This is a genomic window from Planctomonas psychrotolerans (assembly GCF_008642235.1).
Classification (GTDB): Bacteria; Actinomycetota; Actinomycetes; order Actinomycetales; family Microbacteriaceae; genus Planctomonas; species Planctomonas psychrotolerans.
This window is the reverse complement of the sequence record NZ_SJEV01000002.1, coordinates 286302-343972: the sequence shown is the minus strand read 5'-3', so window position 1 is coordinate 343972 and position 57671 is coordinate 286302. Positions and strand designations below refer to the sequence as shown.

The window sequence follows — 57671 nt, the reverse complement described above, 5'->3', positions numbered from 1 at the left end:
GCTCACCGGCCGCAAGATCATCGTCGACACCTACGGTGGCGCCAGCCGGCACGGTGGGGGAGCGTTCAGCGGGAAGGACCCGAGCAAGGTCGACCGCAGCGCCGCCTACGCCATGCGCTGGGTCGCGAAGAACGCGGTCGCCGCGGGCCTCGCCGACCGGCTCGAGGTGCAGGTCGCCTACGCGATCGGCAAGGCGTCGCCCGTGGGCCTGTACGTCGAAACGTTCGGTACGGCGCACGCACCGGAGGACCGGATCATCGCCGCCATCCGCGACGTGTTCGACCTGCGCCCCGCCGCCATCATCGAGCAGCTCGACCTGCTGCGCCCCATCTACGCCGAGACGTCCACGTACGGGCACTTCGGCCGCGAACGGCCGAACTTCACCTGGGAGCGGCTCGACCGGGCGGACGACCTCCGCAGCGCGGCCCGGCTCTGACCGTGACGGGCGACACCGCGCCGGCGTCCGCGCCGATCGCGCGGGTCGCCCTGGATTCGCCGCTCCCGCAGCTCGACCGGCTCTTCGACTACGCCATCCCGCCCGAGCTGCGGGACACCGCGGTACCGGGGGTGCGTGTGCGTGTTCCGCTGCGGTCGGCCGGGCGAGTGGCGGACGGCTTCCTCGTCGAGGTGGTCGCCGAGCACGACTATCCCGGCGTGCTGAGCCCGCTCGACTCCGTGGTGTCTCCCGTGCGCGTGCTCACCCCGGAGGTGTGGCGTCTCGCCCGCGCGGTCGCCGACCGCAGCGCCGGGAGCGCCGTCGACGTGCTGCGCTTCGCCATCCCGCCGCGGCAGGCGCGAGTGGAGAAGGCGTACCTCGCCGCGACCGCGACCGCAGCCGTCCCGGCCGCCGCGCCGGACGGAACCGCGGACCGCCCCGACGGGGAGGGCGCCGGTGCGACGGTCGACGTCACCGGGTACGTGGAGGGTGCGTGGGCGCGCGCGCTCGCCGACCGCGCACGCGTCGCCGTCGACGCCGTGCCGGGAGTCGTCGAGGTCGCACCGGGACGCTGGGTGGGCCGCTGGGCGCTCACCCTGGCGCAGGCCGCGGCCGCGAGCCTCGCCCGCGGCGAGAGCGCCATCCTCGCGCTGCCCGACTTCCGCGACCAGGCGCAGGTGGAGTCCGCCCTCGCGACTCTCGTGCCGCCCTCCGCGGTCGCCCGGGTCGATGCCCGCCAGTCGAACCCCGACCGCTACCGCGCATTCCTCTCCGGTCTGGGTGACGAGCCGCGCATCCTCCTCGGCACCCGCTCCGCGGTCTACGCCCCGGCCCCCCGACTCGGCCTCATCGTGCTCTGGGACGACGGGGACCCGCTGCACGCCGAACCGCTCAGCCCGTACGCGTCGTCCCGCGACGTCGCACTCGTGCGCCAGGCGCAGTCCGGCTGCGCGCTGGCCTTCGTCGGACACAGCCGAAGCACCGAGGTCGAACGGCTGGTCGAGCTCGGCTTCCTCGACGAACTGCTGCCGCTGACGGGCACCGCCCCGCGCGTGATCCCCACGGTGTCGCAGCCGGCGCCCGACGGATTCGCGCAGGCCGCGCGCATCCCGTCGACGGCGTGGCGCGAGGCGCGGCAGGCGCTCGAGTCGGGGCCGGTGCTCGTACAGGTGGCCCGACCCGGTTATGCGCCCGTGCTGGCCTGCGCCAGCTGCGCGCACGCCGCGCGCTGCAACCGCTGCCAGGGTCCGCTCGGCAAGGCGTCGGCGAGCGCCATGCCGTCCTGCGGCTGGTGCGGTGCCCTCGCGGCCGACTGGCGCTGCACCCACTGCGAGGGCGACCGACTGCGGTTCGTCACCCGCGGCTCGGGTCGCACGGCCGAGGAACTGGGGCGCGCGTTCCCCGGTGTGCGGGTGATCGTGGCCGACGGGGAGCACACCGTGCTCGAGGTGTCCGACGCCCCGGCGCTCGTGGTGGCCACCCGCGGTGCGGAGCCCGTCGCCGCGGCCGGTTACCGAGCGGTGCTGCTGCTCGACGGGGAGCGGATGCTGGCGCGCGAGAGCCTGCGCGTGGGGGAGGACTGCCTGCGGTGGTGGTCGAACGCCGCGGCTCTCGCTGCCCCGAAGGCGCCCGTGCTGCTCGTCGGCGTGGGCGGAGCGCTCGCGCGGGCGCTGAACACCTGGCGGCAGGCCGACTACGCCCGCGCGGAACTGGCCGACCGCCGAGCGTTGCGGTTCCCGCCCGCCGTGCGCGTGGCCGCCGTGGAGGGCGGAGTCGACGCCGTGCGCACCGCGATGGAGCGCGTGGCCGAGCTGCCCGGTGTGGACGTGCTCGGTCCGGTCGACGTCGATGCGCAGAACGTGCGGGCACTCGTACGGCTCGAGTACGCGCAGGGCGGCGCCGTCGCATCCGCGCTACGATCGGCGGTCGTGGAGAACGCGAGCACCCGGCGCAAGGGACCGCCCGCGAAGGGCGGCTACCGCCAGCGCCCGTCCCTGCGCGTGCGGTTCGACACCTCCGACATCCTCTGAGACCGCCACCCCCGATTCCCCCCATTCACCGACACCACCACCGAACGAATCCACCAGAGAACAGGGGAGAGCACGCGGCATGAGACTCATCTTCGCCGGCACCCCGGATGCCGCCGTGCCCAGCCTCGACGCCCTCGCCGCATCGGCACACGACATCGTCGCGGTGATCACCCGCGCCGACGCGCCGATGGGGCGGAAACGCGTCCTCACGCCGTCACCGGTGGCCGTGGCGGCGGACGCGCGCGGGCTCGAGGTGATCCGGGCGAACCGGCTCGGTGAGGACCTCACCGGCCGGGTGGCCGATCTCCGCCCGGACCTCGGCGTGATCGTCGCCTATGGCGGGCTGGTGCGGGAGCCGCTGCTGTCCACGCCCCGGCACGGCTGGATCAACCTGCACTTCTCCCTGCTTCCGGCCTGGCGCGGCGCCGCACCGGTGCAGCGCGCGCTCATGGCGGGGGACACCGACACCGGGGCGAGCGTCTTCCAGCTCGAGGCCGGACTCGACACCGGACCCGTTTTCGCCACCGTGTCCCGCTCCACCGGGCCGGGCGAGACCGCGGGCGATGTGCTCGCCGCGCTCGCCCACGACGGAGCGGCCCTGCTCACGTCGGTCGTGAACGACCTCGCCGCGGGCACCGCGCGGTCCACGGCGCAACTCGGCGACCCCACCCTCGCGCCCAAGCTCACCCTCGACGACGGGCGGCTCGACTTCACCCGCCCGGTCGCGGAGGTCGACGCGCGGCTCCGCGGAGTGACTCCGGAGCCGGGCGCGTTCACCACCGTCGGCGGCCAGCGGCTCAAGGTTCTCGCCGCCGCACCGGTCGCGGGCGGCGACCCGCTTCCCCCGGGCAGGCTCGCGCTGCGCGACCGGCGGGTGCTGGTCGGCACGGCGACCGACCCCCTCGCCCTCGACACCGTGCAGCCCGCCGGCAAGCGACCGATGCCCGCCGCCGACTGGTGGCGCGGGCTGCCCGACCAGCACGGGGTGACGGCCGAATGAGCGATCGACGACCGCCCGCCCCGACGGTCACGGCGGCGAGACGCGTGGCGTTCGACGTGGTGCGCGCCGTGCACGAGTCCGACGCGTATGCCAACCTGCTGCTCCCCGTGCGCATCCGCCGGGCGAAGCTGTCGACGAAGGACGCGGCGCTCGCGACGGAACTCGCCTACGGCACGCTGCGCATGCTGGGCTACTACGACCGGGTGATCGAGCTCGCCGCCAAGCGGGACGCCTCGGCCATCGACCCGCCCATCCTCGACGTCCTGCGCCTCTCGACGCACCAGCTGCTGTCGATGCGCGTCGCTCCGCATGCCGCCGTCAACGAGGGGGTGGGGCTCGCCCGCATGGTCGGCTCGCGGTCGGCCACCGGCTTCACGAACGGCGTGCTCCGCGCCATCACCCGGTCGACTCCCGATGACTGGCGGGACCGGGTGCTGGGCTCCGCGACGAACGACGACGAGCGGTTGTCGCTCGAGCACTCGCACCCGGTGTGGATCGTGCGCGCGCTCCGCCGCGCCCTCGCCCGCGACGGACGGGAGGACGAGCTCGTCGACCTGCTGCGCGCCGACAACGTGGCGCCGGCCGTCACACTGGCCGCGCTGCCCGGGCTCGCGGAGCCGACCGACGTGGGCGATCATCCCGCCGCCTTCTCGCCCTACGGGGTGTACCTCGACGGCGGGGACCCGCTCGACGTCGCCGCGGTCGCGTCGGGCACGGCGCGCGTGCAGGACGAGGGGTCGCAACTGGCCGCCCTCGCGCTCACCGCGGCGATGCCGATCGAACCGGGCGAGCACTGGCTCGACCTGTGCGCCGGGCCGGGCGGCAAAGCCGCGCTGCTCGCCGCCGAGGCCGCCCGCGCGGGCGCCACCTTCACGGCCAACGAGATCGTGCCCGCACGGGCCGACCTGGTGCGCGAGGCGCTCTCCGCCGTGCCCGGCGACATCGAGGTCTGGCAGCTCGACGGCACCACGGTGGGCGGCAGCCACCCGCAGGCCTTCGACCGGATCCTGCTCGACGCCCCGTGCACCGGGCTGGGGGCGCTCCGGCGCCGACCCGAGGCCCGCTGGCGGAAGACGCCGCGCGACGTGGCCGACCTCGCACCGCTGCAATCGGCGCTGCTGGACTCCGCGGTCGCGGCGCTCGCGCCCGGCGGGGTGATCGCCTACGTGACCTGCTCGCCGCACCTCGCCGAGACCCGGGCGGTCGTCGAGGGCGCACTCGCCCGCTCCGACGGCCGACTGCGGGCCCTCGACACCCCCGTGCTGCTGCAGTCGGTCGCGCTCGCGCCCCTCGAACAGCCCGAGGGCGACTCGGCCGTGCAGCTGTGGCCGCATCGACACGGGTGCGACGCCATGTTCATCGCCCTGCTGACCACGTCGTAGGCTCGTTCGCATGTCCGTGCGCATCAACCCGAGCATCCTGGCCGCCGACTTCGTGAACCTCGAGAGCGAGGTGCGTCGCATCCGGAGTGCCGACCTCGTGCACGTCGACGTCATGGACAACCACTTCGTCCCGAACCTCACTTTCGGGCCCGGCACCGTGCAGCGCCTCGCCGAGGTGAGCGACATCCCGCTCGACGTGCACCTGATGATCGACGACCCCGACCGCTGGGCTCCCGATCACGCCGAGGCGGGCGCCTACTCGGTCACGTTCCATGCGGAGGCGGCCGCGGATCCGGTGGCGCTCGCCCGCCGCCTGCGGTCGATGGGCGCCCGGGCCGGCATCGCCCTGAAACCCGGCACCCCGGCCGAACCGTACCTCGACCTGCTCGCCGAGTTCGACCAGGTGCTCGTGATGACCGTGGAGCCCGGATTCGGCGGCCAGTCGTTCCTCGAGTCGACGATGCCGAAGCTGCGCGCGCTGCGCGAACGCGTGTCCGGTGCCGGCCTCGACGTGTGGCTGCAGGTGGACGGCGGCATCAACGAGGAGACCATCGTCACCGCCGCGCGGGCCGGAGCGGACACCTTCGTCGCCGGCTCCAGCGTGTTCGCCGGGGATCCCGCCGACCGCATCGCCTCCCTCCGCGACGCCGCCGCCTCCACCCACGCCCACTGACCCGCTCCGGTCCCTGAGCCTGTCGAAGGGGCGTGAGGTGGGGTGCGTCGCGTCGCATACGGTCCCTGAGCCTGTCGAAGGGGCGTGGGGTGGGTCGTGTCGCGTCGCATAGGGTCCCTGAGCCTGTCGAAGGGGCGTGGGGTGGGGTGCGTCGCGTCGCGTACGGTCCCTGAGCCTTCCGAAGGGGCGTGGGGTGGGGTGTCGCTTCGACCGTCGCCGAGCGACCGTCGTCGAGCAACCGACGGGGACCGACAGGCAGGGCGTGGTTGGATGGGGGAATGACTGATTCCGCACAGACCAAGCCCGAAGTCGAGTTCGTCGAGGGCCCCGCGCCCGAGCAGCTCGTGATCACCGACATCCGCGAGGGCGACGGCGACGAGGCCACGGCAGGCTCCACCGTGAACGTGCACTACCTCGGCGTCGACTTCGAGTCCGGTGAGGAGTTCGACTCTTCGTGGGACCGGGGACAGGCCATCACCTTCCCGCTCGCGAGCCTCGTCAAGGGCTGGCAGGAGGGCATCCCCGGCATGCGCGTCGGCGGCCGCCGCCAGCTCGTCGTACCGCCCGCGCTCGCCTACGGCCCCGCGGGCGGCGGACACCGCCTCTCCGGCCGCACGTTGATCTTCGTCATCGACCTGCTCGGCGTGCGCTAGGCGCACCCGACCGGGGCGGGCTCGGCGAACCGGTACCCTTGACCGGTGAAGACCTTCGATGAACTGTTCGTCGAGCTCCGCGAGAAATCCGTCACGCGCCCCGAGGGCTCGGGCACGGTGCGCGAACTCGACGCCGGTGTGCACGCAATCGGCAAGAAGATCGTCGAAGAGGCCGCCGAGGTGTGGATGGCCGCGGAGTACGAATCCGACGAGCGCACCGCCGAGGAGATCTCGCAACTGATCTACCACCTCCAGGTGCTGCTGATCGCACGCGGCCTGGAACCGGCGGACGTCTACCGACATCTGTGACCCGGCCCGTCCGGCCCCTGGCCGGACGGCCGGCACCAGATCCGACGTCCGCTTCCCCCGAATGGAAACCCCATGCTCCGTGTAGCAGTGCCCAACAAGGGCTCGCTCTCCGACACCGCCGCGCAGATGCTCGCCGAGGCCGGTTACACCGGCCGCCGAGACCCCAAGGAACTGCGGATCGTCGACGCCCGTAACGACGTCGAGTTCTTCTATCTGCGCCCCCGCGACATCGCCACCTACGTCGGCTCCGGCGCTCTCGACGTGGGCATCACCGGGCGCGATCTGCTGCTCGACTCCGAGTCGCCCGCCAGCGAGACCGCGACCCTCGGGTTCGCCGAGTCGACCTTCCGCTTCGCCGGACCGACCGGTGCGTTCACCGAGGTCGCCGACATCGCCGGGCACCGGGTCGCCACCAGCTACCCCGGACTCGTCGGAGCCTTCCTCGAACGCGCCGGGGTGAACGTCACGCTCGTCCGCCTGGACGGCGCCGTGGAATCGGCCATCCAGCTCGGCGTCGCCGACGTGATCGCCGACGTCGTGGAGACCGGGACCACCCTGCGCAAGGCCGGGCTCGAGGTCTTCGGACCGGTGATCCTCGAGTCCGAGGCCGTGCTCATCTCCAGCCCGACCGAACCGACCGCCGCATCCGTGCTGCTGCGTCGCCTGCAGGGCGTGCTGGTGGCCCGGCAGTTCGTGCTCGTCGACTACGACGTGCCGGCGAAGCTGCTCGACGCCGCGCTGGAGATCACCCCGGGCATCGAGTCGCCCACCATCTCCCCGCTGCGCGACCCCGAGTGGATGGCCGTCCGGGCAATGGTTCCGCGGGGCGACACGAACCACATCATGGACTCGCTGTACGAGGCGGGCGCTCGCGCCATCCTGGTCAGCGCGATCCACGCCGCACGCATCTAGGATGCTCCCCATGTCGACTACCCCGACCTCGCTGGCCGTGCGGGTGATCCCGTGCCTCGACGTGGCCATGGGCCGCGTGGTCAAGGGCGTGAACTTCCTGAACCTCCGCGACGCCGGGGACCCGGTCGCGCTCGCCCGCCGCTACTACGAGCAGGGCGCCGACGAGCTCACCTTCCTCGACGTGACCGCGACCGTCGACGACCGCGAGACCATGTACGACGTGGTGCGCGCCACCGCCGAGCAGGTCTTCATCCCCCTCACGGTGGGCGGAGGAGTGAGGTCCACCGCCGACGTGGCCCGGCTCCTCGCGAGCGGCGCCGACAAGGTGGGCGTCAACAGCGCGGCCATCGCCCGGCCCGAACTCATCGCCGAGATCGCCGACCGCTTCGGCGCCCAGGTGATGGTGCTGTCGCTCGACGTGAAGCGCGGCGGCACGACGGACTCGGGCTTCGTGGTCACCACCCACGGCGGCCGGACCGAGACCGACATCGACGCGCTCGAGTGGGCGGCACGCGCCATCGACCTCGGCGCCGGCGAACTGCTGGTCAACTCGATCGACGCCGACGGCACGCGCGAGGGCTTCGACACGGAACTGATCTCGCTCATGCGGTCGGTCAGCTCCGTTCCCGTGGTCGCCTCCGGAGGCGCCGGCGAGGCGCGGCACTTCCCGCAGGCGATCGCCGCGGGCGCGGACGCGGTGCTCGCCGCATCCGTCTTCCACAATGGCGAGATGACGATCGGCGACGTGAAGCGCGAGCTGCGCGACGCCGGGAACACGGTGCGCGAATGACCGCAATCCCCGACACCGACGCGGCAGTGCAGGCGGTGCTCGACCGAGCGCGATTCGACGAGAACGGATTGCTTCCGGCCGTCATCCAGCAGCACGACACTCGCGAGGTGCTGATGCTCGGCTACATGAATCCCGAATCGCTGCGCCGCACGCTCACCGAGGGCCGCGTGACCTTCTGGTCCCGGTCGCGGCAGGAGCTGTGGCGGAAGGGCGACACGTCGGGGCACGCGCAGTACGTGCGGGCGGCCGCCCTCGACTGCGACGCCGACACCCTGCTCGTGCAGGTGGACCAGGTGGGCGTGGCCTGCCACACCGGCACGCGCACCTGCTTCGACGCCGACGTGCTCGCGCCGGCACTCGGATCGCAACCGGATGACGGGGGAAACCGATGAGCGCCGGATCCACCACGCGGGCGGCCTTCGACGCCCTCCTGCCCGAGCACCGCGTGATCCCCGTGGTGCGCGAGCTCTTCGCCGACGGGGAGACCCCGGTCGGCGTGTACCGCAAGCTGGCCGGCGCGAGACCCGGCACCTTCCTCCTGGAGTCCGCCGAGCAGGGCGGCATCTGGTCCCGGTTCTCCTTCGTCGGCGTCTCGTCGTTCGGCGTGCTGACCCAGCAGGGCGACACCGCGCGCTGGCTCGATTACGGGTTGCCCGCCGAGCGCGCACTCGGCGCGGACGCCCCCGACGGGCCGCTCGATGCGCTCGCGGCCCTGTACTCGCGGTGGGCGACGCCCCGCATCGACGGACTGCCTCCCCTCACCGGCGGACTGGTCGGCTTCATCGGCTGGGAGGCCATCCGCCAGATCGAGCGGCTGCCCGACGCCCCGCCCGCCGACTACGCCGTGCCCGGACAGGCGCTCAGCTTCGTGTCCGAACTCGCCGTGCTCGACCACCGACTCGGCACCGTGCAACTCGTGGCCACCGTGCTGAACGATGGCACCGACGACGCCGACACGCTCTGGGCCGATGCCCAGACCCGTCTCGAGCGGTTGCAACGCGACCTCGCCGAACCGGCCGAGGCGTGGCTGGCCGAGGCCGACCTCTCCATCGCCCCGACACCCGTGCCGCGCTCCACCCGCGCCGAGTACGAGGCCGCCATCGAGCGGTCCAAGCAGTACATCCGCGACGGCGACGTGTTCCAGGTGGTCGTCTCCCAGCGCTTCGACCACGAGATCGCCGCGCATCCGATCGACGTCTACCGGGTGCTGCGCAGCCTCAACCCCAGCCCGTACATGTACCTGCTGACCCTCGACGACCCCGACGGTGCGCCGTACTCGGTGGTCGGGTCCTCACCCGAAGCGCTGGTCAAGGTGCAGGGCGATCGCGTCTACATGCACCCGATCGCCGGATCCCGTCCCCGCGGCGCGAGTCCCGAGGAGGACGGCACGTTCGCCGACGACCTGCTCGCCGACCCGAAGGAGCGCGCGGAGCACCTCATGCTCGTCGACCTCGCGCGCAACGACCTGCTCAAGGTGTGCGCCGCCGGGTCGGTCGAGGTGACCGAGTTCATGCAGGTGGAGCGGTTCAGCCACATCATGCACCTCGTGTCGTCGGTGGAGGGCAACCTGCGACCGGGGGAGTCCTCGATCGACGTCTTCCGCGCCACCTTCCCGGCCGGCACACTGTCCGGCGCTCCGAAGCCGCGCGCGCTCGAGATCATCGATGAGCTCGAGCCGGCGCAGCGGGGCGTCTACGGCGGGGTCGTCGGTTACTTCGACTTCGCGGGCGACGCGGACCTCGCCATCGCGATCCGCACGACGACCATCGCCGGGGGGATGGCGCGGGTGCAGGCCGGAGCCGGACTCGTCGCGGACTCCGACCCCGAGACGGAGTTCATCGAGTCGCAGAACAAGGCGGCGGCACCGCTCCGCGCCGTCGCCGTGGCCAACGCCATGCGCCGGGTGCACTGACCGTGACCGACCGGACCGCCCCGGACAGCACCGGGTCCGACGGTCGAGCGCCGGACGGCCGCACGACGCACGGTCGCCGCCTCAAGAGCCTCGCCATCCTCGCGGGTCTCGCGCTCGGCGCCCTGGTGCTCCTCGCCTGGTCGCAGCAGTGGTTCACCCTCACCCTCGTCGGCGACGTGCCGACGGAGATCGGGGTGCCCGGCGCGGTCGCCGCACCCGCGCTCAGCGCGCTCGCCTTGGCGAGCCTCGCCCTCGCTGCGGCGCTCTCCATCGCCGGCATCGTGTTCCGGGTGATCCTCGGCGCGCTGCAGATCCTGCTGGGGGCGTGCGTTGCGCTGTCCGCCGTGCTCGCGATCGCCGACCCGATCTCGGCGGGTGCTCGCACCGTCACCGACACGACCGGCGTGGACGGGCAGGCGTCGATCGCGGCGCTCGTCACCGCCAGCGCCGCGACCGCGTGGCCCGGGGTCACCCTGGCGCTCGGCGTGCTCCTCGCCCTCCAGGGCGTCGGCATCCTCGCCACCGCGCGGCGGTGGCCCGCCGGCTCCCGCCGCTACGCCGCGGCGTCGACAGAGTCACCCCTGCGCTTCGCGCCCGTCGACGACGACTCGGCACCGCGCGACCGCTTCACCGACTGGGACACGCTCAGCGAAGGCCAGGACCCCACCGACTCCCGGGGGCGGTCGACGTCCGACTAACGGCGACCGGCCCGTCCGCCCGTCCGGCTTCGAGCCTCCGAGCGCCGCCTACAGCCGGGCGAACGACAGGGCGGACTTCGCCCACTCGTAGGAGATGCGGTGCGACTCGTAGAGCGAGTCGACGCTGGGCTTGTCCACCTCGATCATGAAGTCGCCGTCGTAGTCGTCGGGCATCGCCGCGACGATCTCGTCGAAGTCGAGCACTCCGAAGCCGGGTTCCGCCCACAACCGCTTGGTGTTCGCGAGACCGCGGTAGTCGAGGCCCTCGCGGGACTCGGGGTCGAGGTAGTCGGCGAACACGTCCTTGATGTGGATGCCGCCCACCCGGTCGGCGTACCGGCGGATGAACGGCGCAGGCTCGACGCCCGCGAGCCGCAGGTGCCCGGTGTCCGGGCCGATGCCGATCACGTCGCGACCCAGCGTGTCGAGCAGCGTGGTGATCTCGTGCTCCGTCTCGAAGACGCCGCCGATGTGCGAGTGGTGCAGCGGACGGAGTCCCTCCGCCTGCAGCACCTCGCAGACCCGGCCGACGTTCTCGATCGCGAGGGCCAGACGGTCCTCGCGGAAGTCGGCGCCGATCCCCGGCCGCTCCATGCGGGCGGGGATGGACATCGACGACACCATCGTCCGGTCGAGTCCGAGTGCCACCTGGTCGGCGGCGAACGCCTTCGCGCGCTCCACCTCGGCGTCGATCTCGATCGTCTCGTCGAACGGCGAGCTGAACAGGCTGAGCGACGGCGCGAGCCCGTAGCTCGCGATCCACTCGGCGTACTCCGCGGCCGTCATGCCCTCCGGCACGTCGGCTTTCACTGCGCGGAATCCGATGTCCTGGAAGTCGCGGAAGGCGCCGTCGAACACGGCCTTGGACTTGTCCGCCTTGCCGTCCCGAGCCCAGTAGGGGATGGGATTCGCGGCCACGAGCGGGGTGCGGCGCGGGGATGAAGAGGAGGACATGGGAAGCCTTTCGGGGTCGGGCGCAGTCACGCCATGGTGTCGAGTTCGAGCAGGGAGACCGGATAGCGGAGCGGCCGGCCGGCGGCGAGTCGCGCGACCTCGGTGACGGCGGCGTCGCCCATCATCGACAACTCGTTGCCCATCGCCCCCGCGATGTGCGGGGTGAGGAAGACGTTCGGGAAGGTGTACAGCTCGTCGCCGGTGGACAGCGGTTCGGGGTCGGTCACGTCGAGGACGGCGGAGATGCGGCCGGACCGCGTCTCGTCGCGCAACGCGTCGGTGTCGACGATGGCCCCCCGCGCGGTGTTGACGAAGGCGGCGCCGTCGCGCATCGCGGCGAGCTCGGCGCGGCCGATCATCCCCACGGTGGAGGGCAGAAGCGGCGCGTGCAGCGAGACGACCGCACTCTCGGCCATGAGCTGCCCGAGCGGCACGAGGCGCGCCCCGAGAGCCTCCGCCTCAGCGGGGGACAGGTCGGGCGTCGCGAGCAGCAGCTCGAACGAGAACGGTCGAAGCAGGTCGAGAACGATGCGGCCCACCCGTGATGCGCCGATGATCCCGACGGTCGCGCCGAAGTTGCCCGCGTCGAGCGGAAGCGGCGGGCGGGCGTACTCGCCCTGCCCGGCGGCGAGTTCACGCGAGCGGGCGAACGCCTGCTTGCCGGCGAGCAGGATGGCGGCCAGCGTGTACTCGGCCACCGGTCGGGCATTCGCCTCCGCCGCGGTGGTCACCGCCACGCCCCGGTGCCACACCTCGCGGTCGATGTGGCCCTTCACCGTGCCCGCGGCATGGGCGACGAGCCGGAGGGACGGTGCCGCGTCGAGCACCTCCGCGTCGATCCGCGGGCATCCCCACCCGGTGATGAGCACGTCGGCCCTGCCGAGGAGCGCTCGTGCGTCGGGGGAGTCGAACTCGGTGAGCACCGTGTCCGACAGCACGTCGGCCACCCGGGAGAGTGCTGCGCGCTGCGGTGCGGGGAAGAGCTGCTCCCGCAGCTCATCCGACCGCATCGCGAACAGCACCGCCGGGCGGCCCGACGGCTCCACGGTGGTCGTGTCGCCGGGCTCCGCCACTATCCCTTCACCCCGAAGTTCGCGAGGCCGGCGACGAAGCGCTTCTGGGCCACGACGAACAGGAGGATCATCGGCAGCGTGGCGAGCGCCGTGCCCGCCATCAGATACGGCCAGTGCACATCACCGGTCGCCTGCGAGAACGTCGCGAGACCGAGCTGCAGAGGCCGCAGGTCCGCCGACTGCGTGATCATCAGCGGCCACAGGAAGCCGTTCCACGCCGCCTCGATCTGGAAGACCGCGATGGTGAGGATGGCCGGCTTGATCAGCGGCGTCATGATGCGCAGGAAGATGCCGAACTCGCCGACACCGTCCATCCGTGCCGCGTCCGCGAGTTCGCTGGGCAGCGACACGTAGAACTGGCGGGCGAGGAAGGTGAACAGCGGCGCGGCGCCGAGCGGGATGATGAGACCCCACCAGGTGTCGAGCCAGCCGGTGCCGCCCTGACCGAGGATGTCGTTGCCGCCGGCGAGCGGAATCGACCGCACCACGAGGAAGAGCGGCACGAGGATCAGCTGGAACGGCACCATCAGCAGGGCGATGAAGTAGTTCAGCAGGAACTTCGACCCGCGGATCGGCATCTTCGCCAGCGTGTACCCCGCCATGGTGCACAGCACGATCGTGAATGCGGTCTCGCCGACGGCGATGAAAAGGCTGTTCCGGAAGTACATCAGGAACGGCGCGGTCTGCATCGCCTCGACGAAGTTGCTGAACAGCAACTGCTCGGGGAGCCAGGAGAAGCTCGCCGCCTCCGCCCGGCCCTTGAGCGCGGTGAGCACCATCCACACGAACGGAGCGATCATGACGATCGCGCCGGCGGTGAGGAGGATGTAGATCACGACTTTGCCGAGGCGGGTGTCGCCGGTGATGGACTGCTTGCCGCGGGAGCCGCGTGACGGCGGCGGGGGAGGAGTGGCCTCGTCAGCCTTGCTCGGCGGATTTCGCAGGTCAGTCATTGGTGTTCGCTCCCTGCAGTCGTCGACCGATGAGGATGAAGGCGCCGATCAGCAGCATCATGATGATGGTCTCCGCCGATGCGTAGCCGAGCTGGAGGTTCTGGAACGCGTTGTTGTAGATGTCGAAGACCAGCACGTTGGTGGCCGTTCCCGGCCCGCCCTTGGTGGTGATGTAGATGAGGTCGAACACCTGGAAGGTGGACACGATCGAGGTGATCAGCACGAAGAACTGCGCGGGGCCGAGGGCCGGCCAGGTCACGTTCCAGAAGACGGTCCACTTGTTGGCGCCGTCGATGGTCGCCGCCTCGATGAGCTGCGTGGGAACGCCCTGCAGCGCGGCCAGGTAGATGATCATCTTGGCGCCGATGCCCTGCCAGATGCCGATGATCATCAGGGACGGCAGCGCGAGGTCCGGGTCGACGAGCCAACTGGCGCGTCCCAGCCCGAAGAAGCTGAGCACCTCGTTCGCGAGGCCGGAGCCGGGGTTGAAGATCCACAGCCACACGACGCCGACCGCGACGCTTGCGGTGACGGTGGGCACGTAATAGGCCGTGCGGAAGAAGGACAGGCCCCGAATGCGCTGGTTGAGGCCGATGGCCACGAGCAGGGCGATCACCATCGCCACCGGGACGACCACGATGGCGAAGATGATGGTGTTGACGAACGCGGCGCGGAACGAGTTGTCCCCCATCAGTTCGACGAAGTTGTCGAAGCCCACGAAGTCGGTGCGTCCGCCGAAGCTGTAATCGGTGAAGGCGAGCACGAAAACCGCGATGACGGGGATGATCGTGAAGATCACCGAGTGGACGAGCGCGGGCATGATGAACCACCATCCAGCGCGCTTCTGGTGCCGGAGGATCGAGCCCTTGGAGTGGTGCTTCTCCTTGCGGGGAGCGGTGGTGCGCTGCCGAATCGGGCTGTCGGCCCTGGTCGCGGTCATGCGGATCGCGCCTCGGTGCCGGGATCGGTTGCCACACCGATGGGATGGACGTTCATGGAGGTCTCCTTCGACCGGATTCGCGACACGTGCGGGAAGAGCACCGGGCGGCGGTGATCCCGCCGCCCGGTGCTGATGGGTGGTGCTAGCCCGAGAGCGCTTCGCTCTCGATGCGCTCGAGCGCGTCCTCGGCGGACGTCTGGCCGAGCAGGACCTCGTCGATGGTCGGACCGAAGATGCTGCGCACCTCGAGCCAGTTCGCCGGACCGCCCTCGTAGATGCCGTTGTCCAGGTTCTCGAAGGTGAACTCGGCAAGCGGGTTCGACAGGGATGCGGCGTCCTGCGGTACCTCGTTCGACGCGGGGATCTTGTTGTTCATGAGCGCGATCCGGTCCTGGTTCTCGACCGACATCATCGCCTGGATGAATGCCCACGCGGCGTCGGGGTAATCGGTGTTCGCGCCGACCGACGACAGGTCGCCACCGATCATCTCCGCGGGCCGGCCGTTGTCCGGGAGGAAGAACGCGAGGTCGTCGCACTCGATCACGATCTCGCAGTCGATGGAGCTCTGCACGAAGCCCATGGGGGCCTCGTCGCTCAGCACGAGCGCGGTCTGCGCCGCGTTCTGCTGGCCGAACTCCTGCACGTTGCCGATCATGTCCGCCATGAACTGCAGCGCCTCGATGCCCTCCTCGGAGTTGAAGTTGGGCTCGTCGCCGTCGTAGAGGTCGACGCCGGTGGAGGAGAGGAAGATGACGAAGGCCTGGCGGTAGTTGCCCGGTGTGGTGTTGAAGTCGAAGCCGGGCCGCGTGATGTTGCCCGCGGCGTCGCGCTGCGTGAGTGCCTCGGCGGCGGCCTTCAGCTCCTCGAACGTCTCCGGCGGGTCGTCGGGGTCGAGCCCCGCCTCGATGAAGGCGCTCTTGCGGTAGGCGATCGCCCGCGCGTCGACGACGAGCGGGTACGCGTAGACCGCCTCCTCGAAGACACCGGCCTGCAGCAGTTCCTCGCTGACCTCGCCCGGCTCCTCGGGAGTGATTCCGAACTCCTCCAGGTCCATGAACACTCCGCGGTCGGCGAACGGCGCGGTCCAGCCGACACCGCTGACCAGCACGTCGTAGCCGCCACCACTGGCGATCGACGTGGACATCTTCTCGTTCAGGTTCTGGTAGGTGGCGAAGTCGGGTTCGACCTCCATGTTCGGGTAGGTCTTCTGGAACTCCTCCACGACCTGCTCGAACGCCGCCTGACCCTCGTTGTTGGTCGGAAAGCTGGGCGTGAGCACCCGTAGCGTTCCCTCGACGGATGCCGGGTCCTCCTCGGGGCCGTCGGTTCCGCCGCCCCCGGACGAGCAACCCGTCAGTCCCAGCGTCAGCGCCGCGGACGCGGCGATCACGCTGGCTGCTTTTCGATTCATGGAAGTCTCCTTTGACTGTGATGGTGCGGGATCGACTGTAGAACGACGGAAAGCGCTTGCCGATCGGGTTTGGAAATCGCTTGCCAAAAACACTGTAAGGAGCATCGTGCGGTGCGTCAAGTAGGTCGAGCATCACGGTGTGGTCACGTATCGGGAGCCGGGGGAGGCGGATTCCGTGATCTAGGCTCGGGGTCGCCATGACAAATTCACCTGCGGGCGGGTCGAGGTCGATCCGCATCCTCGCTCTCCTGAACACGATCGGTGACGTGCTGCTCCTGCAGCTGTGTTTCTTCGTGGCGTCCCTCGGGGTGGTGACCGTTCCGCCGGCCGCCATGGCACTGCAGACGTCCCTCGACGACGTGCTGTTCCGCGACGAGTCCGCGGGCATCCGGGTGTTCTTCACCCGCTTCGCCGCCGCTGCGGGCCGGCACTGGCGGCTCGCCCTCCTCGTTCCCGTGCTGACCGTCGGCTTCGTCGTCGGAATCCTTTTCTGGTCGGCCGACCGCAGCCCCCTCGGTTTCGTCGCTCTGGCCCTGCTCGTCCCCCTCGCCGGGCTCTTCGCGGGGCTGTACCTGACGGGGCTCGCATCGCTCGTCGGACCCCGTGTCGATCGGAGTTCCCGGGAGCTGGTGCTCGCCGCCTGGCTGCGTCTGCGGGAGCAGCCGCTGCACGCGGCGGGGTGCGTGGTGGTGCTGGTCACCTGGTTCCTTCTCCTGCTGCAGGTGCCGACGCTCGTGCTCGTGGGGTCCGGGGTGGCGCCGGCGATGCTGGCGTTCTGGCTTCGCCGGGGGGTGCGTCGACCGAATCCCTGAGGCCACCGAAAGGTGACGTTGTCCTTCCCACGAATACCGTCTAAGTGTTAGGTTTTCGCATAGCCGTTCACCGACGACGCGGCACGGAGGAATCATGACCCACACCAGCCCTCACGTCTCGCGTCTCCGGCTGGGAGGACGGGGCGGCCCAGCGTTCCTTCCGACCGGCGCACCTGCCCTCTCCTGGCAGGTCGAGGGTGAGCCCGGCTGGCGGCAGCATGCCGCCCGGGTGGAACTGCGTCGCGCCGGCGACATCGAGGCGGTCGACATCGAAGGCGCCGACTCGCAGGCGATCGGCTGGCCCTTCGCGCCGTTGGCGCCCTACACCGAAGCCGAGATCCGGGTCGCGGTCCGCTCCGCCGACGGTGACTGGAGCGAGCCCGGGGTATGGAACCGCGTACGCACCGCCGCCCTCGGTCCCGGCGACTGGAGTGCCGCCTTCATCGCGTCGCCGACACCGACCGACGAGAGCCGCGGCACCGTGCGGTTCCGTCGATCCGTCGAGGTGCGCGGCGCCGTCCGCTCCGCCATCCTGTCCGCGACAGCCCACGGGGTGCTCGAGACCGTCGTCAACGGTGCCCCGACGAGCGACGAGGTCCTCGCTCCAGGCTGGACCGCCTACGACCAACGCCTGCTGTTCTCCTCCTCCGACGTCACCTCCCTGCTTCGACCCGGCCGCAACATCCTCGGCGCCACCGTGGCCGAGGGGTGGTACCGCGAGCGCTTCGGTTTCGACGGACGATTCGCCGTCGCCTACCCGGGTCCGACCGCCCTGTCGGCGCAGCTGCGCATCGAGTACCAGGACGGCTCCGTCGACCTGATCACGACGGACGAGTCGTGGGAAACGAGCACGGTCGGTCCGTGCGTCTCCGCGAGCATCTATCAGGGTGAGCACTACGACGCCCGGTTGGAGGACGCCGCGCTCACCGACCCCGCCGCTTCCCTGCCGGGAGCGGCATCCGCCGTGATCGTCGACGCTTCGCCGGAGCGGCTGGAATCCTCCCCGGTGCCGCCCGTTCGCCGCATCGAGCGGGTCGCCGTCACCGACGTACTGACCTCGGCGTCGGGGCGGCCCATCCTCGACTTCGGGCAGAATCTCGTCGGCTGGCTCGAGCTCCGCCTCGACCTTCCCGTGAGCACGGAGATCACTCTCCGGCACGCAGAGGTGCTGGAGAACGGCGAGCTCGGCATCCGCCCGCTTCGTCACGCGGCGGCGACCGACCGATACACCGCCGCGGGCGGCGAGCGCACCTGGAGCCCGCGTTTCACCTTCCACGGTTTCCGCTACGCGCAGATCGACGGACTGCCCGAGGAAATCGATCCGACTCACGTCACCGCCATCGTCGTGCACACCGACCTGGAGCGCACGGGCTGGCTCGAGACCAGCGATCCGATGCTCAACCAGTTGCACCAGAACGTGCTGTGGGGCATGCGGGGCAACTTCCTGAGTATTCCGACCGACTGCCCGCAACGCGACGAGCGCCTCGGCTGGACCGGTGACATCCAGGTGTTCGGTCCGACGGCGTCGTACCTCTACGACGTGTCCGGCTTCCTCCGGTCGTGGCTGCGGGATCTCGCCCTGCAGCAAACCGACACCGGCGTGCCGATGGTCATTCCGTCGCCTCTGCCCGATCCCCCCACGGCGGCCGCGGCCTGGGGAGACGCTGCTACCCTCCTGCCCGACACCCTGTTCACGCGCTACGGCGATGCGGCCGTGCTCGAGGAGCAGTACGCGAGCATGCGCGCGTGGGTCGAGACGCTTCGGCGCCTCGCCGGTGACGATCACCTGTGGACGGGCACGTTCCAGTTCGGCGACTGGCTCGACCCGTCCGCCCCGCCGCACAACCCCGCCGGCGCGAAGACGGACGCCGACATCGTCGCCACCGCCCACTACTTCCGATCGGCCGGGCGCCTCGCGGAGGCCGCTCGAGTGCTGGGCAAGGACGACGATGTGCGCGAGTACTCCGCACTCGCGGAGTCGGTGCGGGAGGCGTGGGTGCACGAGTACGTCACCGGCGCGGGACGCGTGCTGTCCGACGCGCACACCGCCTACGCGCTCGCGATCGCGTTCGGCATCCTCGAGGGGGAGCAGCGGCAGGCGGCCGGAAACCGCCTCGCCGAGCTGGTGCGGGCATTCGGCTACCGTGTGCGCACCGGGTTCGTCGGCACTCCCCTCATCTGCGACGCCCTTACCAAGACCGGCCACGTGGACACCGCGTATCGGCTCCTGCTCGAACGCGGTAATCCGTCGTGGCTCTATCCGATCTCCATGGGCGCGACCACGATCTGGGAACGCTGGGACAGCATGCTGCCCGACGGCACCATCAATCCGGGTGAGATGACGTCGTTCAACCACTATGCCCTCGGTGCGGTGGCCGACTGGATGCAGCGGACGATCGGGGGCATCGCGCCGGCCGAGCCCGGGTACCGCCTGATGACCATCGAGCCCCGACCCGGGGGTGGGCTGACCTCCGCGCGAGCGGCCCTCGAAACCGGGTACGGGCGGATCGAGACGCACTGGCGAATCGAGGACGATCGGTTCCTCCTCGCGCTCACCGTGCCGAGCGGTACGGAGGCGCGGGTCATTCTGCCCGGGGGCGACGGCGAGATCAGGGTCGGCAGCGGCCGGCATGAGTGGATCGTCCCGCTCGCCGCGCCCCGGGAGAGTACCCGTGCGTTCTCCCTCGATTCGCCACTCGCCCACTTCGCCGACGACCCGGACGCCAAGGCGGCGCTGGAGCAGTTCTTCGCCGGAATCGGATACTTCATCGCGTCCGGGTGGAACACGTCCGGCTCCTGGCGCTCGGATGCCCGTCTCGGCTCGAGCCTCATCATGTTCCCCCGGGAACAGCGGCCGCGGCTCGAGGCCCTTCTCGTCGACCTGAACGCTCGATGACCGGGGCAGAGCGCGGTCGACCGCGCACGATCGTCACCGCCGACCCGGAACTCGACGATCTCAATTCGATGATCCGGCTGCTCCTCCACAGCAACGAACTCACCATCGACGGGCTCGTCTACGCCAGCAGCCGGTTCCACTGGCGAGGCGATGGTGCTGGGACGACGTTCTTCCTCCCCGATCGCGAATACGATGAACCGCAGACCTCATGGCGATGGGCGGCGGGCGAGCGGTTCATCGAGGACGCGATCGACGCTTACGCGCTCGTGCACCCGAACCTCATCGTGCACGACCCCGGCTACCCGAGCCCGGAGGCGCTTCGGTCCGTGGTGCGGGAGGGGAACGTCGCTTTCGAGGGGGACATGTCGGCTGACACTCCGGGATCCCGCCTCATCGCCGACGTGCTGCTCGACGGAGACGACGCGCCCGTCCATCTGCAGAACTGGGCGGGTACCAGCACCGTAGCGCGCGCCCTTCGCTCGATCGAGGAGGCCCACTCGGCGGCCGAGAACTGGCCGGAGATCAAGGCGGCGGTCAGCCGGAAGTCGATCGTGCTGAAATTCGCCTCCCAGGACGGGACGTACGACGACTACATCCGCCCCACGTGGCCCGACATCCGCGTGATCGACGTGGCCACCATGGCCTGGGGTTACCTTGCGCGACGTGTCGCCCTGCCGCACGACGCCGAGTTGCTCACCGCGGCGTGGATGCGGGACAACATCACGGAGCACGGGCCTCTCGGTGCCCTGTACCGGGTGTGGGGCGACGGCCGCCAGATGGTTCCGGGCGATATCACGGACTTCTTCCACCTGAGCGGGCTGAGCCGCGACGAACTGACCGAGGCCGGATTCCGGGTGTGGACCGACCCCCGACCCTCGGGAGAGTGGATCTCCGAGGGCGACACGACGAACATGCTCAACCTGCTGGGCAACGGCCTCCGTGGGCACGAGCATCCGTCGTTCGGCGGATGGGGAGGCCGCGCGCAGCGCGTCGACGAGGGTCCGGACACCTGGAGCGTCGCCGCGGCTCGGGACGAGGCATCGGACGGAAGCGCTCCGGACGAGTACTCGGTCACCCGCTGGTTCGCCGCCGCGCAACGCGCGTTCGCCGCCCGGCTCCGCTGGTCGGTGTCCGCGGACTACCGGGCGGCCAATCACGCCCCCACGCTCTCCGTGTCACCCGGACTGGACCTCACGGCCGCGCCCGGATCGCGAGTCGTGCTGCGCGCGACCGCCGACGACCCGGATGGCGATGCGGTGACGCTGCACTGGTGGCAGTACCGCGAGGCGGGAACGGTGCCCGGCGCGGTCGAGCTCGACGGCGCGGACGGGGCCGAGGTGGCCGTGATCCTTCCCGCCGATGCTGTTTCCGGGCAGACGTTGCACCTGATCGTGGAGGCGACGGACGACGCGGAGCTCCCGCTCACGACCTACCGGCGCGTGATCGTCACCGTCCTCTGACCGCACCCGGGCATGACCGCCCGCACCGCCGTACTGTCGGCCCGCACCGCCGTCCGACCGCACCGCCGTATTGACCGCCGCATCGAAGGAGAACACCCGTGCTCACCCCCCTGACCGGCCCGCTGCAGGGCGGAGCCGACGACCGGCTCGGCGACACCGTCGCCCGTTTCGAGGCCGCCCTCCGCAACGATCCCGACTACTCGTTCCAGGCGGCGGCGTACGCCGACGGTGAATGCGTGCTCGACGTATGGGGAGGCCCGCACCTCCGCGGCGACTCGGTGATGGTCCCGTTCTCGGTCACCAAGAACACCATCGGATTCTCGATCGCGCTCTTGATCGATCGCGGCGAACTCGACCTCGACGAGCGGGTCGCGCACTACTGGCCCGAGTTCGCGGCCCTCGGCAAGCAGCACGTCACCGTGCGCATGCTGCTGTCCCACCAGGCGGGCCTCCCGCAGGCTGAACCGCCGCTCTCCTGGGACGAGCTGCTCGACCATCACGCCGCGGCCGAGCGGCTCGCCGGCACGCGGCCGTTCTGGTATCCCGGCTCGGCCTTCGGCTACCACGCCATCACCATCGGGAACCTCGCATCGGAGCTCGTCTTCCGGGTGACCGGGCGCACTCTGCACGACTTCTACGAGGACGAGATCCGCCGACCGTACGACGTCGACTTCTACCTCGGCCTGCCACCCGGGCTCGACGCGCGACGCGTGCCCGTGCAACCGATGGTCCAGCCGGTGACCCAGACGGACGCGCGGCTGCTACCTCCGCTGCTCGCCCGGGTGATGACGTTCACCGGTTCATCCCGCGACATGGCCAATGACGAGCGGAGCTGGCGCTTCGGTCACCCGGCAACCTCGGGCACCGGGTCGGCGCGCGGCATCGCACGCCTCTTCGCCGCGGCCGTCACCGGAGTGGAGGGCGCCCCCGCCTTCCTCCGTGCGGACACCGTCAGCGTGGTGGGTCAGCAGCAGGTGCGGGGCTTCGACGAGGTGCTCTCCCAGTCGGATCGGGCGCACTCCATCGTCTTCCAGAAGCCGACGCCCGCCCTGCCGTTCGGTGGGCCGCGGGCCTTCGGCCACGATGGAGCCCAGGGCGCTCTCGGCGGCGTGGATCCGGACACCGGGGTGGCCTACGCCTACACGGTCGCGCGCGGGCCGTGGCCGGGCGGTGCCGACCCGCGCGCCTTGGCGCTGGCGGCGGAACTGGGTGTCGCCTTCGGCGGGTGAGCCAGTCCGGCCCGAAGCGGGTTCGCGGACCGTCAGAGGTCCAGGCCGTGGCCGAACGGGTAGAGCGGATCGACGGTGTCGGACGGCACGTCCGGGCGGCTCTCTTCGACCGCGGCCATCGATCGAGGCAGCTCGAACGGCAGGCGACCGCGCGGCGCAATGCGTCCGGTGATCGCGTCGAGGAGCGCGGCGTCGGAGGCGCCGTAGGTGCCGACCAGCGCGGTGGCGGCAGTGGCGATCTCCCCAAGGATCGCCGGGCGCTCCAGCTGGACGTCGACGACCACCGGCACGACGTCGGCGAGAGCGCGCACATGGGCGATCACCTCGGGCGGGAAGTCGAGCGATCCCTGGTGGAACATCGCCTCGAGGAAGTAGGTGTCGCGCGGCTCGAACGGGGCGGCGAGCCGGAGCAGGGCCACATCGGCGGCGGCGGGATCGTCGACCACCGTGCCGAGCCCCGCGACGGCCTCGGCCGCGACGCCCTCGAGGTAGAAACGCAGGCTCGGGCGCAGCGGAAGCACGGACCCGCCGGCAGGCGCGTCGGCGTTCTTCAGCACCGTCACCGATTCCGCCTGCGCCCGGTGCCCCGCCTCGCGGAACTCCGGGGCGCCCACGATGCGTTGCGCGTCCTCCTCGTCGAGGTACGGATCGTCGAAGAGGCCGAGCTGGAACTTCACGATGAGCAGGCGGCGCACCGCCTCGTCGATGCGGGACTCGGGCACGCGGCCCGATCGGACGAGTTCGAGCACGAGGTCGGTGCGCTCCTCGCCGCCGAACTGGTCGGCGCCGGCGTCGAGGATGCGCTCCATCCGGTCGATCGGAGAGAGGTCCTCGACCCCCCACGCTCGCGCGGGGAACGGGAGACCCATGATCTCGACGTCGGTGACGAGGCCCCAGTCGGTGACGACCACGCCGTCGAACCCGAGCTCCTCCCGCAGCAGGCGTGTCACGATGCGGCGGTTGAAGCTGAACGCGACCTCCTCGACCCGTTCGCCGTCCAGCTCGAGGTCGATCGGCTTGCCGTATGCGGGCATGATCGCGCTCGTGCCCGCGGCTATGGCCGCACGGAACGGGGCCAGGTGCTCGTCGAACCGACCGCCGGGATAGACCTGGTCATGACCGTAGACGAAGTGGGAGTCCCCGCCGTTGCGCAGCGGCCCGCCGCCGGGGAAGTGCTTGGTCGTGCACGCGACGCTGTCCGGACCGATCCGCTCGCCCTGGAACCCTTCCAGATGGGCGACGACGAACGCGGACGCTGTTGCGGTGTCCGCACCGTAGGTCTGGCCCTGTCGTGCCCAGCGCGGCTCCGTGGCGAGGTCCACCTGAGGATGCAGCGCGGCACGGATTCCGAGCGCCACGTACTCCGCACGGGCGATCTCGGCGAAGCGGCGCACCACGTCGACATCGCCGATCGCGGCGAACCCGAGCGGTTCCGGCCACTGCGACAGGTCACCGGCCGCGATCGAGGCGCCCGCGTTCTCGCTGAACGCGTGTCGTGGGTCGGTCGATAGGGTGATCGGGATACCGTGCGGCGTCTCCTCGGCCAGCTCCTGCAACGCGTTGTGCCAGCGCACCGTCTCGCGAACGGAGGGCAGCGCGCTGACGTTGAAGTGATTCAGCAGCTTCCCGGACACGACGTCCCGCGGGGTCGACGGTGAGAAGCCGGCGGCGGTGTCGTGCGCTCCGGCTTCGCCGACCCCGAGCATCGAGTGGAACAGCAGCCCGGCCTTCTCCTCGAGGGAGAGCCGGGCGACGAGATCCGCGGTACGGTCCTCTGCGGACAGTCGGGGATCCTCGTAGGGATCCATGCGGCCGTTGCCGTTGAGGTCCCGGAACTGCACGCCATCCGGCGTCATCGACCTGCTGCGCGTCATTGCTCGTCTCCGTCTCGGCCGACGGTCCCGCCGCCGGATGTCCGCCGACCCTAACAGTAAAAGCGAGTGACTGCTAGGTTTTCAGAGCCCGGCGGGTCTCGACTGAGACGGGTGCGGTGCGTCGCCGAGCTTCTCCTGCTCGAGCCACAGAGCGCGCGTCAGCTCCTCCCGGATCCCCGCGTATGCGGGGTCGTGGTAGACGTTCCGCAACTCCGAGGGGTCAGCGTCGAGGTCGTATAGTTCCCATTCCGGTGGGTAGTTGTAGTACCCCGCACCCTGCTGACCGAGGCCGTCGTTGTAGAAGTAGATGAGCTTGTGTCGCGCAGTTCGGTACCCGTAGTGCGCCGAGGACTTGTGGATGATGTCATCGTTCTCCCAGTACCGGTAGTACGCACCTTCCGCCGGTGGCTCCGTCGGTGCGCCGACGAGATCTCCCCAGAAGCTACGGCCCTGCATGCGCGGGTGGTGCGGTGCGCCCGCGGCGTCGAGAATGGTCTTGGCCCAGTCCACGTTCGTGACGATGCCGTCGAACGTCCGGCCGCCCGCGATCGCACGGGGATAGCTCAGCAGCAGCGGCATGCGCAGCGATTCCTCGTACATGAAGCGCTTGTCGAACCAGCCGTGCTCGCCGAGGAAGAAGCCCTGGTCGGATGAGTACATGAGCAGCGTGTCGTCGAAGTCGTCGCGCTCGCGGAGCCAGTCGAGCACGCGGCCCACGTTGTCGTCGACGGATGCGACGCAGCGCAGGTAGTCCTCCATCATGCGCTGGTACTTCCAGAGCGCGAGCTCGTCGTAGTCGAGGTTCTCGGGCGGGTCGACCTTCAGGTCCGACGTGCTGAGATCGTCGGCCACGCGCATGCGTGCCCGGCGGGCGGCGGTGGAGCGGGTGGAATAGTCGTCGAAGAACGTCTCGGGCACCGGAATGGGGTCGGAGTACAGCTCCAGGTGCTTGGTGTCCGGTTCCCACGATCGGTGCGGCGCCTTGTGGTAGATCAGCACGCACCAGGGGTCGTCCCCTTCCAGCCCCTCGACCCAGTCCGTCGCGAGGTCGGTGATGATGTCGGTGGCGTAACCCTCGACGATGCGCTCGCCGTCCTCGGACAGGAATTTCGGATCCCAGTACTCGCCCTGACCGTGGCTGCCGCTCAGCACCTCCCAGTGATCGAAGCCCTGCGGGTTGTGCCCCTCCCCGACACCGAGGTGCCACTTGCCGATCATCGCGGTGCGGTAGCCGGCATCCTTCAGCTGGCTGATGAAGGTGGGCTGGCTCGCGTCGATGGTGGTCCAGAGCGTCGTGACGCCGTTCACGTGGCTGTGCGTGCCCGTGAGGATCGATGCACGGCTGGGGGAGCAGAGCGAGTTGGTCACGAAGCAGCTGTCGAAGCGGACACCCGCGACGGCGATCTCGTCGATGCGCGGGGTGGTGTTCACCACGGAACCGTATGCCCCGATCGTCTGCGCACCATGGTCGTCGGTGAGGATCATGACGATGTTGGGTCGTTTGTCGGTCATCTGTCGGTGCCTTCCGGGGTCGGAATTCGTCGGGGATCGGGGTCGTGCGTGGGAGGCGCGGCGGAGGGGGAGAATGCGCCGGACGCGAGCAATTCGAGTCGCGCCTCGGCGGCCTCGAGCCAGGCGAGCAGGTTCGCTCCGAGCAGGCGGCCGCGCCCGTCGAGGAGCAGGTTCACCTCTCGGTTCCAGGCGACCTCGGCGGAGTCGACCCCGGGCGACACCGAGTCGTGGTCGATCGAGAGGCGTCGGTCGTGCTGGGCGCGACGGAAGCGCTGTTCTATGCGCACGAGCTCGAGTAGTGCCCCGGGCCCACGGGAGCGCGAGAAGAACATTCGCACCTGGAAGTCCGGATCCATCGGCCGCTCGGCCGGCTCGTAGGGGGAGTCCACCCACTCCTCGAAGGTGATCCTGCCGCGCTCCGTCAGGGCGTAGAGCTTCGCGTCCGGGCCGGAACGGCGAGGATCCGGTGTCGAATCGACCCATCCGCGTTCGAGGAGGCGGCCGAGTTGACGATAGATCTGCGACGTCCGGGCGGTATAGCCGAGTGCCCAGCCGTAACGGTCGAGCCACTTGCGGACGTCGTACCCGGTGTGCGGATGCTGTGCCAGCAATCCGAGAGTGACGATGTCGAGCCGTTGCAGCATTGCTCTCCCTCGAACGAGCTAATCCATCTGTGGAATAGCAACTCGGGAACTGTATCCCGTATTTTCCTGCAATCGCAAGATCCGAGCAGAGAACTTGATGAATACCTCAACCGAAATGTTATGAGTTACTTGGTATTTGTTGTCCCAAAACCTTGCAGGTACTCGGATTTGCGTCTAGGGTTCCACACCAGACGGTCCGACAACGGGCTGCGCACCATGGAAGGACAAAGATGTTCAAGTTCACACGAGCCGCGGTCGTCGCGGTTGTCGGCGCGCTCGCCCTTGCCGGGTGCAGCACGAGCGGGTCGAATGGCGGCAGCTCCGGCGGCGGTTCCGGTGATGGGTCTGGCGGCACCCTTACCTGGGGCGTCATCGCCGAGGCATCGACGTTCGCGCAGAAGGACATGCGGTGGGCGAACGAGTCGCCCTACGCGCAGGCCGTTTACGACACCCTGCTCCGGGCCACGCCGGAGGGCGAGGTCGAGGCCGGCCTTGCCACGGAATGGGAGTACAACGAGGACCGCACCGTCCTCACCATGACGCTGCGCGACGATGTCACCTTCACCAACGGGGAGACGCTCACCGCGGAGGACGCGGCCGCGAGCCTCCTCGCGTTCAAGGACGGCACGTCGCCTAACGCCTCGAACTTGGTCAACCTCGAGGCCGCGCAGGCGGTCGATGACACGACGCTCGAGCTGACCCTCACGGCGCCGGACCCCGCGCTGGAGACCTACCTCACCCAGAACTCCGGGCTCGTCGCCCCCGTCGAGGCCATCGACGACCCGGCCACGGCGCAGAACCCTATCGGTTCCGGACCGTACGTCCTCAACACCGGAGAGACCGTCGTCGGAAGTAGCTACGTGTTCGACAGGAACGCCGACTACTGGAACCCCGACGACCAGCACTACGACAAGCTCGTGCTTCAGTACTACGCCGACCCCACCTCGTTGCTCAACGCGATCCAGGGTGGTCAGGTGAACGTGTCGAACACCATCGACGTCAGCGCCATCGCTCAGATGGAGGCCAGCGGCTTCACCGCCAACGAGTTCGCGCTCAACTGGTGGGGCTTCCTCCTCAGCGACCGCGACGGCACGATCGCCCCGGCTCTCGCCGACGTCCGCGTTCGCCAGGCGATCAACTACGCCCTCGACAAGGAAGCACTCGTCGCCACCGTCGGCAGCGGCTACGGTACCCCGACGTCGCAGATCTTCCCGCCGTCCTCGCCGAGCTACGACGAGTCGCTGGAGGACTACTACACCTACGACCTCGACCGGGCGAACGAGCTCATGGCCGAGGCCGGTTTCGCCGACGGCTTCGAGGTGACGATGCCCCGCGCTCCCGCCATCCCCGAGTCGCACTGGACCCTCTACGCCGACCAGCTGGCCCAGATCGGGATCACGGTCAACTATGAGGAGCTGCAGGGCGCCGAGTTCATTCCCGGCATTCTCGGCGGGAACTACGCGATGACCTGGTTCACGCTGCAGCAGGACCCCACCGACTACCAGCTGGCCCAGTTCCAGATCGCCGAGGCCGCAACCTGGAACACCCTGCACCAGAGCACCCCCGAGGTCGAGGCATGGATCGACACCATGCAGACCGGTACCGAGGAGGAAGCCACGGAGGCGGGCGAGGCCCTGAACGCCTACATCGTCGAGAACGCCTGGTTCGCGCCGATGTACCGCCCCACGGCGATCTTCATGAGCGACGCCAGCACGCAGGTCACCACCCAGATCGGCAACGCGGTTCCCTACCTCTGGAACGTTCAGCCCAAGTAAGCCCCGGTGCCGGGTCGGGCCAGCTCGACCCGGCACCCCCTCATTCCCCCCGCTTTTCGAAGGATCGATGATGCTCCGCTTCATACTCCGCCGCCTGCTCGCGGGCGTGTTCCTCCTGTTCGTCGTCTCGAGCCTCGCCTACCTCTTCCTCTACCTCGGGGCGGGCGACATCGCCCGTCAGATCCTCGGCGTATCGGCCACCCAGGAGCAGGTCGCCCAGAAGGCGACCGAACTGGGCCTCGACCAGCCGCTGGCCACCCGCTACGTCGACTGGCTCTCCGCTGCGGTGAGGGGCGACTTCGGCACGTCCTGGTTCAACAATCAGCCGGTCGTCGAGGCGATCACCTCGCGTCTCGCCGTCACGCTCTCGCTAGTGATCGGCACCACGATCCTCACCGCGGTCGTCGCGACCGCCCTGGGAGTCTGGGCCGCGAAGAAGCGCGGCGCCGCCGACCGCCTGGTGCAGATCGTGTCCGTTCTCGGTTTCGCGATCCCCGGCTTCCTCATCGCCATTTTCCTCGTCAACGTCTTCGCCCTGAACCTCGGCTGGTTCCGGCCGACCGGATTCGTTCAACTGGGCACGTCGTTCCCTGGCTGGCTGAGCACGGTGACTCTGCCGATCCTCGCCCTGTCCACTGGCGCCATCGCCGCGATCGCGTCGCAGGTTCGGGGTTCGGTCATCGATACCATGCGGCAGGACTGGGTGCGCACCCTGCGCAGCCGCGGACTGTCCGAGAACCGCGTGCTCTACAAGCACGTGCTGCGGAACGCCGGCGGCCCCGCTCTCGCCGTGCTCGCGGTGCAGTTCGTCGGATTGCTCGGCGGCGCGATCATCGTCGAGCAGATCTTCGCGATCCCCGGCCTCGGGCCCGTGGCCGTGGGGTCCACGGCACGCGGCGACATTCCCCTCGTGATGGGCCTCGTGGTCGTCACCGCCGCGATCGTCGTGGTCGTGAACATCGTCATCGAAATCCTGCACGGATTCCTGAACCCGAAGGCGCGCATCTCATGAGCGAATCCGCTACCACTCCCACCCCCGACGTGGCGACCGAGGTCCGCGCGGCCCGGTCCCACGTCGGGCGGCGCCTCCTCCGGAACCCGACCGGGCTCGCCGCCATCATCGTGCTCACGGTGATGATCCTGCTCGCGATCTTCGCCGACGTGCTCGCGCCCATGGACCCGAGCAAGGCGAACATCCAGGACGTGCTCGCTCCCGCGAGCGACGCCCACCCGCTGGGCGCCGACAGCGCCGGCCGCGACGTGCTGTCCCGGCTGCTCTTCGCCACACGGTTCAGCATCGCGGGCGCCCTCTGGGCGGTGCTCATCGCCGCGGTCATCGGCGTGACGAGCGGCCTGCTTGCCGGGTACTACCAGAAGTGGTTCGAGTCGGTGTCGGTCTGGGTGGTCAGCATCATCCAGGCGCTGCCCGGAATCGTCGTCCTGCTCGCGGCACGCGCCGTCATCGGCCCGTCGATCTGGCTGATCATGGCGGTCTTCGGTGTGATCCTCGCGCCCGCGTTCTATCGCCTCACCTACGCGGCGGTGGTGGGGGTGCGGAACGAGTTGTTCGTCGACGCCGCCCGGGTCGCCGGTGTGGGTGACGCGAGCATCATCGGCCGGCACATCCTGTCCGTAGTCCGTGCGCCGATCATCATCCAGGCGGCGCTCCTCGCAGGAATCGGCATCGCCGTGCAGTCCGGACTCGACTTCCTCGGGCTCGGCGACACGAATGTGCCCACCTGGGGGCAGATGCTCTCCGATGCATTCTCCCGGATGTATCAGGCTCCGATCCTGCTGATCTGGCCGTCCCTCGCCATCGCCCTCACGTCGATCTCCCTCGTCCTGTTCGGGAACGCGCTCCGCGATGAACTCGAGCGCGCTGCGGGCAAGCCGAAGAAGCGTCGTCGCGGTGCAGCCGCGTACGTCCCGGACGCCTCTGGGCCGGCTCCGGTCACGCACGTCGAGGATGGCGACGACGCCCGGTCCGTGCTGCTGCAGGTGGATGACCTCGTGGTCGGCTATGACCAGCCCGGCGGCGGCGTCAAGCAGGTCGTGAACGGCGTATCGCTCCAGGTTCGGAAGGGCGAGGTGCACGGCCTGATCGGCGAGTCGGGGTCCGGTAAGACGCAGACCGCGTGGTCGATCCTGCGCCTCCTCCCCGACGGCGGGCGCATCGTCGGCGGCTCGGTGTCCTTCGACGGCAAGGATCTCGCCCACTCCAGCGAGAACGAGATGGTGAAGATTCGCGGTCGGCGCATCGCCTATATCCCGCAGGAGCCGATGTCCAACCTCGATCCGTCGTTCACGATCGGCAGCCAGCTCGTCGAACCGATGACGGTCGCCCTCCGCGTCTCCCGGGCAGAGGCGAGAAAGAGGGCACTCGAACTGCTCGCGCGGGTCGGCATCCCGAACCCGCAGCGCACCTTCGACTCCTACCCGCACGAAGTGTCCGGCGGGATGGCGCAGCGCGTGCTCATCGCCGGTGCCGTCTCCTGCGAGGCCGACCTCATCATCGCCGATGAGCCCACGACCGCTCTCGACGTGACCGTGCAGGCGGACATCCTCGACCTGCTGCGCGACCTGCAGAACGACCTTCACGTCGCCGTGCTGATCGTGACGCACAACTTCGGCGTCGTAGCCGACCTCTGCGACCGGGTGTCGGTCATGCAGGACGGCCGAATCGTGGAGACGGGACCCGCCCGGTCGATCTTCCGCGACCCCCAGCACCCGTACACACGGTCGCTGTTCGACGCGATCCTCGAGGACGGCGCCGCGCGCGGCCCGCTCGCCCACTCCGCCGACCGCAACACCCTCCCCGAAAGAAGTGCACGATGAACGCTGAGCCGCTTCTCGTCATCGACGACCTCGTCGTCGAGTACGCCGCCAAGGGTTTCGGCAAGAAGCCGTTCCGTGCCCTCAAGGGCGTCTCACTCGACATCCGCCCGGGGGAGTGCGTCGGCCTCGTCGGCGAGTCCGGCTCCGGCAAGACCACTCTGGGCAGGGCCGTCCTCGGCCTTGCACCGGTCACCGAAGGCAGCGTGCGCTTCAAGGGGAAGGACATCTCGCACCTCAAGCGGCGCGAGCGTCGAGCCCTGGCGGATGAGATCCAGGTCGTGTTCCAAGACCCGTACTCCTCTCTCAACCCCTCGCTGACGATCGAGCAGACGCTCGCGGAGCCCCTTCGCGTGCAGAACGTGTCCGCCGCAGATGCGTCGAAGCGAATCCGCGGGCTGCTCGATCAGGTGGGGCTCCCGTCGAACTCCGCCGACCGGCTGCCCCGCGAATTCTCCGGCGGCCAGCGCCAGCGCATCGCGATCGCGAGGGCGCTCGCGCTCTCGCCGCAGCTGATCGTCTGCGACGAGCCGGTGTCCGCCCTCGACCTGTCCACCCAGGCGCGGGTGCTCGACCTGTTCAAGGACATCCAGGAGGAGACCGGCGTCGCCTACCTCTTCGTCTCGCACGACCTCGCGGTCGTGCGGCACCTCTCCCACCGCGTCGCGGTGATGTATCAGGGCGAGATCGTCGAATACGGCGACGGCGGCATCGTGACGTCGGCCCCGGAGCACCCCTACACGCAGCGTCTCCTCCTCGCTGCCCCGGTGCCGGACCCCGTGCGGCAGGAACAGCGTCGGGCGGACCGGCGACGACTGCTCGACTCCCAGCGGGACATGGAGGTACAGGCCGGTGTCGCCTGACCGACCCCCCGTCGTGCGCTTCGGCGCCGCCTACTACCCCGAGTACCAGCGGACCACGGATTCGGACCGCGACTTCCGGCTCATGCGGGAGGCCGGCTTCACGGTCATTCGCGTGGGCGAGTCCGTCTGGTCCACCTGGGAACCCGAGGAGGGACGCTTCGACCTCGACTGGCTCGAGGCCACCCTCGACGCGGCGCACGCGAACGGCATCGGGGTCGTCCTCGGGACGCCGACGTACGCGGTGCCGATGTGGCTCGCCCGCCGCCACCCGGAGATCGCCGCCGCGCCGGCGACGGGGACCCGCGTGCAGTGGGGCGCGCGGCAGGAGATGGACTTCACCCACGGTGCCTACCGGCACTACGCCGACCGGGTGATCCGCGCGGTCGTCACCCGCTATCGCGACCACCCCGCGGTGATCGGCTACCAGGTCGACAACGAGCCCGGTTTCCGGCTCCTGCTGAACGATTCCGTCTTCGAGCAGTTCAAGGATCGCCTGCGACAGCAGTACGGCTCCGTGGACCGCCTCAACGAGGAGTGGGGACTCGTCTACTGGTCGCACCGCCTCACCACCTGGGACGACCTGTGGCGGCCGGACGGCAACCTCCAGCCTCAGTACGATCTGGCATGGCGACGCTTTCAGGCGGACCTCGTCACCGGGTTCATCGGTTGGCAGGCCGACCTCGTGCGGGAGCTCGTCGGGCCGGGGCCGTTCATCACCACCTGCATCTCCTACGAACAGCCCGGCATCGAGGACGTCGACCTGTCCGCGCGCCTCGACATCGCCTCGGGCAACGCCTATTACGAGATGGAGGACGGCCTCGTCCATCCGTCGTCCGCACCCCGGTCCTCCGGGCCGATGGGGTGGATCGTCCGCGGAGCGTGGGCGGTCGCCCAGCTCGGCGACCTGATGTACTCGTCCAAGCAGGCCCCTTTCCTCGTCACCGAGACGAATGCCGGGTCCATCGGATTCTCGATGATCAATCAGACACCGTACGACGGGCAGTGGAAGCAGGCGGCGTGGATGCTCGTCTCCCGCGGCGCGCGGATGATCGAGTACTGGCACTGGAACACCCTCCCGTACGGGGCGGAGACTTACTGGGGCGGTGTCTTGCCGCACAGCGGCGAGCCGGGCCGTGCCTACCGCGAACTGGCCGAACTCGGTGCCGACCTCGCCACCGCGGGCGCGGCGTTCGAGGACGCGGAGCCCGACTACGACATCGCCGTGCTCTACGACTCCGACAGCAAGTTCGCCCTCGGTGCGCAATCCCCGGTCGCCACGCCGGGCGCGTTCACCGATCCGGAGTCCTACCGCCGCATCATCTCCTCTTTCACCCGGGGAATCTTCGACGCCAAGCGTCAGGAGCGGCTCGTGCGGCCGCAGCAGCTTCTGCCGAGCAGAGGAGCATCCGTTCCGCCGACCGACGCGGCCGCTCGGTTCCCCGTGCTGATCGTGCCGGCCCTGTACACGGCCGCCGACGAGGATCTCGACTTCCTCGCCGACTACGCGCGTGCCGGCGGTCACCTCGTCGTCGGCCCGCGCACGGCGTATGGCGATCATGAGGGCCGGGCCCGAGCCGAACGCCAGCCGGCCCGGCTCGCCGAGCTCGCCGGGGTCTGGTACGACGAGGCGGCGAACCCGCCGGCGCCGATGGTGCTCGATTTCGCCGACGGCTTCCCGTCGGCCGGCACCGGGATCGACTACCTGCAGGGGCTCGAGGTCGATGGCGCCGACGTCCTGGCCCGTTACGTCCACCCGCACTTCCGGCGCTGGGCCGCGATCACCACCCGGGCCGCGAACGCCGGCCGCATCACGGTCGTCGGCGTCATCCCCGACCAGGACCTCGCGCGGTCGCTGGCCGAGTGGCTCGCGCCACGACCGGTGAGCGGCTGGGTCACTCTCGACGCCTCCGTGACGGCATCGAGCTCCACCGACGGGAACGGCCGAACCGTCACCGTTCTGCACAACTGGGGCTGGGACGACGCGATCGCGATCGCACCCGCTCCACTCGACGACCTGCTCCGGGGCGACACGTTCGCTCCGGGGGAACACGTGCGGCTCGGGCCGTGGGACGTTCGCGTCCTGCGCTCCGTCGGCCTCGATCGCAAGGAGACCTCCGAATGAGCGACACCACCATCAACGATCGCGTCGAGGCGGACGTCGAAGCCGCCCTCGACGAGATGACCCTCGAGGAGAAGGTCCTGCTTCTCACCGGGAAGGACTTCTGGAGCACCTGGCCGATCGAGAGGATCGGACTGCGCAGGATGGTGGTGTCGGACGGCCCCTCGGGAGTGCGTGGAGAGGCCTGGGACGAGCGCTCGCCGTCCCTGAACCTGCCCTCCGCCTCCGCCCTGTCGGCCTCGTTCGACCCCGACATCGCGCGTCGCTACGGCGCCGTGGCCGCGTGCGAGGCCCGACGCAAGGGCGTCGACGTCGTGCTCGGCCCGACGATCAACCTCCACCGTGCGCCGCGCGGGGGCCGCCACTTCGAGGCCTTCAGCGAGGATCCGGTGCTCACCGCCGAGCTCGCGAAGACGTACGTGACCGGCCTGCAGGACAATGGCGTCGGCGCGACTCCCAAGCACTACATCGCGAACGATTCCGAGACCGACCGCTTCACCGTCGACGTGCAGGTGGAACCTCGTGCCCTGCACGAGCTGTACCTCCGCGCCTTCGAGACGGCGATCACCGAGTCGCGGGCGTGGCTCGTCATGAGTTCGTACAACGCCATCCACGGTGTGACGGCGACGGAGCACGAGTTGCTCGAGACTCCTCTCAAGACCGACTGGGGCTTCGACGGTGTGGTCATCAGCGACTGGACCGCCGTGCGCAGTCTCCGTTCGGCCGAGGCGGAGCAGGACCTCGTCATGCCCGGCCCCGACGGCCCGTGGGGGAACGCACTGGTCGACGCGGTCCGCGACGGCCGCATCGCCGAGGACGTCGTAGACCGCAAGGTTCGGCGCATCCTCCGGCTCGCGGCGCGTGTCGGTGCCCTCGGCGACACCGCGCCCGGCCCGCTCGTGCATGTCGAGGACGGCATCGCGTTCTGCCGCACGGCGGCCGCCGAGGGCATGGTGCTCCTCGAGAACACCGGCGCACTGCCGTGGCGGGCGAACGCGCTGACGAGCGTCGCCGTCATCGGCAACAACGCCGAACACGTCCGCACCCAGGGCGGGGGGAGTGCGACGGTGCTGCCCGAACGCACCGTTTCCCCGCTCGCCGGCCTGACGGCCGCGCTGCCCGGCGTGGAGGTGCGGTACGCGCTCGGCGCCGTCAACCAGACCGGCCTCGCCGGCATCCCGCGCGAGCGGATGACGAACCCCGTCACCGGTGGGCCGGGCGCCCGGGTGCGCTTCCTCGACGCCGCGGGCTCGGAGATCTTCGCGGAGGACAGGCTCGCCACCGAGCTCGTCTGGTTCGGCGGTGATGCCCCCATAGCCGAGTCGAAGCAGGTGGAGGTCTCGTTCTCGTTCCTGCCCGCCCGCACCGAGCGGCTCGACCTCGGCTTCGCCGCCGCGGGGTACGGCCAGTTCTTCCTCGACGGCGAGCTCGTGATTGACGAACTGGTGGAGCCGGAGGGGAACGATCTCGGTGCCGCCTTCATGGCACCGCCGGTGCGTGCCGTGCCGAGGGACCTCACCGAGGGTGCTCCCGTCGAGGTGCGCTTCCTGTACGAGCAACCGTCGCGGGACGACGCGCTGCTGAACGCGCTGGCGCTGAACGTGGGCACCCAGCCCTCGACGGTGGATGAGGACCAGCTCATCGCCGAGGCGGTCGAGGCGGCCCGTGCGTCGGATGTCGCCCTCGTCGTCGTCGGCACGAACTCGCGGGTCGAGTCCGAAGGCTTCGACCGCACCGACCTGCGCCTGCCCGGCCGCCAGGACGACCTTGTGCGCGCGGTCGCCGCCGCGAACCCCAACACCGTGGTGCTGATCAATGCGGGGTCCCCCGTGCTGCTGCCGTGGCGGAACGAGGTGGCAGCCGTGCTCGTGGGCTGGTTCGGCGGGCAGGAGTTCGGCAACGCGGTCGCCGATGTGCTGCTCGGCGCGGCGGAGCCCGGTGGGCGGCTGCCGACGACCTGGGCGGCGGAGGAGGAGGACGTCCCGGTCTTCGAGACGACGCCGACGGACGGCGTGCTCGAGTACACGGAGGGCATTCACATCGGCTACCGGGCATGGCTGCGTGCCGGGACGGAACCGGCGTACTGGTTCGGCCACGGACTCGGGTACACCGACATCGCCCTTCGCGATCTCGAAGCCCCCGCCGAACTGCTCGAGGGCGACTCCGCGACCATCACCGTGACCGCCACCAACACCGGGGACCGGGCCGGTAAGCAGGTGGTGCTGGTCTTCGCCGAGCGCGCGGACTCCGTGGTGGAGCGTCCCGTGCGCTGGCTCGTGGGCTTCGCGTCCGTCCGGCTCGCACCCGGCGAATCGGGTGCGGTTTCCGTCGAGGTGCAGTCGAAGCTCCTCGCGCACTGGTCCGAGCGCTGGATGTACGAGCCGGGGGAGTACACCCTTCGCGCGGGTACCACGGCGAACGACCTGCCCCTGTCGGCGACGCTCGAGCTGCGTCCGAAACCCTGACGAACGACCGGAGTCCCGCATCGCCCGCTTCTCGTCGAGGCGGGCGGTGCGAGCGTCGGCGTTACAGCGGGCGTTCGACCAGCGTGTTGAAGTAGGAGCCGAGATCGGCGGCCATGTCGACGGAGGTCCGGTCGAGCAGCCACTGGATCTGCAATCCGTCCATCAGCGCGATCGTGCCTCGGGACGCTGTTTCGGGGGAGATCCCGGGGCGCAGTTGCCCGCTGTCGGCGAGTTGCCGGAGGGCGGTCAGCGTGATCTTCCGGGTGCTCTCGTACCGTTCCGCGAAGTATCCGTGAGCCGGGTGCTCGGGCGAGGTCGCCTCCGCGGCCAGGGTGCAGAACAGCTCGACGACACCCGGAGTGGACGCGTTGTACTCGGCGAGCCTGATGAACGATCGAAGGAGCTCCGCTCCATGGACCGGATCGAACGGGAACTGCTCCCGCGTCTGTTCATCGCGTCGCTCAAGCACCGCGGCGAGGAGGGCGCTCTTGCTGGGGAAGTGGTGAAGCAGTCCGGCCTCGCTCATCCCGACGCGCTCCGCTACGGTGCGGAGCGACCCACTCCGATACCCTGACTCCGCGAAGACGTCCAGCGCCGCGTCGAGGATGACACCCCGTGTGGATTCGGTCTTGGCGTAGGGACCCCGCGGGCCCCGCGCACGACTGCCGTCCATGCCCACGAAACCCCCTTCGTGCCTCGATCGTCGCCCTCGGAGGGCGATGCTTCTAATATAGAGTAACCGCTCGGAATTGAACGGTTCGCGCACGCCGTTCCGGAGGACTGCTCATGGCGACACGATTCCCGAACTGGGTGTTCGGCACCGGCACGGAACCGGATCCCCGGTTCAGCCTGGCCAACGAGCGCACGTTCCTCGCCTGGATCCGCACGTCGCTCGCCCTCATCGCCGCGGGCGTCGCTCTGGAGGCCCTCGAGCTTCCGATCCAGCCCGGTCTCCGCATCGCGTCATCCGTCCTGTTCATCGTGCTGGGCCTGCTCGCCGCGATCCAGTCCTGGGTGGGCTGGGCCCGCACCGAGGGTGCCCTGCGCCAAGGGCGTGCTCTCCCGGCGCCGTCCCTGGGTGCGGGCATCGCCCTCGGACTCTGCGTGGCGGTGGTTCTCGTGTCGTTGGGGTTCCTGTTCCCGTGACCTCCGACCCGCCGTTCGATCCCGGGCTGCAGCCCGAGCGGACCCTTCTGGCGTGGCGGCGCACGGCGCTCGCCGTGGCGGTGGGCAGCGTCTTCGGGGCGCGTCTCGCCTTCCCGGTTCTCGGTTCCGTCGGGGTACTGATCGGGCTTCTCGGCGCCGTAGCCGCGCTCGTCGCCTACACGACGGCCAGTGTTCGGTACCGCCGGTCGCATCAGGCGCTCGTCGCAGGGCGGCCTCTCCCGGGCGACGCCGCGCCGCTCGCCGCACTCGCCACCGCCTCGGTGCTGATCGGCATGGCCGCATTCGCCTACGTGCTCCTGCTGTCCTTCGGGAGGTTCCTCCAGTGAGGGATGACCGACGGACCGGACCGCCCGAGCCCGAGCGATCGAACGCCCCGAACAACCACGGCGGGTCGGTCGAGCACGTACAGACCGTCGGCGCGTCCTGTTGCGCACCCCCGCGCGCACCCGGCGCACGCGACGAGGTGTGGTCGCCGTCGATGGCCGATCGGCCGGGGACGCACCGGGTCGAGCAGGTGCGCATTCCGGGCGGCGTCTTCTCGATGGGCGATGCAACCGGAGACCGCAACGCGCTCGACGGCGAGGGTCCGGTGCACGACGTCGCTCTCGACCCGTTCTCGATCGACGCCACCAGCGTGACCAACGCGGATTGGGCGTCGTTCGTCAGCGAGACCGGCTACGTCAGCGAGGCGGAGTCGTTCGGGTACTCGGCCGTGTTCCACCTCGCCGTCGCCGCGGACCCCGCTGCGATCATGGGCCGCGCATCCGGCGCGCCGTGGTGGTTCGGCGTGCGGGGGGCGGACTGGCGGCACCCGGGCGGTCCGCAGTCGACGATCGACGGCCACGAGGACCACCCGGTCGTGCACGTCAGCTGGAACGACGCGACGGCTTACTGCGCGTGGGCGGGTCGGCGATTGCCCACGGAGGCGCAGTGGGAGTACGCATCCCGCGGCGGCATCTCCGGAGCACGGTACCCCTGGGGTGACGAGCTGATGAACGGCGAACACTGGCGCGTCAACATCTTCCAGGGCCATTTCCCTGCCGTGAACACCGCCGAGGACGGATTCCCCACGACCGCTCCCGTGCGGTCGTTCGCCCCGAACGGCTTCGGGCTGTGGCAGACCGTGGGCAACGTGTGGGAGTGGTGCTCCGACTGGTTCGACGCCGACTACTACGCCCGGTCACCCCGGGGGAACCCGACCGGACCCGGCGCCGGTTCCGCCCGCGTGCTCCGCGGCGGGTCGTACCTCTGCCACTCGTCCTATTGCAATCGCTACCGGAACGCCGCCCGGTCTTCGAACACACCAGACTCATCGATGGGCAACGCCGGGTTTCGCACCGTCGCTCTGGCCTGACGTCGCTCTGGCCTGACGTCGCTCTGGCCCGACGTCGTCCTGGCCCGACGTCGCGGTATGGCCCGCCGACGGACGATCGCCGCGAGTCGTCGCTCGCAGTCCGTCAGGCCGTCGGCGCCTCGACTATTCCGCTGGGGGCGAAGCCCATTCGCCATGCGCCGACCCAGATGCGTTCGCCGGGCGTCGCCTCGAACGGTTCGGCGTACAGGTGCCAGTGGCGGCCGTCGGGCTCCGGGGCACCGGTCACCGATCCCATCGGCGACACGGCTTCCGCGGCTTCGTCGGTGACCTGCCGGGGTGGGTCGCGAGTCCAGCCGATCGACGCCCCCTCCGTGCTGCAGGCCGCGTGAATCAGGCCGTCGACGATCGACACCTCCGGCAGGGCTGTGCTCGGTTGCCGGCCACCGGGACGCCAGGCGTCGAGCAGTTCCCGTTCGGGCAGTAACCCGAGGTCGCCGTAGCGCGAGGTCCACGTGTCGAGGGCGCTGCGCAGCTCCTCCAGTGCGTCGGCGTGCTCCGGGTCGACCGCGAGGTTCCGGGTCTCGTGCGGATCCGCCGCGATGTCGTACAGCTCCTCTTCGGGCTTGGCGGGCGCGACGATGGTGCGCTGCAGGTCGGTCAGTCGGTCGGGGTGCTGCCCGCGGGCGAGCTGCCCGGCCTCCTCGAAGGCGAGGCGCCGGAACTCCCGCCAGGTGTCGAGGTGGTCGGCGTACTGGTGATGCTGCAGCTCCGACCGGTCGGGGTGGAGGTTGCGGATGTAGCGGTAGCGGCCGTTCCGGACCGTGCGCACGGAGTCCTCCTGCTCGTCCATGCGTTCCCGCGCCCCGAACGCATAGGTGTTCGGCGATCGGAACTCGCCATGGCTGTCGAACAGCGGGGCGCCGTGCATGTGGTCGGGCACGGGCAGGTCGAGCGCGGCGAGCATCGTCGGGGCGAGGTCCATCAGCTGCACGATCTCGGTGCGGACCGTCCCCGGCGCGATCGATTCCGGCCAGCGGACGATGAGCGGCTCGCGGAGGCCCGCCTCGTGCGCCCACCGCTTGGCCCGCGGCATACCGAGGCCGTGATCGCTCCAGAACACCACGATGGTGTCGTCGCGAAGGCGATCGTCGTCGAGCTCGGAAAGCAGTCCGCCCACCCAGGCGTCCATCTCGGTCACGAGGTCGAGGTAGCGGGCCCAGGACCGACGGAACACCGGAGTGTCGGGATAGTAGGGCGGAAGCTCGACGTCGTCGGGGTGGTGCCGCTGCTCGTCGGTCACGTTCGACGTGACCCGGGCGAAGGCATCGTCGTCGAGATAGATCTGCGACTCGTGCGTCACCATGCCGTGGAAGGCGGCGAAGAACGGCGTTGCCGGATCGGGCCGGTTCCGCCAGTGGCCCGTCTCGCTGCAGTCGTCGAACGCCGTGGGCGGGGTGTCCACCTGGAAGTCCGTGAACCAATTGTTGGTCGTGTAGTAACCGGCGGCCCGGAGGTACTCGGTGAACAGGGTCACTTCCGGCGGCGGAACCGCTTTCGTGCGCATGTGGATCGTGCCGATCGCGGTCGGATAGCACCCGGTCATGATCGCGGATCTCGACGGCGCGCACACGGGCGCGGCGGCGAAGGCGTTGTCGAACCGGGCTCCGTCCGCGGCGAGCGCGTCGAGGTGGGGCGTCACGGCCTGCTCGGCTCCCGGCCAGACTCCCGCATACGTGCCCAGGTGCGGGCTGATGTCGTGGGTGGAGATCCAGAGAACGTTCGGGCGGGCGGTCATCGGTCTGCCTCGGGTTCGGGCACCGCGGCACCGGCGCGCTCGTCGCGGTCCGCCCACTCCAGCAGGGGGGCGATGTCGAACACGGCGTCGTCGATACCGGCGTGCAGATCGCCGATCGAGGCGTAGCGGTGCGGAACGGTGGCGATGGTGAGGTCGCCGGGATGGACGTCCTGCACCTCGGCCCAGGTGATCGGTGCGGACACCGTGCCTTCCGGGTTGCCCCGCACCGAGTACGCGGCGGCGAGCGTGTGGTCGCGGGCGTTCTGGTTGTAGTCGACGAACACCGCCGCGGGATCCCGCTCGCGCCGCCACCAGGTCGTCGTCGCGTCCTGCGGCACGCGCCGCTCGACCTCACGGGCGAACGCGGCAGCGGCCCGCCGCACATCGTCGAATCCGTGCTCGGGGCGGATGCGCACGTAGATGTGGAGGCCCGATCCGCCCGACGTCTTGGGCCAGCCGACCGCCCCGAGGTCGTCGAGCACCTCGTGCGCCACGCCTGCGACCCGACGCACGCGGTCGAAGGTGGACTCCGGCATCGGGTCGAGGTCGATGCGCCACTCGTCCGGCCGCTCGGTGTCGGCGCGACGGCTGTTCCAGGGATGGAACTCGACCGTCGACATCTGCACCGCCCAGGCCACGTGGGCGAGCTCGGTGACGCAGAGCTCGTCGGCGGTGCGGCCGTATCGCGGGAAGAAGACCCGCACGGTCTCTATCCAGGGCGGCGCACCCGCGGGCAGCCGCTTCTGGTGCACCTTCTCGCCGCTGACACCGGTGGGGAACCGGTGCATCATGCACGGCCGCTCGCGGAGCCCGTTCAGGATCCCGTCTCCCACGGAGAGGTAGTACTGCACGAGATCGAGCTTGGTCTCGCCGCGGGCGGGGAAGTAGACGCGGTCGGGATTGCTGACGCGCACGGTTCGTCCGCCGACCTCGAGCTCGACGGCGGGGCTGCTCGACTTCGCCACTATGCGTTCTCCTCCGGTGCGGTTCTGCTCGGGTCCTCAGGACCGTGCCGGCTTCGGTGCCGGCGTCGCGCCCGCCTCGGCGGCGCACACTCGGACGCTACTCGCTCGACTGCATCTGGCTCGGCCGCACCATGCTCGGCCGCTTCGGATCGAACCGCCAGTCGGGGAGGAGGTACTGCATGCCGACGGAGTCGTCCCGGTGCCCGAGTCCGTGCTCGGCGTAGAGCGCCGAGGCGGCGTCGAGGGCGGCGCGGTCGAGGTCGATGCCGAGACCGGGGCGCTTCGGCACCTCGATGCAGCCGTCGACGATCGGCACGGGTTCGGTGGTGAGCCCCTGGCCGTCCTGCCAGATCCAGTGCGTATCGAGCGCGGTGATCGTCCCGGGCGCCGCTGCGCCCACGTGGGTGATCATGGCGAGAGAGATGTCGAAGTGGTTGTTCGAGTGCGAGCCCCACGTCATGCCGAACTCCGAGCACAGCTGCGCGACCCGCACCGAACCCTGCATCGTCCAGAAGTGCGGGTCCGCGAGCGGAATGTCCACGGCATCGGAGCGGATGGCGTGCGCCAGCTCGCGCCAGTCGGTGGCCACCATGTTCGTCGCGGTGGGAATGCCGGTGGCGCGGCGGAACTCGGCCATGGTCTCCCGGCCGGAATACGTGCCCTCGGCCCCGCACGGGTCCTCCGCGTAGGCGAGCACCCCGCGGAGCGGCGCGCACAGTTCGATCGCTTCGGCCAGCGACCAGCTGCCGTTCGGGTCGATCGTGACGCGGGCGTCGGGAAAGCGGTCGGTGAGCGCCCGCACGGCAGCGATCTCCTCCGCGCCGTCGAACACCCCGCCCTTCAGCTTGAAGTCCCGGAACCCGTAGCGCTCCCGCGCCGCCTCGGCGAGGGCGACGACCGCGTCGGGGGTCACGGCCTCGCGTCGCCGCAGCGACGCCCAGGCGTCCCCGTCCTCCGGAGCCGGATAGGGGACGTCGGGGCAGCGGGACGCGTCGCCGATATAGAAGAGGTAGCCGAGCAGCTGCACGCGGTCGCGCTGCTGGCCCTCGCCGAGGAGCTCGGCCACCGGCACGCCGAGGTGCTGGCCGAGCAGGTCGAGGAGGGCGGACTCCAGCGCGGTGATCGCGTGGATGGTGGTGCGCAGGTCGAAGGTCTGCAGTCCGCGTCCGGCGGAGTCCCGATCCCGGTACCGTGCCGTGGCGGTGCGGAGCAGGCTGCGGAACTCCGCGATCGGCCGGCCGAGGAACAGGGCGCCGACATCCTCGATGGTGGACCGGATCGACTCCCCGCCCGGCACCTCGCCGAGGCCGGTGCTGCCGCTGCTGTCGGTCACGATCACCACATTGCGGGTGAAGAACGGGGAGTGCGCGCCGCTGAGGTTCAGCAGCATGCTGTCGTGGCCGGCGACCGGGACGACCTCCACCGCTTCGACCGTTGGGCTGGCTGCGTTCACGGGAAACCCCCTCGTTTCGGTCGCACATCCGTTTGGGACAGCACGGTGGCAGCAGCATAACGGTCCGCTTGCTACCACCCCCGGTCTCGACCAGGGTGGTGGGGCGGGGGGCACCGGGCGGGGAACGGATGCGGGAGCGCACCGGCGGGCGGGCGGGTGCGCCTCGGCTAGGCTGAAGGGGTACAGAGAGATCGAGGAGACCACCGCACCATGAGCGCAGATTCCGCAGAGTCCGGCCACGGAAGTTCGCCCGCAGCCTGGGCCGCCGTCGTGATCATGTTGATCGCTTTCGCCATCGGCACGCTCGCGTTCTGGTTCGAGGTGGAATGGCTCGTCTGGGCGTGTGCGGGACTGGTGCTCGTCGGGGCGCTCCTCGGTCTCGTCCTGAAGCGCATGGGCTATGGCGTCGGCGGCCACCGCCACACGCCGAAGGCACACAACTAGGTGCTCGACGATCTGGTAGCCGGCGCCGTCCTCGACGCGTCGGAACGTCGACTCACCCGTTCCCTGTCCTCGGTCGAGGCTGATGCACTGGCGATGCCCCCGGCTCTCGACGCCCTGCACGCCCTCGCGCCCGCCGACCGGGTGAAGATCATCGCCGAGGTCAAGCGGGCCAGTCCGTCCCGCGGACCCCTGGCCGACATCCCCGATCCCGCGTCCCTCGCGGTGTCCTACGAGACGGGCGGCGCCAGCGCGATCAGCGTGCTGACCGAGGGACGCCGTTTCGGCGGCAGCCTCGACGACCTCGTCGCCGTGCGGGATGCGGTGCGCGTTCCCGTGCTGCGCAAGGACTTCCTCGCCGAGCCGTACCAGGTGTTCGAGGCCCGGGCGGCCGGCGCGGACCTCGTGCTGCTCATCGTCGCGGCGCTCGACGACACCGTGCTGCATGAGCTCTTCGAGCTGACCCGCGAGCTGGGCATGACCGCCCTCGTCGAGACGCATAGCGCCGACGAAGTGTCCAGGGCGCTCGACGTGGGTGCCGCGCTCATCGGGGTCAACGCCCGCGACCTGTCCACCTTCGAGCTCGACTCGGACCTGTTCGGCCGACTCGCCGACTCGATCCCGAGCGGCATCATCCGGGTCGCCGAGTCCGCCGTGAAGTCCGCGGCCGATGTGGCGCATTACCGGCGGAGCGGCGCGGACGTCGTGCTCGTCGGAGAAGCACTCGTGACGGGGGACCCCGTCGCGACCCTCACCTCATTCCTGGAGACGGAACCGTGGCACTGAGAGAACAGACGGGCCCCTACTTCGGCGCCTTCGGCGGCCGTTTCGTGCCCGAATCGCTGATCGCCGCGCTCGACGAGCTGTCCGAGGCGTGGGAGAGCGCCAAGCAGGATCCCGCGTACGCGACCGAGTTGCTGTCGTTGCACGCCACCTACACCGGTCGACCGTCGATCGTCACCGAGGTGCAGCGCTTCGCCCGGCACGCCGGAGGAGCACGCATCCTGCTGAAGCGCGAGGACCTTAACCACACCGGTTCGCACAAGATCAACAACGTGCTCGGCCAGGCCCTGCTCACCAAGCGGATCGGCAAGCAGCGGGTCATCGCCGAGACCGGCGCAGGGCAGCACGGCGTCGCCACCGCCACCGCGGCCGCGCTGTTCGGACTGGACTGCGTGATCTACATGGGCGAGGTCGACACCGAGCGGCAGGCGCTCAACGTGGCGCGGATGCGACTGCTCGGCGCCGAGGTGATCCCGGTGAAGACGGGTTCCCGCACCCTCAAGGACGCCATCAACGACGCGATGCGCGACTGGGTCACCAATGTGGAGACCACCAACTACATCTTCGGCACCGTCGCCGGTCCCCACCCCTTCCCCGAGATGGTGCGCGATCTGCAGAAGATCATCGGCGAGGAAGCGCGCGAACAGGTGCTCGCGCTCACCGGCCGGCTGCCCGACGCCGTCGTCGCCTGCGTGGGCGGCGGATCCAACGCGATCGGCATCTTCCACGCGTTCCTCGACGACGCCGACGTGGCCCTGTACGGCTTCGAGGCCGCGGGCGACGGCGCGGAAACGCTCCGGCACGCGGCGACCATCACCAAGGGCCGTCCCGGAGTGCTGCACGGCGCCCGCAGCTACCTGCTGCAGGACGAGGACGGCCAGACCGTCGAGTCGCACTCCATCTCGGCCGGGCTCGACTACCCCGGCGTCGGACCGGAGCACTCCTGGCTCGCCGACCTCGGCAGGGCCTCGTACCGGCCCGTCACCGACGCCGAAGCCATGTCGGCCCTGCGTCTCCTCAGCCGCACCGAGGGCATCATTCCGGCCATCGAATCGTCGCACGCCCTCGCCGGCGCGCTCGAGCTCGGCAAGGAGCTCGGGCCCGACGCGATCATCCTCGTGAACCTCAGCGGTCGGGGCGACAAGGACATGGAGACCGCGGGTCGCTACTTCGACCTCATCGACCAGGAAGCCGAACAGGTATGAGCACGGCCGGCACGCACGAGAGCACCGTCGGCGCTGCCATCCGGGCCCGGAAGGATGCGGGATCGGGCGCGCTGATCGGCTACCTGCCGGTCGGGTTCCCCGACCTCGCCACGAGCATCGACGCGGCGGTGGCGCTCGTGGAGAACGGCGTCGACGTGATCGAGCTCGGCCTGCCCTACTCCGACCCGGTCATGGACGGCCCGGTCATCCAGGCCGCCACCCAGCGCGCCCTTGCCGAGGGCTTCCGGTTGCGTGACGGCTTCGAGGCGGTGCGGCAGATCACGGCTCGCGTCGACGCCCCGGTGCTCGTCATGACCTACTGGAATCCCGTCGTGCAGTACGGCGTCGACCGGTTCGCCGACGACCTCTCCGCGGCCGGCGGTGCCGGGTTGATCACCCCCGACCTCATCCCGGACGAGGCCGCCGACTGGATCGCCGCCTCGGACCGGGCCGGTCTCGATCGCGTCTTCCTCGCCGCACCGTCGTCGAGTCCCGCCCGACTCGAGCAGGCCGTCGCGGCCAGCCGCGGTTTCGTCTACGCGGTGTCGACCATGGGCATCACCGGGGCACGGGCCGACGTGGACGCCGCCGCGCGGGGTCTCCTCGAGCGACTGCGCACCGCGGGCGCCGAGCACGCCTGCGTGGGAGTCGGTGTCTCGACCGCCGAGCAGGTGCGCGAGATTTTGGGCTACGCCGACGGGGCGATCGTCGGCTCTGCGCTGGTTTCCGCGCTCGCGAACGGCGGCGTGCCCGAGGTGGCGCGCACCGCTGCGGCGCTCGCCGCGGGCACTAAGGTAAATTAGCCGCCGGGCCACCGGCCCAGAGCTTCAGCTGTCGAAAGTGAGCCCGTCGATGCAGTTCCCCCTGAGCATCCCCAGTCCCGATCCGGAACAGACCCGGTTCGATCTGACCGCCTGGCTCGCCGACCTCGGCGTCAACCTGCCGCTCACGTTCGTCATCCACGCCTACGCGCTCGCCCTCCTGGCCGGCATCTTCGCCGCCATGATTCTGACCGGACGCAGGCTGACCGCCCGTGGCGCAGAGCCGGGCGTCGTCCTGGACATCGGTCTTCTCGCCGTGTTCTTCGGGATCGTCGGTGCGCGGGCGTACCACGTGCTCACCCACCCGGCCGATTACTTCTACGAGGGTGCCGACCCGTGGCGGGTCTTCTACATCTGGGAGGGCGGCAACGCGATCTTCGGGTCGCTCCTCGGTGGAGCGGTCGGTGCCTGGATCGGCTGCCGCATGACCGGCGTCCGGTTCTGGTCGTTCGCCGATGCCCTCGCGCCGGCGATGCTCCTCGCGCAGGCGATCGGCCGCCTCGGCAACTACTTCAACAACGAACTGTTCGGCACCCCGACCACACTGCCGTGGGGCCTCGAGATTCAGTCCACGAACCCCGCGTTCCCCGCCGGGCTCCCCGAGGGCACGCTCTTCCACCCCACCTTCCTCTACGAGATCGTCTGGAATCTCGCCGGCATGGCGCTGATCCTGCTGCTGGAGCGCAAGATCCGCCTGCGCTGGGGACGGGCCTTTGCGCTCTACCTCATCTGGTACGGCATCGGACGTTCCGTCTTCGAGTCGATCCGCATCGACCCGAGCGAAATCTTCTTCGGTATCCGCACGAACGTGTGGGCGGCCCTCGCCGCGATCGTGATCGGCGTGGTGCTGTTCATCGTGCAGACCCGTCGCCACCCCGGCAAGGAGATCAGCGTCTACGTCCCCGGCCGTGAGTGGGCGCCCGCCCGCGCTGATGTAGAATCCGTGTACACCGATTCGGATTTCGAGAACGGCTCGAGCGCTCTCGAACACCACGAAGCGGCGAGTTCTGCGGCCGCCACAAGCGGAACCCGCGCGAAGTCCTAGACGCGGGGCGGAACAGCCCCACCGAGTTCTTCGCCTGCCGGTTTCCGGCACACTTCTTCCGGGCCGACGTCGTCCCTCCTCCCCATATCTTTCCGGCCATGTGAGGACGATTGTCCATGACGACGAACGTTAGCCCGGCGCCCGCCGGCGCACCGCACTTCAGCACCACCCCGCTCGCGCAGGGCATGTACGACCCGCGCTTCGAGAAGGACGCCTGCGGTCTCGCCATGGTCGCCACCCTCCGGGGCACGGCGGGCCACGACATCATCGACGCGGCACTCGGCGCGCTGCGGAACCTCGAGCACCGCGGAGCCATCGGGTCCGACGCGGGCACCGGAGACGGCGCCGGCATCGTCACCCAGGTGCCCGATGCGTTCCTCCGCGAGGTCGTCCCGTTCGAGCTGCCCGAGCCCGGCGCCTACGCCGTGGGCCTCGCCTTCCTGCCGACCGATGACGACGAGCGCGAGCGGATCAAGTCCGGCATCGCCGTTCTCGCCGAGGAGGAGGACCTCACCGTCCTCGGCTGGCGTGACGTGCCCACCAACGCCGATGAACTCGGCAACCTCGCCCGCGGCGCGATGCCGGTGATCGAGCAGCTGTTCGTGTCGAGCATCCGGCGCACCGACGCGGGCGCGCCGGTCGCCGGAATCGCGCTCGACCGCCAGGCCTACCGGCTGCGGAAGCGCGCCGAGCGCTCGCTCACCGCGTACTTCGCGTCGCTGTCCGCGCGCACGCTGGTCTACAAGGGCATGGTCACCACGCTGCAGCTGGAGCCGTTCTACCCCGACCTGTCCGACCCGCGCTTCGCGTCGAAGCTCGCGCTCGTGCACTCCCGCTACTCCACCAACACGTTCCCGTCCTGGCCGCTGGCCCAGCCGTTCCGCATGATCGCGCACAACGGCGAGATCAACACCGTGCAGGGCAACCGCAACTGGATGCGCGCGCGCCAGTCGCAGCTCGAGTCCGAACTCCTCGGCGACCTCGGTCCGATGCTCCCCATCGTCACGCCCGGCGCGAGCGACTCCGCGTCGTTCGACGAGGTGGTCGAGCTGCTCAGCCTGACCGGCCGATCGCTGCCGCACGCGGTGATGATGATGGTGCCGGAGGCCTGGGAGAACCAGACCGACATCGACCCCACCCGGCGCGCGTTCTACGAGTACCACTCGATGCTCATGGAGCCGTGGGACGGCCCCGCTGCCATCGTCTTCACCGACGGCGCGCTCGTGGGCGCCACCCTCGACCGCAACGGCCTCCGCCCCGGACGGTACCTCGTCACCGACGAGGGTCTCGTCGTCCTCGCGAGCGAGATCGGCGTGCTCGACATCGACCCCGCGCGGGTCGTGCGGAAGGGCCGCCTGCGCCCCGGCAAGATGTTCCTCGTCGACACCGAGGCCGGTCGCCTCATCGAGGACGACGAGGTCAAGGGGGAGCTCGCGGCGTCGCAGCCGTGGGCGGACTGGCTGGACGACGGCCGCATCAACCTGAACGACCTCCCCGAGCGGGAGCACATCGTGCACACCCCGGCGTCGGTCGTGCGCCGCCAGCGCACCTTCGGCTACACCGAGGAGGAGGTCCGCATCCTGCTCGCGCCCATGGCGCAGAAGGGAGCGGAGCCGCTCGGAGCCATGGGCTCGGACACGCCGATCGCCGTGCTGTCCACCCGAGCCCGCCTGCTGTTCGACTACTTCACCCAGCAGTTCGCGCAGGTCACGAATCCGCCGCTCGACTCCATCCGCGAGGAGGTCGTGACCTCCCTCAAGCTCGGCCTCGGACCGGAGCGCAACCTCCTCTCCGCGACGCCCGAGCACGCCCGTCAGGTGATTCTCGACTTCCCGGTGATCGACAACGACGAGCTGGCGAAGATCCAGCACATCGACCCGCACCCGGGCAGTCGCACCACCACCACCATCCGCGGTCTGTATCGCGTGGACGACGGGCCGCAGGCCATGGAGCGCCGCATCCAGGCGATGTGCCGCGAGGCCGACGAGGCAATCGCGCACGGGGCGATGTTCCTCGTGCTGAGCGATCGCGACTCCACCAGCGACCTCGCTCCCATCCCGTCGCTGCTCATGGTCGCCGCCGTGCACCACCACCTCATCCGCACCGAGAACCGCATGCGCGTCGGCATCGTCGTCGAGGCCGGCGACGTGCGCGAGGTGCACCACGTGGCGACCCTGATGGGCTACGGCGCATCCGCCGTGAACCCGTATCTCGCCATGGAGACGTGCGAGAACCTGGTGCGGAGCGGCATGATCACCGGCGTGACGCCGGAGAAGGCCGTCAAGAACCTGATCAAGGCGCTCGGCAAGGGCGTGCTCAAGATCATGTCGAAGATGGGCATCTCCACCGTGTCGTCGTACGCGGCGGCGCAGACGTTCGAGGCCGTGGGACTCAGCCGCGAGTTCATCGACCAGTACTTCACCGGCACGCCCACCCGCCTCGGCGGGGTCGGCATCGACGTCATCGCGGCCGAGAGCGCCTCCCGGCACTCCGCGGCGTATCCGCCCGACGGCGCGATCATCGCGCACGAGCGACTCAACACCGGCGGTGAGTATCAGTGGCGCCGCGACGGGCCGCCGCACCTCTTCAACCCCGACACCGTGTTCCGCCTGCAGCACTCCACCCGCACACGTCGCTACGACATCTTCCGCGACTACACGCGCATGGTGGACGAGCAGGCCAAGAAGCTGATGACCCTCCGCGGGCTGTTCAGCATCGAGGCGGGATCGCGGCATCCGGTGCCGATCGACGAGGTCGAGCCGGTCAGCGCGATCGTCAAGCGGTTCTCCACCGGCGCGATGAGCTACGGCTCCATCTCGCAGGAGGCGCACGAGGCCCTCGCGATCGCGATGAACCAGCTCGGTGCCAAGTCGAACACGGGCGAGGGCGGCGAAGACGTCGAGCGCCTGCTCGACCCCGAGCGCCGCAGCGCCATCAAGCAGGTCGCGTCGGGCCGGTTCGGCGTGACGAGCATGTACCTGACCCACGCGGACGACATCCAGATCAAGATGGCGCAGGGCGCGAAGCCCGGCGAGGGCGGGCAGTTGCCGCCGACCAAGGTGTACCCGTGGATCGCGCGCACCCGCAACGCGACCGCCGGCGTCGGCCTCATCTCGCCGCCGCCGCATCACGACATCTACTCGATCGAGGACCTCAAGCAGCTCATCTTCGACCTGAAGCGGGCCAACCCGTCCGCCCGCGTGCACGTGAAGCTCGTCAGCCAGTCCGGCATCGGTGCGGTGGCCGCGGGCGTGACCAAGGCCCTCGCCGACGTGGTGCTCATCTCCGGCCACGACGGCGGCACCGGCGCGAGCCCGCTCAACTCTCTGAAGCACGCCGGCACCCCGTGGGAGATCGGCCTCGCCGAGACCCAGCAGACCCTCATGCTGAACGGCATGCGGGACCGGGTGGTCGTGCAGGTCGACGGTCAGATGAAGACCGGGCGCGACGTGCTCGTCGCCGCGCTGCTGGGAGCCGAGGAGTACGGCTTCGCCACGGCGCCGCTCATCGTCTCCGGATGCATCATGATGCGGGTCTGCCACCTCGACACCTGCCCGGTGGGCGTGGCGACCCAGAACCCCGAACTGCGCTCGCGCTTCAACGGCAAGCCGGAGTTCCTCGTCAACTTCTTCGAGTTCCTCGCGCAGGAAGTGCGGGAGTACCTCGCCGAGCTCGGTTTCCGGTCCCTCGAGGAAGCGATCGGACACAGCGAACTGCTGAACGTCGACGCGGCCATCAAGCACTGGAAGGCGGACGGTCTCGACCTCACGCCCATCCTCATCGGCCCCGAGTTCGCCGACGACGAGCCCCGCATCAACCGGGTGCCGCAGGACCATGAGCTGGAGGAGCACTTCGACAACGAGCTGCTGCACCGCAGTGCCGAGGCGATCGCCCATGGCACCCCGGTCTCCATCTCCATGCCGGTGCGCAACACCGAGCGCGCCGTCGGAACCATGCTCGGCCACTTCCTCACCCGCAAGCACGGGGTGAACGGCCTGCCGCCCGGCACCATCGACATCACCCTCACCGGATCGGCGGGCCAGTCGTTCGGCGCCTTCCTGCCGCCCGGCATCACCCTGCGCCTCGAGGGCGACAGCAACGACTACGTGGGCAAGGGACTCTCCGGCGGCCGCATCACCGTGCGCCCCGACCGCAGCGCGTCCTTCCCGGCCGAGCACAACGTGCTCGCCGGCAATGTGATCGGCTACGGCGCCACGCAGGGCAGCATGTTCCTGCGCGGCATCGTGGGGGAGAGGTTCCTCGTGCGCAACTCGGGGGCGACCGCGGTGGCGGAGGGCGTGGGCGACCACGCGCTCGAGTACATGACCGGCGGCCTCGCGGTGATCCTCGGCGAGACCGGCCGCAACCTCGGCGCCGGAATGTCGGGCGGAACCGCCTACATCCACCGGCTCGTGCCCGACCGGGTGAACCGCGACTCGCTCGAGTCGGGCGAGCTCGAACTGCATCCGCTCGGCAGCGCCGACATCGAAATCCTGCGCGACCTGCTCACCGAGCACGTGGCCGAGACCGACTCCGCCGTCGCCGCGCGCATGCTCGCCGACTTCGACGCGACCGTGCAGGACTTCGTCAAGGTGCTCCCGCGCGACTACGCGGCGGTGCTGGCCATGCGCCAGAACGCCGTCAACGAGGGACTCGACCCCGATGGGGACGTGGTCTGGGGAAGGATTCTGGAGGTGACCGGTGGCTGATCCGAAGGGATTCCTCAAGGTCCGCGAGCGCGAGCTCCCGGCGAGACGACCCGTGCCCGTGCGGCTCATGGACTGGAAAGAGGTCTACGAGCAGCAGGACTCCAACGAGCTGCGCCGCCAGGCCGGCCGCTGCATGGACTGCGGCATCCCGTTCTGCCACCAGGGCTGCCCGCTCGGGAATCTCATCCCCGAGTGGAACGACCTCATGTGGCGGGGCGAGGGACGTCAGGCCATCGAGCGCCTGCACCTCACCAACAACTTCCCGGAGTTCACCGGCCGGCTGTGCCCCGCACCGTGCGAGAGCTCGTGCGTGCTCGGCATCAATCAGCCCGCCGTGACCATCAAGCAGGTCGAGGTGTCGATCATCGACCAGGCGTTCGCGAACGGCTGGGTGCAGCCGCATCCGCCGGAGCGCCTGACCGGCAAGACGGTCGCCGTCGTCGGCTCCGGTCCCGCCGGTCTCGCCGCCGCCCAGCAGCTCACCCGCGCCGGGCACACGGTCGCCGTCTTCGAGCGCGACGACCGCATCGGCGGACTGCTGCGCTACGGCATCCCCGACTTCAAGATGGAGAAGAAGCACCTCGAGGCCCGCCTCAACCAGATGATGGCCGAGGGGACGCGATTCCGGGCCGGGGTGAACATCGGCGTGGACATCCGCTGGGCCGACCTCCGCCAGCGCTACGACGCCGTCGTGATCGCCACCGGCGCCATGGTTCCGCGCGACCTGCCCATCCCGGGGCGCGACCTCGCCGGTGTGCACTTCGCCATGGAGTACCTCACCCAGTCGAACCACGCCACCGCGGGCGACGACGTCCCCGACCAGATCTCCGCGACCGACAAGCACGTCGTCATCCTCGGCGGCGGCGACACCGGTGCCGACTGCATCGGCACGGCGCACCGGCAGAAGGCGGCGTCGGTGACGAACCTCGCCATCGGCAAGCAGCCCCCCGCCGCACGGCCGGACGAGCAGCCGTGGCCGACCAACCCCACGCTCTTCGAGGTCTCCAGCGCGCACGAGGAGGGCGGCGAGCGGGCGTACCTCGCCTCGACCGTCGAGTTCCTGCCGAACGAGGACGGCGGCGTCCGCGCCATCCGGATCGCGGAGACCGAGTACCGCGACGGCCGCCGCGTGCCGCGAGCCGGAACCGAGCGCGAGATCCCCGCCGACCTCGTGCTGCTGGCCCTCGGGTTCACCGGCCCGGAGCGCGACGACCTCTCCGCGCAGCTCTCACTGCCGTTCGACGACTCCGGCAACGTGGGACGCGACGGCGAGTACCAGACCTCGGAGCCCGGCGTCTTCGTCGCCGGCGACGCGGGTCGAGGACAGTCGCTCATCGTCTGGGCCATCGCCGAGGGTCGGGCTGCGGCGTCCGCCGTGGACCGCTACCTTGAAGGGGAGACAGAACTCCCGTTCCCGGTTCGGCCCACCGATCGCGCCCTCACCATCTGACGGGCGCCGCGGAACCGCGGCCATCAGCTTCCATCCCCACCATCATCACAACGCGCTGACCGGCGCAGAAATGTGAGCACACACAGTATGAGCAGACGCGCCAAGATCGTCGCCACCCTCGGCCCGGCGACCTCCTCGCTGGAGAACATCCGGGCCATTATCGATGCCGGTGTCGACGTGGCTCGGATGAACCTCAGCCACGGAAGCTACGACGTGCACGAGGGCATCTACGCCAGGATCCGCGAGGCGAGCGAGGAGTCCGGTCGTGCCGTCGCCGTGCTGGTCGACCTTCAGGGCCCCAAGATCCGCCTCGGCAAGTTCGCCGCCGGGCCGCACGACCTCGCCGTGGGTGACACCTTCACCATCACCGTCGAGGACATCGAGGGTACGAAGGACATCGCGTCGACCACGTACAAGGGCCTCCCCGGCGACGTGAAGCCGGGCGACCCGCTGCTGATCGACGACGGCCGCGTCACGCTGCGCGTCGTCGAGTCCGACGGCACCCGCGTGAAGACCGTCGTCGAGGTCCCCGGTGCGGTCTCGAACAACAAGGGCATCAACCTGCCCGGCGTCGCGGTGAACGTCCCCGCGCTGTCCGAGAAGGACGAAGCCGACCTCCGCTGGGGCATCCGCCTCGGTGCCGACATGATTGCCCTGTCGTTCGTGCGGAACGCCTCCGACATCGTGCGCGTGCACGAGATCATGGCGGAGGAGGGTCGCAAGATCCCCGTCGTCGCGAAGATCGAGAAGCCGCAGGCCGTCGAGGCGCTCGAGGAGATCGTCGACGCGTTCGACGCCATCATGGTCGCCCGCGGCGACCTGGGTGTCGAACTGCCGCTCGAGGCCGTGCCCATCGTGCAGAAGCGGGCCGTCGAGCTCGCCCGTCGCCGGGCCAAGCCGGTGATCGTGGCCACCCAGATGCTCGAGACGATGATCTCGAGCCCGCGCCCCACGCGCGCCGAGGCGTCCGACTGCGCCAACGCGGTGCTGGACGGCGCCGACGCGCTCATGCTGAGCGGCGAGACCAGCGTGGGAGAGTTCCCTGTGGTGACCGTCGAGACCATGGCCCGCATCATCGAGTCCACCGAGGAGCACGGCCTCGACCGCATCGCCGGGCTCGGCACTCGCCCGTTCACCCAGGGTGGTGCGATCACCCTCGCCGCCGCCGAGGTGGGCGAGTTCGTCGAGGCCAAGTTCCTCTGCGTGTTCACCGAGTCGGGCGACTCGGTGCGCCGCATGGCGCGCCTGCGCAACGGCATCCCGATCCTGGCGTTCACGCCCGACCCCGCCATCCGTCGCCGCATGGCGCTCAACTGGGGTGTGGAGTCGTTCGTCGTCTCGCGCGTCACCCACACCGACCAGATGGTCGCGCAGGTGGACGAGGTGCTCACGTCGACCGGAATGGCCGTCGCCGGCGAGAAGGTCGTCATCATCTCCGGATCCCCTCCCGGAATCCCCGGGACGACCAACGACATCCGCGTGCACCGCGTCGGAGACGTCCTCTAAGACGTTCGCACCCTCGCCGCCCGTCTTCCGTGCCCTCGCCCCGTCCACACCTCGGGCGGGCGCACGGAGCACGGGCGGCGAGCGCGCTAACGGGGGCATCCGCGGCCGGGGTCCGCGGCGCGGGTTGGCGGCGCACGCGGCCGGGTTCCGTGGTAAGCCGGAGTGATGTGGTTCGACACCTGGTCCGACATCCTGCGCATCCTGATCCTCGGCACGGCGGCATACGTCACGCTGATGCTGCTGCTCCGCCTCACCGGCAAGCGCACGCTCAGTCAGCTGAATGCCTTCGACTTCATCGTCACGGTCGCCCTCGGCTCGACGCTCGCCACCATTCTGCTCAGCGACACGGTGTCGTGGGCCGACGGCGCCACCGCCCTCGCCCTCCTCGTGGTGCTGCAGCTGATCGTGGCCGGGCTGTCATCGCGCCGCGAGCGCGTCCGCCGGGTCATCACCGCCGAACCCCAGCTGCTCCTCCAGGACGGGATGATGATCACGCACGCGCTGAAGTCCACCCGCGTGACGGAGTCGGAGATCCGCCAGGTGATCCGCGCCAGCGGGTACGGCGACCTCGACTCGATCGCCGCCGTGGTGCTCGAGACGAACGGCAAGTTCAGCGTGATCCCCGGCTCGCAGCGCGGCACCGGGTCGGCGCTCACCGGCGTGAAGAACGCCCATCCCGACCCGTCGGGGCGTTGAGCAGCCCCGCCGCTACCGGTCGGAATTCCGTGGTGCCGGATGCGGGACTTGAACCCGCACGTCCTCTCGGACAAAGCATTTTGAGTGCCCCGCGTCTGCCATTCCGCCAATCCGGCTCACCACGGCGAGGTTCAGAATACCGTAGGCTCTAGGTCGTGTCTGACCAAGAAGCATCCTCGTCCGCCCCCCGTCGCGTCGTCGTAGCGGAGGACGAATCGCTCATCCGCCTCGACATCGTCGAGACGCTCCGCGACAACGGCTTCGAGGTCGTCGGCGAGGCCGGAGACGGTGAGACCGCGGTCGCCCTCGCCACCGAGTTGCGTCCCGACCTCGTCATCATGGACGTGAAGATGCCCCAGCTCGACGGCATCTCCGCCGCTGAGCGGCTGAGCAAGGGGCACATCGCGCCCGTCGTGCTGCTGACCGCCTTCAGCCAGAAGGAGCTCGTGGAGCGCGCCAGCGAGGCCGGCGCCCTCGCCTACGTGGTGAAGCCCTTCACCCCCAACGACCTGCTGCCCGCGATCGAGATCGCTCTCGCGCGCTACGCCCAGATCCTCACCCTCGAGGCCGAGGTCACCGACCTCGTCGAGCGGTTCGAGACCCGCAAGCTCGTCGACCGCGCCAAGGGCCTGCTTAACGAGAAGATGGGCCTCACCGAGCCCGAGGCGTTCCGCTGGATCCAGAAGGCGTCGATGGACCGTCGCCTCACGATGCACGACGTCGCCCAGGCGATCATCGAGCAGCTCAGCACCAAGAAGTAGCCGCCCGCGGCGACCGCCGCGCGTGCATGCCGCCTGGCCGCGCGTGCCGCTGACCGAGAGTCAGGCGCGGTCGCGGAGAAGGTTCGTGATGCGGACGGTGGACAACCGGCGTCCGTCGGCGTCCGTCACCACGATCTCGTGGGTCGTGAGCGTGCGGCCGAGGTGCAGGGCAGTGCAGGTGCCGGTGACGGTGCCCTCGGTGACGGAGCGGCTGTGACTCGCGTTCAGCTCGATGCCGACGGCGATGCGGTCCGGACCGGCGTGCATGCTCGCCGACATCGACCCCAGCGATTCCGCCAGCACCACGTGCGCGCCACCGTGCAGAATGCCGTAGGGCTGCGTGTTGCCCTCCACCGGCATGGTGGCCACCGAATGCTCCGCTCCGAGCTCCAGCACCTCGATGCCCATCTTCTCGGCGAGCGCACCGATGTCGGTGGGCAGCCGGTGCGACGCCCGGTCGTCCGGCGAGGGCGCGGCGGCGGTGGACATGATCTCCTCGACGGGCTGGGACGGCGAATGCGGAAGGGAGGATCGGACCGGCGGCGGACGAGCTCCTCCGGGCGGGGAGGGCCTGTCGGGAGTCCCTTATAGGCTTGCCGTGTGCCGAACAGCGAAAAGCCTACCCTTCTCATCGTCGACGGCCATTCCCTGGCGTTCCGAGCGTTCTACGCGCTTCCGGTCGACAGTTTCTCCACGAAGGACGGCCAGCACACCAACGCCATCCACGGCTTCCTCGCGATGCTGCTGCTGCTCCTGCAGAACGAGAAGCCCACGCACATCGCCGTCGCCTTCGACATCTCCCGGTACTCGTTCCGCACGAGGGAGTACGCCGACTACAAGGGGACCCGCGGCGACACCCCGCCCGAGTTCGGCGGCCAGATCCCCCTGCTGCAGGACGCGCTCAAGTCGATGAACATCGTCACCCTCGCCAAGGAGGACTTCGAGGCCGACG

At 69.9% G+C, this 57671-nt stretch carries 48 protein-coding genes, 1 tRNA gene and 1 pseudogene (2 of these 50 cut by a window edge); 36 read left to right on the top strand and 14 right to left on the bottom strand.

Annotated elements, in window-relative coordinates:
• From metK to EY822_RS14805, 12 genes are all read left to right on the top strand, one after another.
• Nucleotides 1–436: the end of a methionine adenosyltransferase gene (gene metK, locus EY822_RS14860; protein WP_150309229.1), read on the top strand. 758 nt of this gene lie to the left of the window's left edge; 436 of the gene's 1194 nt are visible here — the last part of the coding sequence; its start codon lies beyond the left edge, outside the window; the stop codon is at nt 434–436.
• Between the two features lie 2 nt (nt 437–438).
• Nucleotides 439–2466 (top strand): primosomal protein N' family DNA-binding protein, encoded by a 2028-nt coding sequence (locus EY822_RS14855; protein ID WP_150309228.1) that lies wholly within the window; start codon nt 439–441, stop codon nt 2464–2466.
• Nucleotides 2467–2545: 79 nt separating this feature from the next.
• Nucleotides 2546–3466, top strand: a complete 921-nt coding sequence (locus tag EY822_RS14850; protein WP_150309227.1) for a methionyl-tRNA formyltransferase — start codon at nt 2546–2548, stop codon at nt 3464–3466.
• Complete coding sequence (locus tag EY822_RS14845; RefSeq protein WP_150309226.1) at nt 3463–4848, top strand: RsmB/NOP family class I SAM-dependent RNA methyltransferase; 1386 nt, start codon at nt 3463–3465, stop codon at nt 4846–4848. The genes EY822_RS14850 and EY822_RS14845 overlap by 4 nt, the downstream gene beginning before the upstream one ends.
• A 10-nt stretch (nt 4849–4858) precedes the next feature.
• Entirely contained in the window at nt 4859–5521 is a 663-nt protein-coding gene (rpe, locus tag EY822_RS14840) for a ribulose-phosphate 3-epimerase (protein ID WP_150309225.1), read from the top strand.
• 278 nt (nt 5522–5799) lie between these two features.
• Nucleotides 5800–6174 (top strand): FKBP-type peptidyl-prolyl cis-trans isomerase, encoded by a 375-nt coding sequence (locus tag EY822_RS14835; RefSeq protein ID WP_150309224.1) that lies wholly within the window; start codon nt 5800–5802, stop codon nt 6172–6174.
• Nucleotides 6175–6219: 45 nt separating this feature from the next.
• The gene (locus EY822_RS14830; protein ID WP_150309223.1) at nt 6220–6483 is read left to right on the top strand and encodes a phosphoribosyl-ATP diphosphatase; all 264 of its coding nucleotides are present in this window, start codon (nt 6220–6222) and stop codon (nt 6481–6483) included.
• Between the two features lie 72 nt (nt 6484–6555).
• A complete protein-coding gene (gene hisG, locus EY822_RS14825) occupies nt 6556–7395 on the top strand; it encodes an ATP phosphoribosyltransferase (RefSeq protein ID WP_150309222.1) in 840 nt (279 codons plus the stop codon).
• A gap of 10 nt (nt 7396–7405) precedes the next feature.
• Entirely contained in the window at nt 7406–8185 is a 780-nt protein-coding gene (gene hisF / locus EY822_RS14820; protein WP_150309221.1) for an imidazole glycerol phosphate synthase subunit HisF, read from the top strand.
• Complete coding sequence (hisI, locus tag EY822_RS14815) at nt 8182–8577, top strand: phosphoribosyl-AMP cyclohydrolase (protein WP_150309220.1); 396 nt, start codon at nt 8182–8184, stop codon at nt 8575–8577. The genes hisF and hisI overlap by 4 nt, the downstream gene beginning before the upstream one ends.
• Nucleotides 8574–10097: an anthranilate synthase component I gene (locus EY822_RS14810; protein WP_150309219.1), complete on the top strand. Its 1524-nt coding sequence runs from the start codon at nt 8574–8576 to the stop codon at nt 10095–10097. The genes hisI and EY822_RS14810 overlap by 4 nt, the downstream gene beginning before the upstream one ends.
• A gap of 2 nt (nt 10098–10099) precedes the next feature.
• Nucleotides 10100–10795 carry a Trp biosynthesis-associated membrane protein gene (locus tag EY822_RS14805; protein WP_227497379.1) on the top strand — a complete coding sequence of 232 codons (696 nt, stop codon included), beginning with the start codon at nt 10100–10102 and terminating at the stop codon, nt 10793–10795.
• Nucleotides 10796–10843: 48 nt separating this feature from the next.
• Here EY822_RS14805 and EY822_RS14800 read toward each other — a convergent pair whose 3' ends face one another.
• The 5 genes from EY822_RS14800 to EY822_RS14780 all read right to left on the bottom strand — a co-directional run bounded on the left by EY822_RS14800 (nt 10844) and on the right by EY822_RS14780 (nt 16126).
• Entirely contained in the window at nt 10844–11749 is a 906-nt protein-coding gene (locus tag EY822_RS14800) for a sugar phosphate isomerase/epimerase family protein (protein ID WP_150309217.1), read from the bottom strand.
• 26 nt (nt 11750–11775) lie between these two features.
• Entirely contained in the window at nt 11776–12822 is a 1047-nt protein-coding gene (locus EY822_RS14795; RefSeq protein WP_227497378.1) for a hydroxyacid dehydrogenase, read from the bottom strand.
• Complete coding sequence (locus EY822_RS14790) at nt 12822–13775, bottom strand: carbohydrate ABC transporter permease (protein WP_150309216.1); 954 nt, start codon at nt 13773–13775, stop codon at nt 12822–12824. Before EY822_RS14790 ends, EY822_RS14795 begins: the two co-directional genes overlap by 1 nt.
• The gene (locus EY822_RS14785; protein WP_150309215.1) at nt 13768–14715 is read right to left on the bottom strand and encodes a carbohydrate ABC transporter permease; all 948 of its coding nucleotides are present in this window, start codon (nt 14713–14715) and stop codon (nt 13768–13770) included. Before EY822_RS14785 ends, EY822_RS14790 begins: the two co-directional genes overlap by 8 nt.
• 142 nt (nt 14716–14857) lie before the next feature.
• The gene (locus tag EY822_RS14780) at nt 14858–16126 is read right to left on the bottom strand and encodes an extracellular solute-binding protein (protein ID WP_150309214.1); all 1269 of its coding nucleotides are present in this window, start codon (nt 16124–16126) and stop codon (nt 14858–14860) included.
• A 197-nt stretch (nt 16127–16323) separates the two neighbouring features.
• Here EY822_RS14780 and EY822_RS14775 point away from each other — a divergent pair, with 197 nt between their 5' ends.
• The 4 genes from EY822_RS14775 (at nt 16324) to EY822_RS14760 (ending at nt 22523) form a co-directional block, all read left to right on the top strand.
• Entirely contained in the window at nt 16324–16938 is a 615-nt protein-coding gene (locus EY822_RS14775; RefSeq protein ID WP_150309213.1) for a hypothetical protein, read from the top strand.
• 94 nt (nt 16939–17032) lie between these two features.
• The gene (locus EY822_RS14770; RefSeq protein WP_150309212.1) at nt 17033–19834 is read left to right on the top strand and encodes a family 78 glycoside hydrolase catalytic domain; all 2802 of its coding nucleotides are present in this window, start codon (nt 17033–17035) and stop codon (nt 19832–19834) included.
• A complete protein-coding gene (locus EY822_RS14765; protein WP_150309211.1) occupies nt 19831–21294 on the top strand; it encodes a DUF1593 domain-containing protein in 1464 nt (487 codons plus the stop codon). Before EY822_RS14770 ends, EY822_RS14765 begins: the two co-directional genes overlap by 4 nt.
• Nucleotides 21295–21392: 98 nt before the next feature.
• Entirely contained in the window at nt 21393–22523 is a 1131-nt protein-coding gene (locus tag EY822_RS14760; RefSeq protein WP_150309210.1) for a serine hydrolase domain-containing protein, read from the top strand.
• Nucleotides 22524–22555: 32 nt separating this feature from the next.
• Here the strand turns inward: EY822_RS14760 and EY822_RS14755 are convergent, their stop codons facing one another.
• The 3 genes from EY822_RS14755 to EY822_RS14745 all read right to left on the bottom strand — a co-directional run bounded on the left by EY822_RS14755 (nt 22556) and on the right by EY822_RS14745 (nt 26553).
• Complete coding sequence (locus tag EY822_RS14755; RefSeq protein ID WP_150309209.1) at nt 22556–24397, bottom strand: glycoside hydrolase family 3 protein; 1842 nt, start codon at nt 24395–24397, stop codon at nt 22556–22558.
• An 81-nt stretch (nt 24398–24478) separates the two neighbouring features.
• Nucleotides 24479–25909, bottom strand: a complete 1431-nt coding sequence (locus EY822_RS14750; RefSeq protein ID WP_150309208.1) for a sulfatase family protein — start codon at nt 25907–25909, stop codon at nt 24479–24481.
• Entirely contained in the window at nt 25906–26553 is a 648-nt protein-coding gene (locus EY822_RS14745; protein ID WP_150309207.1) for a PadR family transcriptional regulator, read from the bottom strand. The genes EY822_RS14750 and EY822_RS14745 overlap by 4 nt, the downstream gene beginning before the upstream one ends.
• A gap of 230 nt (nt 26554–26783) precedes the next feature.
• Between EY822_RS14745 and EY822_RS14740 the strand changes: the two genes are divergently transcribed.
• The 6 genes from EY822_RS14740 (at nt 26784) to EY822_RS14715 (ending at nt 36607) form a co-directional block, all read left to right on the top strand.
• Nucleotides 26784–28328 carry an ABC transporter substrate-binding protein gene (locus EY822_RS14740; RefSeq protein ID WP_150309206.1) on the top strand — a complete coding sequence of 515 codons (1545 nt, stop codon included), beginning with the start codon at nt 26784–26786 and terminating at the stop codon, nt 28326–28328.
• 70 nt (nt 28329–28398) lie between these two features.
• Entirely contained in the window at nt 28399–29340 is a 942-nt protein-coding gene (locus EY822_RS14735; protein ID WP_150309205.1) for an ABC transporter permease, read from the top strand.
• Nucleotides 29337–31163 (top strand): dipeptide/oligopeptide/nickel ABC transporter permease/ATP-binding protein, encoded by a 1827-nt coding sequence (locus EY822_RS14730; RefSeq protein ID WP_150309204.1) that lies wholly within the window; start codon nt 29337–29339, stop codon nt 31161–31163. The genes EY822_RS14735 and EY822_RS14730 overlap by 4 nt, the downstream gene beginning before the upstream one ends.
• Entirely contained in the window at nt 31160–32023 is an 864-nt protein-coding gene (locus tag EY822_RS14725) for an ATP-binding cassette domain-containing protein (protein WP_150309203.1), read from the top strand. The genes EY822_RS14730 and EY822_RS14725 overlap by 4 nt, the downstream gene beginning before the upstream one ends.
• On the top strand, nt 32013–34145 hold the full coding sequence (locus tag EY822_RS14720) for a beta-galactosidase (protein ID WP_227497377.1): 2133 nt from the start codon (nt 32013–32015) through the stop codon (nt 34143–34145). The genes EY822_RS14725 and EY822_RS14720 overlap by 11 nt, the downstream gene beginning before the upstream one ends.
• Complete coding sequence (locus EY822_RS14715) at nt 34142–36607, top strand: beta-glucosidase family protein (protein ID WP_150309202.1); 2466 nt, start codon at nt 34142–34144, stop codon at nt 36605–36607. The genes EY822_RS14720 and EY822_RS14715 overlap by 4 nt, the downstream gene beginning before the upstream one ends.
• A 61-nt stretch (nt 36608–36668) precedes the next feature.
• Here EY822_RS14715 and EY822_RS14710 read toward each other — a convergent pair whose 3' ends face one another.
• On the bottom strand, nt 36669–37280 hold the full coding sequence (locus EY822_RS14710) for a TetR/AcrR family transcriptional regulator (RefSeq protein WP_150309201.1): 612 nt from the start codon (nt 37278–37280) through the stop codon (nt 36669–36671).
• A gap of 113 nt (nt 37281–37393) precedes the next feature.
• On the opposite strand from EY822_RS14710, the gene EY822_RS14705 reads away from it, so the two are divergent.
• The 3 genes and pseudogenes from EY822_RS14705 to EY822_RS14695 form a co-directional block, all read left to right on the top strand.
• Complete coding sequence (locus EY822_RS14705; protein ID WP_150309200.1) at nt 37394–37753, top strand: YidH family protein; 360 nt, start codon at nt 37394–37396, stop codon at nt 37751–37753.
• Nucleotides 37750–38100 (top strand): DUF202 domain-containing protein, encoded by a 351-nt coding sequence (locus EY822_RS14700; protein ID WP_150309199.1) that lies wholly within the window; start codon nt 37750–37752, stop codon nt 38098–38100. The genes EY822_RS14705 and EY822_RS14700 overlap by 4 nt, the downstream gene beginning before the upstream one ends.
• Nucleotides 38101–38189: 89 nt before the next feature.
• A pseudogene (locus EY822_RS14695) lies at nt 38190–39128 on the top strand (formylglycine-generating enzyme family protein); the annotation flags it as partial.
• A 103-nt stretch (nt 39129–39231) separates the two neighbouring features.
• Here the strand turns inward: EY822_RS14695 and EY822_RS14690 are convergent.
• The 3 genes from EY822_RS14690 to EY822_RS14680 all read right to left on the bottom strand — a co-directional run bounded on the left by EY822_RS14690 (nt 39232) and on the right by EY822_RS14680 (nt 43239).
• Nucleotides 39232–40884: a sulfatase family protein gene (locus EY822_RS14690; protein ID WP_150309197.1), complete on the bottom strand. Its 1653-nt coding sequence runs from the start codon at nt 40882–40884 to the stop codon at nt 39232–39234.
• Nucleotides 40881–41849 (bottom strand): non-homologous end-joining DNA ligase, encoded by a 969-nt coding sequence (gene ligD, locus EY822_RS14685; RefSeq protein ID WP_150309196.1) that lies wholly within the window; start codon nt 41847–41849, stop codon nt 40881–40883. Before ligD ends, EY822_RS14690 begins: the two co-directional genes overlap by 4 nt.
• A gap of 97 nt (nt 41850–41946) precedes the next feature.
• The gene (locus EY822_RS14680) at nt 41947–43239 is read right to left on the bottom strand and encodes an enolase C-terminal domain-like protein (RefSeq protein WP_150309311.1); all 1293 of its coding nucleotides are present in this window, start codon (nt 43237–43239) and stop codon (nt 41947–41949) included.
• Between the two features lie 273 nt (nt 43240–43512).
• Here EY822_RS14680 and EY822_RS14675 point away from each other — a divergent pair, with 273 nt between their 5' ends.
• From EY822_RS14675 to EY822_RS14635, 9 genes are all read left to right on the top strand, one after another.
• Complete coding sequence (locus EY822_RS14675) at nt 43513–43746, top strand: DUF6704 family protein (RefSeq protein ID WP_150309195.1); 234 nt, start codon at nt 43513–43515, stop codon at nt 43744–43746.
• Nucleotides 43747–44529, top strand: a complete 783-nt coding sequence (trpC, locus tag EY822_RS14670; protein WP_150309194.1) for an indole-3-glycerol phosphate synthase TrpC — start codon at nt 43747–43749, stop codon at nt 44527–44529.
• A complete protein-coding gene (trpB, locus tag EY822_RS14665) occupies nt 44520–45731 on the top strand; it encodes a tryptophan synthase subunit beta (RefSeq protein ID WP_150309193.1) in 1212 nt (403 codons plus the stop codon). The genes trpC and trpB overlap by 10 nt, the downstream gene beginning before the upstream one ends.
• A complete protein-coding gene (gene trpA, locus EY822_RS14660) occupies nt 45728–46534 on the top strand; it encodes a tryptophan synthase subunit alpha (RefSeq protein ID WP_150309192.1) in 807 nt (268 codons plus the stop codon). Before trpB ends, trpA begins: the two co-directional genes overlap by 4 nt.
• 49 nt (nt 46535–46583) lie before the next feature.
• The gene (gene lgt, locus EY822_RS14655) at nt 46584–47597 is read left to right on the top strand and encodes a prolipoprotein diacylglyceryl transferase (protein ID WP_150309191.1); all 1014 of its coding nucleotides are present in this window, start codon (nt 46584–46586) and stop codon (nt 47595–47597) included.
• Nucleotides 47598–47713: 116 nt separating this feature from the next.
• Nucleotides 47714–52306: a glutamate synthase large subunit gene (gene gltB / locus EY822_RS14650; protein ID WP_150309190.1), complete on the top strand. Its 4593-nt coding sequence runs from the start codon at nt 47714–47716 to the stop codon at nt 52304–52306.
• The gene (locus EY822_RS14645; protein WP_150309189.1) at nt 52299–53756 is read left to right on the top strand and encodes a glutamate synthase subunit beta; all 1458 of its coding nucleotides are present in this window, start codon (nt 52299–52301) and stop codon (nt 53754–53756) included. The genes gltB and EY822_RS14645 overlap by 8 nt, the downstream gene beginning before the upstream one ends.
• 87 nt (nt 53757–53843) lie before the next feature.
• A complete protein-coding gene (pyk, locus tag EY822_RS14640) occupies nt 53844–55262 on the top strand; it encodes a pyruvate kinase (RefSeq protein ID WP_150309188.1) in 1419 nt (472 codons plus the stop codon).
• A 165-nt stretch (nt 55263–55427) separates the two neighbouring features.
• Nucleotides 55428–55958, top strand: coding sequence for a DUF421 domain-containing protein (locus EY822_RS14635; protein WP_150309187.1), 531 nt, complete (start codon nt 55428–55430; stop codon nt 55956–55958).
• A gap of 30 nt (nt 55959–55988) precedes the next feature.
• On the opposite strand, the gene EY822_RS14630 is transcribed toward EY822_RS14635, so the two are convergent.
• Nucleotides 55989–56074, bottom strand: a tRNA-Leu gene (locus tag EY822_RS14630).
• Nucleotides 56075–56113: 39 nt separating this feature from the next.
• On the opposite strand from EY822_RS14630, the gene EY822_RS14625 reads away from it, so the two are divergent.
• Nucleotides 56114–56719, top strand: coding sequence for an ANTAR domain-containing response regulator (locus EY822_RS14625; protein WP_150309186.1), 606 nt, complete (start codon nt 56114–56116; stop codon nt 56717–56719).
• Between the two features lie 60 nt (nt 56720–56779).
• On the opposite strand, the gene EY822_RS14620 is transcribed toward EY822_RS14625, so the two are convergent.
• Entirely contained in the window at nt 56780–57208 is a 429-nt protein-coding gene (locus EY822_RS14620; RefSeq protein ID WP_150309185.1) for a PaaI family thioesterase, read from the bottom strand.
• Nucleotides 57209–57319: 111 nt separating this feature from the next.
• On the opposite strand from EY822_RS14620, the gene polA reads away from it, so the two are divergent.
• A protein-coding gene (polA, locus tag EY822_RS14615) for a DNA polymerase I (RefSeq protein ID WP_150309184.1) crosses the window boundary here: on the top strand, nt 57320–57671 show its start. Its footprint extends 2333 nt past the window's final position; the window shows 352 of its 2685 coding nt (coding positions 1–352); the start codon lies at nt 57320–57322; its stop codon lies beyond the right edge, outside the window.

Coding starts and splice junctions, on each gene's coding strand:
- EY822_RS14850 (WP_150309227.1), top strand. CDS start 2,546: ATGAGACTCATCTTCGCCGGCACCCCGGATGCCGCCGTGCCCAGCCTC.
- EY822_RS14845 (WP_150309226.1), top strand. CDS start 3,463: ATGAGCGATCGACGACCGCCCGCCCCGACGGTCACGGCGGCGAGACGC.
- rpe (WP_150309225.1), top strand. CDS start 4,859: ATGTCCGTGCGCATCAACCCGAGCATCCTGGCCGCCGACTTCGTGAAC.
- EY822_RS14835 (WP_150309224.1), top strand. CDS start 5,800: ATGACTGATTCCGCACAGACCAAGCCCGAAGTCGAGTTCGTCGAGGGC.
- hisG (WP_150309222.1), top strand. CDS start 6,556: ATGCTCCGTGTAGCAGTGCCCAACAAGGGCTCGCTCTCCGACACCGCC.
- hisF (WP_150309221.1), top strand. CDS start 7,406: ATGTCGACTACCCCGACCTCGCTGGCCGTGCGGGTGATCCCGTGCCTC.
- hisI (WP_150309220.1), top strand. CDS start 8,182: ATGACCGCAATCCCCGACACCGACGCGGCAGTGCAGGCGGTGCTCGAC.
- EY822_RS14810 (WP_150309219.1), top strand. CDS start 8,574: ATGAGCGCCGGATCCACCACGCGGGCGGCCTTCGACGCCCTCCTGCCC.
- EY822_RS14800 (WP_150309217.1), bottom strand. CDS start 11,749: ATGTCCTCCTCTTCATCCCCGCGCCGCACCCCGCTCGTGGCCGCGAAT.
- EY822_RS14790 (WP_150309216.1), bottom strand. CDS start 13,775: ATGACTGACCTGCGAAATCCGCCGAGCAAGGCTGACGAGGCCACTCCT.
- EY822_RS14785 (WP_150309215.1), bottom strand. CDS start 14,715: ATGACCGCGACCAGGGCCGACAGCCCGATTCGGCAGCGCACCACCGCT.
- EY822_RS14780 (WP_150309214.1), bottom strand. CDS start 16,126: ATGAATCGAAAAGCAGCCAGCGTGATCGCCGCGTCCGCGGCGCTGACG.
- EY822_RS14775 (WP_150309213.1), top strand. CDS start 16,324: ATGACAAATTCACCTGCGGGCGGGTCGAGGTCGATCCGCATCCTCGCT.
- EY822_RS14770 (WP_150309212.1), top strand. CDS start 17,033: ATGACCCACACCAGCCCTCACGTCTCGCGTCTCCGGCTGGGAGGACGG.
- EY822_RS14765 (WP_150309211.1), top strand. CDS start 19,831: ATGACCGGGGCAGAGCGCGGTCGACCGCGCACGATCGTCACCGCCGAC.
- EY822_RS14755 (WP_150309209.1), bottom strand. CDS start 24,397: ATGACGCGCAGCAGGTCGATGACGCCGGATGGCGTGCAGTTCCGGGAC.
- EY822_RS14750 (WP_150309208.1), bottom strand. CDS start 25,909: ATGACCGACAAACGACCCAACATCGTCATGATCCTCACCGACGACCAT.
- EY822_RS14745 (WP_150309207.1), bottom strand. CDS start 26,553: ATGCTGCAACGGCTCGACATCGTCACTCTCGGATTGCTGGCACAGCAT.
- EY822_RS14740 (WP_150309206.1), top strand. CDS start 26,784: ATGTTCAAGTTCACACGAGCCGCGGTCGTCGCGGTTGTCGGCGCGCTC.
- EY822_RS14735 (WP_150309205.1), top strand. CDS start 28,399: ATGCTCCGCTTCATACTCCGCCGCCTGCTCGCGGGCGTGTTCCTCCTG.
- EY822_RS14730 (WP_150309204.1), top strand. CDS start 29,337: ATGAGCGAATCCGCTACCACTCCCACCCCCGACGTGGCGACCGAGGTC.
- EY822_RS14725 (WP_150309203.1), top strand. CDS start 31,160: ATGAACGCTGAGCCGCTTCTCGTCATCGACGACCTCGTCGTCGAGTAC.
- EY822_RS14715 (WP_150309202.1), top strand. CDS start 34,142: ATGAGCGACACCACCATCAACGATCGCGTCGAGGCGGACGTCGAAGCC.
- EY822_RS14710 (WP_150309201.1), bottom strand. CDS start 37,280: ATGGACGGCAGTCGTGCGCGGGGCCCGCGGGGTCCCTACGCCAAGACC.
- EY822_RS14705 (WP_150309200.1), top strand. CDS start 37,394: ATGGCGACACGATTCCCGAACTGGGTGTTCGGCACCGGCACGGAACCG.
- EY822_RS14690 (WP_150309197.1), bottom strand. CDS start 40,884: ATGACCGCCCGCCCGAACGTTCTCTGGATCTCCACCCACGACATCAGC.
- EY822_RS14680 (WP_150309311.1), bottom strand. CDS start 43,239: ATGCTGCTGAACCTCAGCGGCGCGCACTCCCCGTTCTTCACCCGCAAT.
- EY822_RS14675 (WP_150309195.1), top strand. CDS start 43,513: ATGAGCGCAGATTCCGCAGAGTCCGGCCACGGAAGTTCGCCCGCAGCC.
- trpA (WP_150309192.1), top strand. CDS start 45,728: ATGAGCACGGCCGGCACGCACGAGAGCACCGTCGGCGCTGCCATCCGG.
- lgt (WP_150309191.1), top strand. CDS start 46,584: ATGCAGTTCCCCCTGAGCATCCCCAGTCCCGATCCGGAACAGACCCGG.
- gltB (WP_150309190.1), top strand. CDS start 47,714: ATGACGACGAACGTTAGCCCGGCGCCCGCCGGCGCACCGCACTTCAGC.
- pyk (WP_150309188.1), top strand. CDS start 53,844: ATGAGCAGACGCGCCAAGATCGTCGCCACCCTCGGCCCGGCGACCTCC.
- EY822_RS14635 (WP_150309187.1), top strand. CDS start 55,428: ATGTGGTTCGACACCTGGTCCGACATCCTGCGCATCCTGATCCTCGGC.
- EY822_RS14620 (WP_150309185.1), bottom strand. CDS start 57,208: ATGTCCACCGCCGCCGCGCCCTCGCCGGACGACCGGGCGTCGCACCGG.